The organism is Amycolatopsis sp. La24, from assembly GCF_029087445.1.
Classification (GTDB): Bacteria; Actinomycetota; Actinomycetes; order Mycobacteriales; family Pseudonocardiaceae; genus Amycolatopsis; species Amycolatopsis nivea.
Genome location: NZ_JARACH010000002.1, coordinates 248360 through 304755, shown reverse-complemented (window position 1 = coordinate 304755; position 56396 = coordinate 248360). Strand labels below are relative to the sequence as shown.

Sequence of the window (56396 nt, the reverse complement as noted above, 5' to 3'; positions counted from 1 at the left end):
CAGCGGAGTCGTAGTGGGCCGCGAGCACAACCGCTCCGGTGGAGTCCCGGCCGGGCAGCGTGGCCACCACGTTCTCGACCCTGCCGAAGGTCGCGAGTCCCGCCGCCGATCGTGAGCCGACCGAGTGCTGGATCTCCACCGCGAAACCCGCCGACCGGAGCTGTCGGGTCAGGTAATCCCTGGCGCGGTCACTGGCCGGACTGCCCAGTGGACGCGGTTCGGTGGCGAACCGCTCGAGATGGGAGATCGCCCGCTCGGCACTGAACTGCTGCCCGGGCGCCGACGCGGGAACAGGTTGCTGGACGCTGCCCTCGGACAGAACAGTCAACGACAAAGCGGCGGCAAGAACCAGTAGAGCGGCTATCCCCGCGACGACCCTGCGTGGCACATCGATCAATTTTTCGAGCACGCCGGAACCCTAAGCAGCCAGCACGATGCCGATAATGGTGTGCGCCGCACAAACAGGGTGCGGTTTTCCGCATCCCGCCGTCAGGTGTCCCGTACCCGGTGAGCCGCGAAGGGAGGCGTCAACTATGCGCGACAAGGGCTGGTGACGACGAATGTTCAGGACTCCGCGGGAAGAACGGCGCTGATCGCCTGGGGCTCCCGGCGGGACCAGACGGCAGCCGCGGCGAGCGCGACCAGCGCTCCCGCGGTCCCCGCCGCCGCGATCGCCGTGGCTGGCCCGGTGAACTGGGCGAGCAGCCCGCCGAGGACGATGCCGAGGCCTTGGCCCGCGACCATGCCGGTGCGGGCGAACCCCAGCGCGCGGCCTCGGACGTCGGGCGGGACAAGCTGCACGAACGTGGCTCCGGCGGTGACCTGGTAGGCCGAGCACAGCCCCGATCCGAACAACAGCACCAGCGCCGGAACGAGGCCGGGACCGGACCAATAGCCAAGCAGAGGCACTGACGTGCCGATCGCGAGCAGCCCCAACGCCCGCAGCCGCGTTCGCCGGGACACCAACCTCAGCAGCACCGCCCCGACGACGGCTCCGGCGGGTTCGGCCGCGAGCAGCACCCCGATCCATCCCCCGCCGACACCGATTTCCTGAGCGAACGGCACCGCGAGCCCTTCCGGGACGACGGTGAACAGCGCCAGCCAACCCAGCCACAGCAGGGTCGCGAGCCGACGATCTCCGAACACGGCGACAGCCCCTCCGGCGACTTGACGCCAGGAACGACGCCACCGTGAAGCGAGGGCGTCGCCGGGCAGAGACACCGGCGGCACGTGCGGACCCAGTGCGACGCGAAGGAGAGCCGCAGACACGGCGAAGGTGACCGCATCGATCGCCAGCGCGGTATGCGGCCCCACCCCGGTGACCACCAGCGCGCCGGCGGCGAAACCGGCGACCAGGCACAACTGGTTCGTCACCTGCTGCACCGTCTGGCCCGCCTCGTACCGGCCGCCGAGCAACTCCGGCAACACCGCGCCCTGCGCCGCCGAGAACGGGGCCTCCGCCAACTGCACCAGCACCAGCACCAGCAAGACCGCCAGCAACGGCAACGGCACCACCGGCACGGCCATCAGCGCGACCAGCCCCGCCCGGACAAGATCGCAGACCACCATCACCCGCCGCCGCGGGAACCGGTCAGCCAGCCACGACAGCAGGGCTCCGGACAACAACGCGGGCAACATCGACAACGCGTACGTCGCGGCACTCCACGCCGGGGACCCCGTTCGCTGGAACACCAAAATCGTCAGCGCGACCCGCGCGAGCTGATCCCCCGCCGTCGACAAAACACCCGCGACCCACACCACCCGGAACCCAGGCACTGTGAACGCATTCCACGTACGACTGGCCATCCCCACCCCGCGGCTGCCCCATGCGTCTCCCCGAACGCCGAGCGTAGCCTCAGATTCCCGCTGGCACAGGCGTTTCTCGGAACGCAGCCGGAGACATGAGACATCGAATAACGAGGCAGCGCGTTCGTCAATGAGGTAATTCGCGAAGAATTCCGTTCAATCGTGAAGAGCCTGCGAAGGAAGTTCTCCATACGCAGCCCGATAATGCGCAGTAAACGCACTAGGCCGCATATACCCCCACCGCGCCGCCACCTGCGTAACCGTCGTCTCCCCCGGCGTAGCAGCCCTCAGCTCAGCTCGTGCATGGTCAAGACGCACCCGTCGCAGGTAAGCCATCGGGGTCGTATCCAGGTGCCGTCGGAACGCCAGCTGCACCGCCCGTGCGGAGACACCCGCGGCCTGGGCCAAGTCGGTGGCCGTGAGGTCGCGTTCGGGATTCGCTTCGATGAACGCCACAGCGCGGCGCAAAGCTGCCGGATGTGCGTCGAGTGAGGTGCCGGCGCGTTCGTCCAGCGCAGTCGTGGGAAAGGCCGCGAGGACAGCCGCGGCGAGGTGCTGTGTGGCGGTGCTGACCAGCAGTGGGTGCTCGGCGATGTCCGGTGCGGAGAGGACCTGGTCCCGCACGTAGGTGATGGCGGCCCGCAGGTGCTGGGCACCGGCGGCGGACACTGGGTTGTGGTCGAGCAGTTCGACGGGCTTTTCGACTCCGGCGACGCGGGCCAGCACGTCTGGGTCGAGCATGGTGATGCTGTAGCGCGCCCGGCAGATCCGGCCGGAGTACGGGCGGTCTGGCGGGGCGAAGGAGAACAGGTCTCCGGGGCCGAAGTCGGCGGGTTCGGACCAGTTGGCCGGCCGGTGGTCTTCGATGGTTCCGGTCTCTATGTCGCAGAGGCAGATCCGGCCGAGCGGGCTGACGTCGTAGCTCATCTCGAAGTGCAGGTCCAGCTGGTCGGCGCTGACGCTGTCCGAGGCGACCCGGGTGATGTGGGCGCCCGCGGCGCGGCCTCCGCTGCCGATGCGCATCGGGGCGTAGGACTTGGAGAGGAATTCTTCCGTGCGCTCCAAGTCGTCGCTGTCGAACACCAAGTGTCCAGGAGCGGACATCCGCCGGTTCGTCCTCCGTCCCACGCCGACAAAGCGACCCCGGCGGGTCCTCGGGCGTCGTGCGAGGACCTCCGACGTGCTTCGTCGCGGGGCAGGCCCCCGGTTACCCGCGTGGGTCGGGGATCAAACCGCCGAGCTGGGAGCAGGCGTCGTCGACGGTGGTGGCTAGGCGGAGCATGGCGTCGACCCTGGTGACGCGCAGCGGGCGCAGGACGGCCCGGTTGCCGCCGGTCACCACGATCAGTTTTCGGTGCCGGGCGGTGGTGGCGCGGTGGGTGTCGAGCATCAGCGACATGCCGATGACGGCCATGAAATCCAGGCCGGTGCAGTCGAGCACGATGTCGCGGCCGGTCCGCAGCTGCGTATTCAGTACGTCGGCCAAGTCGTCGGCGGTGGCCAGATCCAGTGCGCCGCTCAGTCTCACCAGCACCAGGGAGCCCAGGGGCCCACAGCGAATCGCCAGGTCGCCGGGGCGCAGCGACCGTTCGGTTGTCTCGGACATCAGCGGGGTTCTCCCTGTCGTCTGTGTGGCCAACGCCGCGACGGGGAATCGTTCCCGAAGGCACCGCTGAATCTCTGCCCGATTTCCGGTCTTCCGCTCCGGAAGGAACTGGGGTTGTCTCCACCGTGCAGGGTTCGCCGGGAATGGTCTAGCGGCGGAACCGAACCCCGGGACTATCCGGAAAACGAACCGTTCCGGTGCAAGCGGGCCGGATCGGCGCGGGTCACTGCCGCCGGTGCGGGCAGCTGCCAGCCGCTCTCGTACGCGGCGGCGAAGCGGTCCTCCACCAGGACTAGCCGGCTGCGACTGCTGAGCGTGCGTACCTGCAGGTCAGTCCGGTCGTGGACACCGCGCAGGCGGACCGCTGCGCCGAGGATTTCCGCTCCGTCCGTGAACCGGCGGTACTGGGCACGCGGCGCTCGCCGAGGCTTGGCTGCGTCTGGTTGCCTGATTACTACCGAGTTCCTTGCTGTGCCTCAAGATTCGCCCGGTACGCAGAGCGTTCCGGGTGGTCCGCGTGCAGCGCACGGTCGTCGCGGACCAGCCGCCGGATGCGGTTGAGGACCGGTTCCGGGGTGACGCCCGCAGCCGCGGCGAGCAGGCCGACATAGCCGGGCACGGCGATTTCGGCACGGCGGTTGTGCACCGAATCGACGACCGCCCTGGCGACGTCTTCCGGCTGCACCTTCGGAATCGGCCGCATGTCGAGGCCGGAGGCGAGTGCGGTGTCGACTGCCGAGGGCAGCACTGCGGTGAGGCTGACGCCCGCCTCCGCGAACTCCAAGCGGGTCGCGGCCGTCAGCCCCACCACGGCGAATTTGGTCGCGTTGTAGACGGCCAGTCCCTTGACCGGGAACTTGCCTGCCAGCGAGGCGACGTTGACGACGTGCCCGAAACCGCGTTCGACCATGCCGGGCAGCACCAGTTTCATCCCGTTGAGGACGCCGCCGAGGTTGACGTCGATCTGCAGCCGGTCGGTGGCGTCGGCGAGTTCGAGGAACCCGCCGTTCGGCATGAGGCCGGCGTTGTTCACCAGCACGTGCAACGGTCCGTGAGCCTTCTCGGCCGCGGCGGCGAAGGACGCGAACGAGTCGCGGTCGGCGACATCGAGGTGGTGCGCGGTGCCGCCGACCAGCTCGGCGGTCTCCTCGGCGGCCGCCTGGTTGAGGTCGCCGATCGCGACGCGCGCGCCCTTGCTCGCGAACAATTTGGCGACCGCGCGGCCGATCCCGGCACCTCCGCCGGTGATCGCGACCGACGCGCCGTCGAGGTCGATTTTGGGGTAGATCATCGGATCGCTCCTTGCTCGATGGCGGCGCGCACGCGCGGCGGGGTCAGGGTGCGGCAGGCGCGGAGCACGTCGGCGCGGCGGCGCAGGTCCATGAAATTCGGGCCCATGACGTCCAGTTCGGCCGGGCCGGGTTCGATCCGGAGCACCTGGATCCCGGCGGCGCGGAGCTGCTTGACCTCGGCGTCGACGCGCCGGGTCATCGCGCGCCGGGCGAGCCGTTCGACGCGCGCAAAGCCGCGGCCGGGTGTGCCGCCGGAGGTGGACATCGGCGGGATGAGCACGACCTCCTCGACCCCGGTCGGAATGACGAGATCGGCGGACGTCGGCGAAACGGTGCCGCCATCGACGTACCTGCGGCCGTTGACGGCGACCGGCGGGAACCAGCCTGGAATAGCCCACGACGCGGCAATCGCGGTACCGAGCTGAGCCCGCTGCGAATTCCCGAACGCGACCCGCTCCCCCGTGCGGAGATCGGCTCCGACGAGCCAGGTCCGCGGATGGTCGACCCAGCCGTCGGCATTGGCCAACGCGGTGCCGAGGTCGCGCAGCCATCCGGCGTCTCCACGTCCCCTCGGCAACGCTCCGGCCAGCCCGGCCAGCAGGTCCACCCGGCCACGCAATCCCGCGACGGCGAGGCCGAGACCAGGCCAAATCGGTGTCGGCAACGGCGGAAGCTTGCCCGGATGCCGCGCGAGATGGTGTACGACGCGGTCGTCGGCGGGCTCTCCCAGCAGCGCGGCCATGATCTCGCCGACCCCGATGCCCGAGCCGAGGAACGCCGCCATCTCCGCGCCCGCCGACGTGCCGACCAGGACGTCGGCGTCGCGCGCGTCCCATCCCAGCTGGTCCTCGACCGCGGCGAGGGCAGCGACGGTCCAGGCGAAGCCGAGCGTGCCGCCACAACCGAGCACCAGTGCGCGTTGGGTCATCGACCACCTCTGCGGAATCGCGTGTCAGTGGCGGAACCGTATGTCATTTCTGCGGCGAGGGCAATACCGTTGCAGAGCGCCTACCGGTGGTGCGCGAATGGAGTCAACGGGTCCCAGAGCTCAGCGCAGTGATGCTGTCGCGGGATCTCCATCGTGAGCTGACTGTCTCCGGCAGCGTTGAGCACCATCACCGCCGGGCTGTCCTTTGTGTACGGATCCCATTGCGGCGCACCGTCCACAGTGGGGTTTCCGGTGCGGGCGAACCCTGCCCATTGGGTCAGGATCTGGTCGGCGAGCACCTGCTGGTTGGGGGTCAACTGGACGCCGTTCGGGAACATCAGCAGCCATTCGGCGACGTGGTAGGCACCATTCGGTTTGGCGGGGTCGACGAAGAATTGTGGTGGGATATCCGTGTCATCGACCTGGTAGGCGAAGACCGGGATGTGTCGCGAGAGCCGTTCGTCGTTGAGCAGTGCGGGGCAGACCGAGTTGGAATCGGCGACGGCGGTCCGGTAGGCGAGGAACGGGGCCGGCGCGGGGTAGCGTTTCAACGGATATGTCTTGCGGACCTCGTCGGCGTGCTTTCCGTACTGCTGCTTAATAAACTTGTCGTAATCGGCTGCGGTCTCGGCGAACGGAAGTTGGGTTTCGTCGCGGTCGACGCCGTGCATCAGAGCTACGTGATTGACGTGCCCGGTGGCGAACGCTTCGGCGGGTGACATCGGCAGCGTCGTCCCGTCGACGATCGGTGCGACCGTGCCGTTGTCCGGGTTTCTTCCGTGGTCGGCCTGTTTGAGCACCGCCTGCGCGGGCAGCGCACGCAGGCAGGCGGCGGTGGAGCAACCCAGCGCCTTGGCGAAGCGTTCTCCCTTTTGCTGCGCTTGTTTCTCGGTGGGCAGTTGGGCTTTGCAGTCCTGCGTTTGCCAGATGGTGTCGACGCCGAGCAGCGAGTTGTACTCCCCGCTTTGGCTGATCCCGCGGTTGAACAGCCCGGCCGAGCCTGGTGAAGCGGTGTGGGCGCAGACGCTCGAACCGCCCGCGGAATCGCCGTAGATGGTGACGTTGTGCGGGTCGCCGCCGAACTTCGCGATGTTGCGCTGCACCCAGCGGAGCGCGGCTTGCTGGTCCTGGAGGCCGTAGTTTCCAGCGTGCGCACCGAAGGATTCATGTGCGAGGAAGCCGAAAATCCCGAGCCGGTAATTGAATTCCACGCTGACGACGTGCCCCGCGGTCACGAGACGGCTCGCGTCCGCCGGCTTCCACAACAGGAATCCGCCGCCGTGGATCTGAACCATCACCGGGAACGGACCGGGGCCCGCGTTAGCAGGCGTGCGCACGGTCAGGTTGAGACAATCCTCGTTGTCCGAACCAGGTCCGGTGCCGGGCGGTTGCGGACATTCGTTGCCCTCCGCGGTCGCGGCGAACGGCTCAGTCCAGTGCACGGGCCGCTGCGGCGGGGCCCAGCGCAACTCGCCGACCGGCGGCGCGCCGTAGCGAATCCCTTGCCACGACTTGATCTCCGCACTCGCGACGCCGCACACCGGACCGTCGTCGGTGGTGACCGTCGTGCCCGGCGAACACGCTGGCGCGCTCACTTTGGCGGCCAGCGCCGCCGATCCGGCCACCGACAGCACCACTCCCACGACAGCCGCCAGGACAGCGGGCACCTTTCCGTCGAATCTCATCCGTCCTCCTTCGGTCCCGCCTGGCCGGGGAGGCGAACGAACGACGAGCAGCGAACAGGCGGTTTACGGAATGGGCTCGACCAATGACCACCTGCGGGTCATCGCGGCGGGAACACGTCCCGCGTGCCTCCAGTCTGGCGGCCGCGCGGCGAGGCACAACCTCCGTTCGGTCGCGCGGAGGGTGTCAAATTCCCGGGGACGATGGTCTTTGTCCGGGATCAAGCAGCGCCGAGGAACTCCGCCTCGGCCACTGCGCGCAATTCGCGCACTAATTCGCGCACCGCAAGGGATTGCGCACCGGCGTAGGTGGCGACGTACCCGATCCGCCGGGTGGGCGGGTCGGCGATCGGGGTGACGACGACTCCCGGCGGCGTGGCGGCGAGGGTGAGTTTCGGCAGGATCGCCATGCCGATCCCTTGCGCCACCATGGAAAGCACCACTCCGTCGTCGGCGACCTCCATTTTCGCGGACGGCAGCCAGTCCTGCCGCGCCCACCAGGAGCGCGTGTAGGAGGAGCAGTTTTCCGGCCAGTCAAGCAGCGGGAGGCGGCGCGCTTCGGCGTGTCCGATCGGGTTGACCAGGAAGTACGGCTCCCGGAACAGTTCTCCGGCGACCAATCCGGCCGGCGGGGTTTCGTCCTCGCCGAGGGTCGCGATGGCGACGTCCGCGCGTCCGTCGGCGACCTCGCCCGCGGTGCCGCGGCCCAGTTCGGGGACGACCAGCACCTGCGGATGCAAGCCGGAATGCTTGGCGGTCAAGCATTCCAGCGCCGCGGGCAGGAGATGTGCGGCGGCACTGCGGAAAGCGGCGATCCGCAGCGGACCGGTGAGGGATCCGGCGGCCGCGCCCCGGGCTTCGGCGCGGAGAACGTCGAGTTGGCGCAGGATCAGCCGGGCGTGCACGAGCGCGCGGGCACCAGCCGCGGTGGGGCGGGCACCGGTTCGGCCGCGGTCGAAGAGGATGGCGCCGACCTTGCGTTCGCAGGTCCGGACCGCGTGCGAGACCGCGGACTGAGTCAGGCTCAACTCGGCGGCAGCGGCGGTGAAGCTGCCGGTGCGCTCCACCGCGAGCAGCAGGCGCAGCTCGCCCGGAGTGAGGTCGACAGCATCCATGCGGCCAGCCTAGCCGTGGCCATGAGCGGGATTCATGGATTGGCGCGGTCCATCGATCCGGAGGTCTGCCGCGGCGGCTTGGGCGCGCTTAAGTTGCTGGTCAGAACCGACTAAGGAGATTCACGTGTCCCTGACCGCCGTCCGCCAGGTCCGCCGTCCCGAGGGCGCGCCGAGCGCCGCCGACTTCGAGTTCGTCGCCCAGCCGCTGCCGGACCTCGCCGACGGACAGGTGCTGGTCGAAAACCGTTACCTGTCCGTCGATCCGTACATGCGCGAGTTTATGGAATGGGGCGGCTGGGAGCTGGGCGCGGGTCTGGAAGGTCGCACGATCGGCGAGGTGGTCGAGTCGAAGGAGCCGACGCTGCCGATCGGCACGACGGTGTTCCATCGGCACGGCTGGGCGACCCACGCCGTCCTCACCAGCGCCGACGCCCGGACGATCACGCCCGCGGACGGCGTTCCGCTGAGCGCTTACCTCGGCATTCTCGGCGGAACCGGGCTCACCGCGTACGTCGGACTCACCCGGATCGCGCAGGTCCGTCCCGATGACGACGTGTTCATCTCCGCAGCGGCCGGTGCGGTGGGCAGCGCGGCCGGGCAGATCGCCCGGTTGCTCGGTGCGGGGCGGATCGTGGGCAGCGCCGGATCGGCGGCGAAGGTCGAGCACCTGACGCGCGACCTCGGTTTCGACGCCGCCTTCAACTACCACGACGGTCCTGTCACCGATCTGCTCGCGAAAGCGGCCCCGGACGGAATCGACGTGTACTTCGACAACGTCGGCGGCGACCACCTGGCCGCGGCGATCGACGCCCTCCACGACCGCGGCCGGGTCGCCTGGTGCGGTTCAGTCGCGCAGTACAACAGCCTGCGCACGCCGCCGAGCGCGCCGCACAACCTGTTCGACGTGGTCGGGAAAAGTCTTCGGATCGAAGGATTTCTGGTGCGCGATCACCTCGACGCGCGCGAAGAGTTCGAGGAATTCCTGATCCCGCACGTCCGCAGCGGGCGGGTGCTCGTGAACGAGACTGTGACAGAAGGGTTTTCCAGCATCGTGGACGCGTTCATCGGGATGCTGCGCGGGGAGAACGTCGGGAAAATGCTCGTCCGGGTCTGACCGCCGGGAGGGGGCCGGACAGCCCCCTCCCGGGTCAGAACCTCAATCGCGCCAACGGTTGTTGAGGAAAGCGTCGTCGTCCTCGTCGTCTTCCACCGGACGCGGTCGACGCGTCGGACGGCGCGGTGCCTCGCTCCGCAACGCGGGCTGATTCGGAGTCACCGCGAACGGCGACGCCGAACCGGGCTCGTTGCCGAACTCGTCGGAATCGAACGCCGAGGGCGGGTCGGTGCTCGGCCGGTCCGTGCTCCACCCGGACTTAGTCTTGCGCTTCCCCATCTCCCGCCGGTGCTGGACGTACCGTTCGGCCGCCTGCACCTGCTTGGTCATGTACTCCTGGGACTGCGCCTTGATCTCCTCGGCCTTCTGCTCGCGCAGGGCCCGGCGGTCGGCCTGCTCCCGGACCAGCGCGTCCAGTTCGGCCTTCATCGCGGCGGTTTCGCTCATGCGTGCCTCCTACCTGGTCCGGATGATCGGCGCGTCGTCGTCATCGTCGAGTGAACCAGTGATCCGGCTGGCGGGCTCCCCGAGGTTGTCGAAGACCGCACCCTCCACGCGATACGCCGCGCGCCGCTCGGTTTCGCCGCCGCCGCCACCGCCGCCGTGTCCGCCGCCCATCGCGCCCATGCCAGGCATTCCCGAGCCGCCGGACTGACCCGGCTGACCGGAGTGATCGCCCGCCGGCTGCGAGAACCCGCCGCCGGTTTGGGTGCCGGCGACCGGCGTGTGGTCGACGCCGACCACGGGCCCGCCGTGCAGCGGAGCGCTCGGTGCGCCGGCGGGCACGCCCGGACCGCCGCTGTGCGAGATCTCCGGACCGGGGCCGCCCTCGATCGGATGGCCGGGAGCACCGCTCGGAACGCCGTGCTGCAGCGGCTGAACTGGCTCGCCGGGGTGCACCGGACCGGGGCCGCCTCCCGCCGGATGTTCGCCGAACGGGCCGCCGGTGTGCGACATCTCCGGACCCGGGCCGCCCTCGATCGGACGCCCGGGGTGGCTGCTGCTGGGCGAGGCGCCGCCGTGCCCGTTGCCGTCGGGTCCCTTGTGGTCGGGTCCCTTGTGGTCGCCGGGACCGTCGCCCGCGTGGTGCCGTCCGGTGCTGTCGCCGGGTGCGTCCGGACGGTGGTCGACCTCGTGGATGCCCTGCTTCTGGTCTTCCTCGCCGAGCGTGTAGGTCGTCGGGTTGCCCTTGCCATCGTCGACCGTGACGACGGTCGGCCCGTTCGGCCCGTCCGGACGCTCGGCGGTGATCTTCGTGTCGCCGTCGCGGAGGTGGATCTTGCCGTCCGGACCGGGGTGGTGGACCTGGGCGTCGTCGTGCTGGCCGTCGCCGCCGCCGTGCGCGGACTTGTCGTCGGACCAGTCGATCTTGAAGTCCTTGACGTTCCCGGAGCCCTCGCCGATCTTGATGTCCATCTTGCCGTCGTGGTCCGGCTCGGACATTTCGAAGGTCTTGTCGCCCTGCTTGACCTTCAGGACATCGCGACCGTCTTCGTCCGGCTTGCCGTCGTGGTCCTTGTCCTCACCCGGCTTGCCGTCATGGCCCTTGTCGTCGTCGGGCTTGCCGTCGTGGTTTTTGTCCTCGCCCGGTTTGCCGTCGTGACCCTTGCCGTCGTCGTCCGGTTTGCCGTCGTGGTTCTTGTCCTCGCCGGGCTTGCCGTCTTCGCCGCCGGGACCGCCGTCGGCCGGGTCGGTCTTGATCGGCGGGCCGTCGACCGGACCGCCGCCGCCAGGTGAACCGCCGCCGCCCTTGTCGCCGGAGGTCTTGTCGTCGCCGGGAACCTTGTCGTCCGGGCCCTTGCCGTCGGGACCCTTGCCGTCGCCGCCGGTCGAGCCGGGTTCACCGCCGCCGGGTCCGCCGAGGGAGCCGCCGCCGTGGCTGCCCTGCGCGTCCTTCTTCAGCGACTCCATCGCGGCCTCGGCCTTTTGCTTGGCCTCCGCCTGAGCCTTCTGCTTGGCCTCTTGCTCGGCCCGCTGCTTGGCCTCTTCCTCGGCCTGGTGCTGGTCCTGTCCGCCGCCGGAACCCGAACCGCCCGAGCCCGACGAACCGCCGGAACCAGACCCGCCGGAGCCGCCGGGATCGGTCTTGATCGGCGGACCGTCCACGGGACCGCCGCCGCCAGTCCCGCCGCCGGGGCCACCGCCCGAGCCGCCGCCGAGGGGGCCGCCGCCCGGCGAATCGGACGGGACGTCCAGGTCGGGGACCTTCCCGCCGCCCCCGCCGGAACCACTGCCCGAACCGCTGCCGGACCCGCCGCCCGAACCGGATCCGCCCCCGATACCGCCGCCGGAACCACCGGGGTGGTCGCCCTGCGGCGTGTCCGAACCGGATCCGCCGCCAGGACCGCCGCCGGTTCCCCCACCGGTGCCGCCTCCGTGGCCGCCCTGGCCACCGCCATAGTTGCCAGACCCGCCCTGACCGCCGCCATAGTTGCCGCCGCCAGGACCCTGACCGCCCCCACCGGGACCCTGACCCCCACCGCCAGGACCACCGCCGCCGGGACCGCCTGCCCCGCCAGCCCCGCCGTCCTTGGCGCCCTCGAACTTGTTCTTGATCTTGCCCATTTCCTTGTCAAGGGCGTCGTAGGCCTTGTCGACGAGGTCCTTGGCGTCCTTGCAAGCCTTCTCGAACCCCTTGTAGATGGTGTCCCACATGTCGGGGTTGAACTGGTTCATGATCCACTGCTTGGCGAGGTCCTTGCCGTGGCTCTGGATCTCGTCGTCGTTGCAGCAGCCCTGGTCGTTGAGGGTGTCGACCAGGTTGGTGCCGAAGTTGTAGTCCATCCAGCCGGCGATCTGGGCCAGGTCGTCGACGCTGCCGTGCTCGCCGTTGGCGACCGCGATGACCTTCTGCGCCATCGTGTAGTCGGCCTTGCCGACCTGATCGCGGTACAGGGCGATGACCTGGTCGGCCTTCCCCTTGCACAGGTCGAACAGCGTCTTCGTGGTGTGCAGCGTCGCTTCGCTGGCGTGGCTGAGGTCCTCGCCCAGCTTCGCGGCCTTCTTCTGGATGCTCTCGTTGTACCGGTCCGACGCCGCGTCGGCGCCCGCCCCGGTCCAGGTTCCGAAGAGGGTGCCCAGTTCGGTTCCGGTATCGGTCAGCGTCGCCTTCACGGTTTCCGAGCCGTGCTTGAAATGGATGGCGTCGTTGACGAAACCCTCGAAGCTGATGCCGCGCTGCTCGTCGAACGGACCGCGGATGTCCTTGTCGAGGTCGAGCTTGCGCGTGTTGCCCTTGCAGTCGTCGGGGAGCTTCTCGAGCAGCCCGCCGAAGGTCTCGAACACCCTCAGCGCGGCCGCCGCGGGGTCGAAGAGCTCGTCGGACGTCTTCGTGCCGGTGGCCCCGGCGTCCTTGCCCTCACCAGGGGCGGGCGGGGCCTTCTTGTCGAGCTCGCCCTTGCCCTTGTCGACTTCCTTCTTCTTCTCGTCCTGGTTGTAGCTGTTCTGCTGGCCTTTTTGCCGGGCCTCTTCGTAGACCTGCTCGAGCGGCGGGGCGCCGCCAGGAGCCGCGAACGGGTTGTTCGGAACGGTGATGAACGTGCGTCCGTACGACTTGATGTACTTCGCGACGTCCTGGCCCTCGTCGCCTTCGGGATGCGGGTGCTCGTGGACCCACGCCCGGAGCAGGCCGTCCTTCAGCTCCGGCGGCACCGCCGAGTTGTCGAGCAGCTTTTTGACATCCGGCCACGTCTTCGGCTTGTTCTCGTCCGCCATCAGAGGATCCCGTCGACGCCGTTGCCGGTCTTGGTGATGGCGCCGGACTGGTTGTCCTCGTTCGTGCCGTAGGCAGACCCGGCGGTGCTGATGTTCGTGCCGAACGATTCGAGCGCCTTGCTGTAGCCGGAGAGCGCGCCCCACAGCTGTTTGGTTCCCTCGAGGTACTTGTCGGCGTGCGCTTGGTGCACCCGGCCGAACTTCTCCTTGGTCAGCTCGGAGGTTTCGAGGTCCGGATTGTCGTCAAGCAGCTTCTCCGCCAGGTCGCCGATCTTCTTCGACGCCTTCGACAACGCTTCGGTTGTCGCGGTGTACCCGCCCCCACCGCTCATTTCAGTGCTTCTCCTCAGCTCGGCAAGCTGTCAGGGCCTCCGCGAGCACGTCCGCCACGGATTCCACGTCGGTGAACCGATCGAGCTCGTCCAGATCGATCGACACGTCGTAGTAGATCTCCAGCGCGGCGAGAAGCCGGATCCGGCCCTTCGAGTCGATGCCGAGCTCCTCGAGCGGAGCGTCGGGCACGACGAGGGCCGGGTCGAGCCGGAAGGTGTCGCTGACGACCTTCGTGACCTCGGCGCAGTGATCACCCACGGACGCCACCGTAACGCGCCTTGGCGGCCGACCGGGCGACCTTTCCGCTGGAAGTGCGCGGAAGTCCGCCAGAAGGGACCAGGTGTACCGCACGGAGCGTGAGATCGTGCTCCCTCGACACCGCTCGCAGCACGGCCCGGGTCACGTCCTTGACCTCGGCTTCCGCTCCGCGCACCCATTCCGCGACCACCATCGCGCCCTCGCCCTGGTCGTCGGCGACGCCGAACGCGGCGACCCGGTCGCGCCGGATCGCCGGGTGCGCCTCGCCCGCCGCCGCCTCGAGGTCCTGCGGATGGAAGTTGCGGCCGTCGACGACGATCAGGTCCTTGAGCCGACCGGTGACGTAGAGGTCGCCGCGGTGGAACACGCCCAGGTCGCCGGTGCGCAGCCAGCCGTCGAGCCCGTCGAGGACCCCGCCGAACGCTTCCGCGTCGCCGCGGCCCCAGTAGCCGGACGCGACGTTCGGGCCGTGCACCCAGATCTCGCCGACCTCGCCCTCGGGCTGCTCGTGTCCGTCGTGGACGATCCGGACGAGCTGCCCGACCGGCCGTCCCACCGACATCACCGGCTGGCCGTCCGGCGTTTCGACGGCGCGGCCCTGGGCAAGGGCTTCCCGATCGAGCACCGCGCCGCGCGGTCCGTCCTCGCCCGCGCTCGCGACGTACACCGTGGCCTCGGCCAGCCCGTACGACGGCCGATGCGCCTCGGCGCGGAACCCGCGCGGGCCGAACACCTCGTGGAACCGCTCGACCGTGCGCGGCCGGACGGGTTCGGCTCCGTTGAGCGCGACCCGGACGTCCGAGAGGTCGAGGTCGTCCTCCGCGCCGACGTCGGCGGCGAGGTCGTAGGCGAAATTCGGGGCCGCGGTGAAGACGGCCGGATAGTCCGAGAGCTGGCGGAGCCACCGCTGCGGCCGGTGCACGAACTCCGCCGGCGACATGAACACCGACCGGCCGCCGACGTAAACGGGCAGGCACAGCAGCTGGATCAGGCCCATGTCGTGGAAGAACGGGATCCAGCCCGCACAGGTCGTCTGCTCGTCCGAGGCGTACGCCTGGCTGGCCTGCCAGCAAGCCGCGACGATCGCCCGGTGCAGGATCACCGCGCCCGCCGGTTCGCGCGTCGATCCCGACGTGTACTGCAGGTAGGCAGGGCTTTCCGGAGCCACGCGGACCGGGTCGACGCCCGGTCCGGACAGTTCGTCCACCACTACGAGCTCGCCGGGATCGCTGAACTCGCGCACCTTCGCCGCGGCGGCCGAAGACGTCGCCCACACTCGCGCACCGGAATCGGCGAGGACCCCGGAAAGCCGGTCGGCCTGCGCGCGATTGCCCGGCAGCATCAGCGGAACCGCGACCATTCCGGCGGCGAGCGCGCCGAAAAACGCCAGCGGATAAGCGAGTTCCTGTCCGGCGAGGATCGCGACGCGCTCGCCCGGTTCCGCGACCCGGCGCAATTCCCCGGCCACGACCCGGACTTTGGCGGCGAATTCCGCCCACGTCAGCGTGTGCTCGACGCCACGAGTGTGCTCTTGGTGGGTGAACAACGGCCGTTCGTCGCCGGCGCGGGCGAACAACCGGTCCACGATCGAGCCGCGCATGACCTCGTCAGGCACGCTCGCAGACGTCCGGGACACGCAGCGCAACCTACTCGACTTCGCGACCGGCCCGCGAGCCCGGGCACGGAGAATTCACTCGCGTACCTTGGCGGCCCGGGATTCCAGATAACGCTTCTCCGCGATACTCGCCGTCGCCTTCGCGGCCAGCCGGTAGTTCTCGTACGCGCCAGGCAGATCCCCGGCTTTCTCCAGCAAATGCGCCCGCACCGACAGCAACCGGTGATGCCGGGCTATCCGTTCCTCGCTGTCCAATGTGGACAAAAGGGCGAGCCCGGCCCGCGGGCCCTCGGTTTCGGCGAGCGCGATCGCCCGGTTCAACGTCACCACCGGATTGGGCGCGATCCGTTCCAGGATCAGGTAAAGCGCGTGCACCTGCCGCCAGTTGGTCTCGTCCGCGGTCGCCGCGTCGGCGTGTGTCGCGGCGATGGCCGCCTGCAGCTGGTACGGACCGAGCGCCGAACCCGCCAGCGACGCTTTCGCCAGCTCTGTACCCTCGTCAAGCATGGCGCGGTCCCACGTCGTGCGGTCCTGATCGGCCAGCGGGACCAGGTCGCCGGACGGTGTCGTGCGAGCCGTTCGGCGAGCGTGTGTCAGCAGCATCAACGCGAGCAGACCGGTCACCTCGCTGTCGTCCGGCAGCCGCTCGTGCACCATCCTGGCCAGCCGAATCGCCTCGTAGGCCAGGTCAGCGCGGTGCAGATCGCGGCCGGACGACGCGGTGTAGCCCTCGTTGAAAATCAGGTACAGCACCTGCAGCACGACATTCAGCCGCTCCGGTTCCTCCGAACCCGGAAACGAACTGCCCGCCGCCTTGATCCGCTGTTTGGCACGGCTGATCCGGGCAGCCATCGTGCCCTCCGGTACCAGGAACGCGCGGGCGATCTCGGCCGTCGTCAGACCGCCGACCGCACGCAGGGTCAACGCGGTCTGCGACGCCGGGGTCAGCGCCGGATGACAGCACATGAACAGCAGGAGCAGCGTGTCGTCGGTGTCCGGCACCTCGGGCGCGGCCTCGGCGGCATTCGCCAGCTCCCGCTCGCGGCGCGCCAGGTCGCTGCGCAGCTGGTCGACATAGCGCCGGGACGCGACCGTCGACAGCCAGCCGCGCGGATTGTCCGGCACGCCTTCGACCGGCCATTGCTGAGAAGCCGCGAGGACCGCCTCTTGCACGGCGTCCTCGCAGCCCTCGAACTGGCCGTACCGGCGCACCAGCACGCCAAGAACCTGCGGCACGAGTTCGCGCAGCAGGTCCTCGACGGATGGAGTGGTCACGCGTCCAATTGTCCTTCCGAGAACATCACCTGGCGCACCTCGACGCCGAGCCCCTCGATCGCGGCGTCCGGAACCTGCGCGGCCAGCTCGATCGCGCGCTCCTTGCTCTCGACGTCGATCATGTAGTAGCCGCCGAGGAACTCCTTGGACTCGAGAAACGGCCCGTCGGTCACCACCGGCTGCCCGTTGCGGACCGACACGACCGCGGCCTGCGAGGGGTCGGCGAGGGCCTGGGCGGCGATCAGTTCGCCGGACTTCTTCGTCGACTCCATGAACGCGGTGACGCCGTTGCCGAGGGCTTCCTTCTCCTCTTCGGTCAGCGCGTCGAGGACGGACTGGTTGATGTGCAGGCTGATCAGGAACTTCATCGTCTTGCTCCTCGTGGTCTCGGGGTCTTTCGCGGAGTGGTCGGAGGCGCGGGCGGGTTCTGGACATGGACTTTATGTGACGCGCGTCACTCTCGATCCGGGCGCACTATGAACGGCATGGAGACCGACGCCTGGGCCGCGCTGGCGAGTCCGTTCGTGGAAGGCGCGTACGCGACCGTCAAAGGCCGAGTGCGCACGTACGTCCTGCACCAGCAGCTCCTGGCACACCTGCCTCCGCCGCCGGCGACGGTGCTCGACGTCGGCGGCGGGGCCGGGCATCAGTCTTTCCCCTTGGCACGCCTAGGTTACGACGTCGTCCTGCTGGATTCGTCCGACGCGATGCTCTCGAAGGCGGAACAGCGTCTCGCTTCGGAATCGGCTGAGGTTCGCGAGCGCGTCCAGTTGGTGCGCGGCCGCGGGGAGGACGCCGTCACGGCGGTCGCGGGCCAGAAATTCGACGCGGTGCTGTGCCACGGCGTGCTGATGTATGTGGACGATCCCGTGCCGATGATCGACGCGCTGTGCGCCTGCGCGGCACCGGGCGGAATCGTCTCAGTGATGGCGCTCAACGCCGAGACGCTGGCCGTCCTTCCCGCGCTGGAAGGACGGTGGAGCGACGCGCTGACGGCGTTCGACGCGCAGGGTGAGCGAGGCGTCCTCGGCGTGGACACGCGCGCCGACACGGTCGCAGGGCTGTCGCAGCTGCTCGTCGGGCAGGGAGCCAAACCGCTTGCCTGGTACGGGGTTTGGCTGTTCGCCGACTGGATGGACCTGGACGTCGACGAGAGCCGGATCGGCGAGATCGCGGAGGTCGAACTGGAGGCCGCGCGACGAGATCCGTACCGGCGGCTCAGCCGGGTGTTCCATCTCGTCGCGCGGGCCTGAACTGTCCTATTTGGACGAGTCCCAGAACTCCGTGAGCACCCGCGCGCCCTGGACCGGGTCCTGCGTCATCCACCAGTGCCCGAGCCCCTCCAGCACCGCGACCTTCGCCCCGGCCCGCTCGGCCGAACGGCGGCGCTGCTCGTCCGTCCCGACGTAATGATCCTCAGTCGCCAGCACGACGAGCCCCGGGCGCTCCGCCGCGCGTCCGAGATTCCGGCCGGACTCCGCGAGCGCGGGCTGCGCCGCGGACCGGTAGAGCGGAAGCACCGCGCGGGCCATGTCGTCGTTCATTCCCTCGGCGACCTTGGCCGCCACCGCTTCGTGCATGCCACCGCTGACCAGGCGCGCGGCCCGGGCTGCCGCCGGCGCACCGAACATCGCCGCGACGGCTTCCTCGCCGACGCCCGGTTTCTGCCACATCTGCGCGAGGTCGTGCCAGACGTAATCCGGGTCGAACGCGCCGACCGTGTCACTGGCCCAGGTGCGCACCAATTCCGGACGAGCCATGACGGCGTTGAGGACGTGCGCGCCACCCCAGTCGTGCCCGACCAGGTCGACCGGTTCGGAGAACTTCTCCAGTTCGGCGATCAGCCAGTCGCGGTACTCGACGGCCGTCGCGCCGAACCCCGCCGGCCACGGCGCGCCGAATCCGGGCGGGGACAGGCACACGGTCGACCGGTCGCCCAGTTCGGCAAGCAGACGCTCCCACACCGCGGCGGTTTCGGGATTGCCGTGGACAAACACTGCGGTCATCGGACTTCCTCCCTCTTCGTCGCCCCCACTCTACGCATACTTGCTTGTCGGCTGGCAAGTATGTTGTAGAGTTTCTTCCCGTGACCACGCCGCGCCGCACGCAACAGGAACGCCGAGACCAGGCGTCGGCCGCTTTGCTGGAAGCCGCCGCCGAGTTGGTCGTCGAGGAAGGCGTACGCGCCGTGACCTTGGCCCGCGTCGGCGAACGGGCCGGATACAGCCGCGGCCTGGTCACCCACCACTTCGGCGGGAAACAAGCGCTGCTGGAACAGCTCGCCCGCACCACGCAGACCGGTTTCGTCCCCGGCTTGGACACCCTGCCGCCCGGCCTGGACCGACTGCTGCGACTGATCGACGGCTACTTGTCCCGGCTCAGTGACTCTGACGTCCTGAGCCGGGCGTTCCTGGTGCTGTGGGCGGAATCGATGACCTTGCGCGAACTCGCCCCGATCTTCCGCGAACGCGACACCGCCTTCCGCGACGACCTGCGCCAGGAGATCACCGCGGGCATCACCGAGGGCACCATCCGCGCCGATGTCGACCCGGAGCAGATCGCCGTGGCCATCGTCGGGCAACTCCGCGGCATCGCGCTGCAGTGCCTGCTAGATCCGGCCGCGGTGAAGCCGAGCGAGCTGTGCTGCTGCGCCGCCGAAGTGTGGAAGCGGGCGCTGTCTTAGCGCTGCTGGGCTGAACAAATTGTGCTGAGAAGACAAGCGCGAACGCCAATACGTCCTTGACGGTCCCGCCTCGCCGCTGTCACGCGGCGAGGCGGAACTCCCCCTCGTACGGCACTCCCCTCGATGACGTCGGCACTCCCCGGCATCCGTCCCCTCAAACGGATCGGCCGGAAACGCCGATCTGTGAAACGCCGCCCCAACACGGCCGCCCTCTACGGCTGCCCCCGACACAGCCGCCCTCCGGCCGCGTTGTGGCGGATCGGCTTTCCCGGGCGGCACGACCCCTCAGACGTGCCGACCGCAAAAACCGTCAAGAACCCATCAGACCGCGAACGCCGCGGACTTCCGCGCGATCACTGCGTTCTTGCGCGCCCGCACCGCCCGGTTGGCCCCGGGCAGCCACTGCACCACGAGCACCGCCAGCAGGCTCACGACCGCGATGGCGTCGAAGGCGTTCAGCAGAGCCGGGTTCACGTCGATCAGGTCGCGCAGGCCCAGGCCGATGCCGAAGACCGCGAACACCGTCAGCACCACCCGGGCCCAGTTGTGCGCGGCGAGCACCATCGCGGCCGACACGAGGGTCACCACGCCGATGACCAGCCAGATCGCCGCACGGGTGGTGAACGACGGCATGGCGATTCCGGTCAGGTCGTCGACCGTGAGCAGACCGCTCGAGGCCAGGTCGCGGCCTTCGGTCTGCAAGTATTCCTGCACGGCCGGGCGGATCAGGCTCTCGCCCTGCACCAGCACCATCGCACCCCACAGCAGTCCGCTGAGCGCGCCGAGCAACCCCAACCCTCCGCCGACGGTCAGGGTGCGCGAACGGCGCGCACCGGTGGAACTGTACGAACTCACTTCTGTCGAACTCCTTGGATCAGCAATCGAATCAAGCGTCACGGAGTTTCCCGCCGACTGCTTGCGCCGTCCACTGGTTCACCGATATTATCTACAGATTTTTTTAACTGGCCGCGAGATCAGGAACGCCGCGTTAGGCTCTCCGACGTCCGCGAAGAGAATGAGAAGGCGAGCCCTGCCCGATGTCCGCACCCAGCCCGTTCCGGTCGCCGTCGTTCAACGTGCTCAGCAGGCTCCTGCGCTCGTCGCCTGCCCTGCTCGACACGACGTTCGACCAGTTGCGCACGCTGATCACGGTCGCGGAAACCGGCACCGCCCTCGCCGCGGCCCGCACGCTCGGCCGCGACCAGTCCAGTGTGCAAAAACAACTCGACACTCTCAACCGAAATTTCTCGGAATTGTGCGGGGAACCATTGTTGCACCGCCAGGGACGCGGCCGCGACGTTCTTTTCACCGACACCGGACGCGCCGTCGCGCAGCAAGCGCGCCGCACGCTCACCGAATGGCTGGACACCATTCACGAATGCCGGCGCGAACTCGGCGGAACGCTCACCGTCGGCGCGACTCGCTACACCCTCGGCAGCCTCGCCCACGCCGGCGATCTCGTGGCGGAGCAGTTCCGCGCCCGCGACATCGAACTCAACGTGGTGCACGTGCGCACCAAGGACCTGATCGACCGGTTGCTGGCCAAGGACGTGGACCTGGTGTGCGGCAGCGTGGTCACGACCAGCGCGCTCGACTCCGTCGACGTGCTCGAATGGCGGCGCAGCGGACTCGGCATCGTGACCAATATGGACACTCCGAAACCCGGCGAGTCCGTCGCCACCAGCCAATTGCCGACGCTTCCGCTCGTCGTGCCCAGCGGCGGCGTGATCAACGACTTTATGCGCGGCTGGTTCGGCTCCGACTACCGCAACCGGCTCGACATCGTCGCCGAGATCGACTCCGCGCAATACGGATTCGAACTGCTCCGCTCGGGCTTGATCCGCGGCTGCATGCTCGTCACGCAGGGACTCGGCGAGGCCGCGGGCGAAAACCGCCTGCACGCCGCCTCCGGATTGCGCACCATCGGCCTCGTCGACGACATCGAGCCGAAACTCGAACTCCTCGTCGGCGTGTTCGCCCGACGCGGCGAACGATCCTCGTACCCGGACAGCCATCCCCTCAACCTGCTGTGGAACGCACTGCACCAAGCAGGAGAGGCGTCCTGGCTCGAAGTGGACCGCTGAACCGCACCGAACCGCTGACCCGCACGCACCGCTGAGCCGCTGACCAGCACCACACCGCTGCGCCGCGCCGACCCAATGATCAGCACGCACCGCCGGGCCGCACTGAACCGCACCGCAGCTCAGCACCAAACCGCCGAGCCGCACCGAAGCGCTGATCAGCACGCGCCGCTGAGGCGCGCTGAACCGCTGAACACCGCAGACCAGCGCCGAAGCGCCAATCAACACCGCACCGCAGCCCAGCACCGGACTGCTGAGCCGCACCTCGCCGCGAGCGACGCCGAATCCGGATCTCTCGCACGCGGAGCGTGCCGGATCAGCGCCAATCCCGCATCAGCAGCGCACCAGGCCAGCGAATCAGGATCAGCCCTGCGCCAAAGCAAGCACCCCTTAACCGACCTCCTCGATCTCCACCCGATCCGGATAGAACGCGACGTGCCCCTTGATCGCAGCCACCGCGTCGTACGGAGCCTCGTACACCCACACCGCGTTCTCGCCGTCCGGCACCGCGGCGAGGCTGTAGTAGGAAGCGTCGCCCTTGTACGGGCAGTGCGTGCGGTGCTCGGTGGGCGACAGCATCGCCAGGTCGACATCTTCCAACGGGATGTACTGCACCGGCGGATAGCTGGCCTCGCGCAGCACCTGCGCGCGGGTGGTGTCGGCGATGGTCTTCTCGCCTGCCTTGACCACCACCCGCGCGGGGTTGGGCTCAACGGTGATCGGGTGGTCCGGCCCCGGGATCAGCTTGTCGGGCATGTTCTCCTCCTCCGCGCAACGGAATCGGTGCGCACTCCCAACACTAGGCCGGACCACCGACAAAATCAGACGTCGGAAAACTCAGACGCCCGCGACCTGCGAGATCCAGCTGCGGTACCGCGTGATGTTGGTGTACGCGGTGCTGCTCTGCCGGTCGCTGGTCGACGCGACGCCCACCTGGCGTCCGGACGCGAACATCGGGCCGCCCGAGTCGCCGCCCGCGGTGATGCCGTCGCCGTACGTCGCGCACACCGCGACGCCGCCTTCGTAGTCGCTGCACGACGGCGTCGTGACGCGCACGTTGGCCACCTTCAGGTACCGCGACTGGCAGTTGATCTCCGAACCGCAGCGGCTCGTCGCGCCCCAGCCGTACACCTGCACGGTCTGCCCGGCGCGGACGTCGGTCGAGGTGCCGAGCGGCGAGTACGTCGCGTTCACCGAGCTGGACAACCGGACGATGGCCAGGTCAGCAGCGCCGGGGTAGCGCGTGATCGCGGCGCCGGTGGCCATCGTGCCGCCGCTGCTCTGGTCGAGGCTGCCGATGCGGAAGGTGTAGGTGCCGCTGGAGGCGACGCAGTGCTTCGCGGTGAGGATGTACTGCGGCGCGATGATCGTGGCCGTGCAGTTCTGCTGCCCGTTCACGAACAGCCGCGCGGCCCACGGGGCGTTGGAGGCGTAACCGCCGCCGATGATCGCCGGGGTCGCGGCCGGTCCGCTGGCAGCGGCTGCCTCTCCGGCGAATCCGGCCAGGCCAAGCGCGGTAGCGAGCACGAGTAAACAGGTGCGCAAACGCATGGTCTCTCGTTTCTGCGGCTTCGTCGCCGCGGTTCCGGTGGGGACGGGGAACCCCGATCATCAGGGCGTCGCCCAGGAACCAGAACCGGCGAAAGTAGCCGGGGACCACCTGTTCTTCCGCTGCCGCCGCCGCTACGGACAGTTCCGCGTACTGTTCCTCAGCCGGCGACCCGGGTCCGGCGCAGCCAGTACAGGCCGATCACCGGGAGCACCAGCGGGATGAACAGGTACCCCTGTCCGTACACCGACCAGACCGTGGCGTCCGGGAACGCCTGCCGGTCGAAAATGCTCAGGGTGCCGACGGTCAGCACGCCCAGCAGTTCGACGGTGCACGCGGCGAGCGCGATCCGCCACCACGTCCGGCCGCCGCGCGCGAGCGCGACCGTGGCCAGGATGTAGACCACCGCGGCGAAGGCCGACAGCACGTACGCCAGCGGCGCCTCGTGGAATTTCGTGCCGATCTGGACGCCCGCCCGCGACGTCGCGGCGAGCGCGAAGATGGCGTACACCGCGACCAGGATCCGGCCGGGGCCGGTGGCCGTCTTACGCGCTTGCTCCACTCCACACCTCGTTCAGTCGCAGCACCATCACCGGAATGGCCAGGCAGGCGATGCCGAGCACGACCGTGCTCGACCGGCTCTGCTCGGCAAGCGCCCACGCCGCGCCGACCGGCAGCACGACGAGGCAGCCGATCAGGTAGGCGAGGTAGGTCGCGAGGCTGCCCGGGTGGTGCCCGCTCGCGAGCAGCACGATCCCGATCACGAGCTGGGCGACCAGCAGCACCTCGATCACCGCGAGCGCGACGAGCAGCGGGGTGTCCGGGAGTTTCTTGCGCGCTGCCTGGACGAAACTCCACAGCGCGACGAGCGCGGCGCATCCAGCGACCGCTATCGCGAACCCGACGATCACCCGTTCCTCCTTCTGCCCGCCGGCCTCAACGTACCCGCCTGGCTCACCGCCCCGGACGGGCGAGGGGCCGACGGCGTGGCCGGGGCCACGTTCACCGGAACGGGTCGCTGGCATTCCGTCAATTCCTGAATGCCACGGAAATCCCGCTCGACCGGGCGACGGTGACTCACTCTCGGTTCGCGGCCGCCGGTTTTATCCTCGCCCCGCTCGGGTCCGCCGAACGCTGAAATGGCGGATTGGCGCGACGCCGAAGCTGTGCGGGAATGGTTTCCGTCGCCGGAGAACCGGAGAAGCGCACACGCGGAAGGATCCACTTTCATGAACGTCCGGCACGAGGCATTCTGCCTCGCCGATCCGTGGTTCTTCGACCGCCGGCGGGAAATATCCGCCGACGACCTGGCCGCCCCGCTCTACAGTCCACAATGGACTTCCGAGGACCACGGACACTGGCGTTACCTCCACCCCGCCGGAGCCGTTTTGCCGGAACAGGGCTGGGCCGTGGAGATTTCCGCCGCTCCGGGCAATGCCGACCGGGTACTGGACCGCGTCCGCGAGTACTGCCAGACCGCCGGGCTGCACCACCGGCATCTGCGTTCCCGGTCGATTTTCCTCGACCGCAATGCCGAATATCCGACGACCGGCGGAACCGGTGCACTGGCCACTACTTATCCTCCCGACAATAACGCCCTCGAACGGATCCTCGACGATCTTTCCGAACTCCTCACCGGCGAGCCCGGACCGGATATCGACGGCGCGCTCCGTTGCGGGGAATGCCCGATTCACGTGCATTACGGCGGATTCACGCCCCTGTGGACCGAGCACGGCGGCGCTCGCGTGCCCGCGTTGCGCAGGCCGAGCAGCGCGCTCGAACCCGCGCCGCGGGGCCCGGAGTTCTCCGTGCCGAACTGGGTCCGGATCCCCGACTGCGTCGCGGAGTACACCGACGCGCCGATGCCGCCGCACCGGGTCGCCGAGGTGCTCCGCCAAGCCCACGGCACCGCCGTCTACCTGGCCGAACGCGGTGGCGAGCAAGTGCTCGTCGAGGAGGCCTGGCCCTACACCGGACTGGACGTCGACGGCGTCGACGCGGTCGCGCGGCTGGAGCGCAAACACGACCTTTTCGAGCGGCTCGCCGGAATCCCCGGCATCCCGAAGACCCACGCCTACCTGCCCGGACAGCGGCATTACCTGGTGCGGGAGTACCGGCAGGGACTGCCGCTGGACGTCTGGCTCACCCGGCATTACCCGCTCACCCGCCGCGACTGCCCCGAAGCCGACCTCGCCGCCTACCGCAGGCAGGCGTTGTCCGTGGTGGCGCAGGTCGACCGGATCGTCGCCGAAGCCGCCGAACGCGGCGTCGTGCTCGAAAACCCGCGCAACATCCTGGTCGACAGTTCCGGCACGGTGTCGCTGACCGGCTTCGACCGCGACGAAACCGCCCTGCGGCTGCGCCTCTTCCTGCCGCTGGCCCCGCTCTATCACCTGGTGCCGGAACGCCTCCGCTGGGCGGCTGAGCTCACCGAACGCCGGTTCTCGCTGCCCGCCGGGTACGCCGACAGCATCGCACCGCACACCGAGCCCGCGCACACCGAACTCGACGAACCCCGCCCCGATTGGACCCTGGTGCGCAAGCAGATCGCCGAAGCCCTGCTCGCGTGCGCGACCCCGGAGCGGCGGGATCGCCTGTTCCCCGGCGACATCGAGCAGTTCCGCGTCGGCGGCGCGACCTTCGGCACCGGCGCGGCGGGCGTGCTGCACTCGCTGCACGTCGCGGGCGTCGGCCGGTTTCCCGAGCACGAGCAGTGGCTGCTGGAAGCGATCGAGGGAGAACAGCCCAGCCGCGCGGGTTTCTACGACGGCAGCCACGGAATCGCTTACGTGCTGGAGGAATTCGGCTACCGGAAGGCCGCGGCCGATCTCCTCGCCGCCTCGCGCGCGCTGGTGGACCAGACCGTCGGCCACGATCTCGCGAGCGGGCTGGCCGGCGTCGGCCTGACCCGGCTGCACTTCGCCGCGACCCGCGGCGACAACGAATTCGGCAGGCAGGCACTGAACATCGGCATCCGGCTCGCCGAGGCACTGGACACCGCGGAACCGCCGGGAGCGACCGCGCGAGCCGGGCTTCTGTACGGCTGGTCCGGCCCCGCGCTGCTGTTCCTCCGGCTCTACGAACGCACCGGCGAACCGGCCTGGCTGTCGTTCGCCGACCAGGCACTCGAACGCGACCTGGAGGAATGCGTCCCGGCGCTGGACGGCTCGCTGCCGGTCCGCGACGGCAACCGCGGTTCGCGCCGCGGGGCGGGAATCGGCAGCGCCGGAATCCTGATCGTCACCGAACAACTGGCGCGGTACCGCTTCGACGCGAAGGCCGCGCGCAGCCTGCCCGCACTGCGCGTCGCGTGCCGCGGGGAGTTCGCGCTCCATCCCGGCCTGCTGAACGGCCGCTGCGGACTCGCCGCCGGACTGGCCTTCAGCAGCACGCCGGACCGGCGCACGCAGGACGCGATCGACCGGCACCTGACGCGGCTTTCCTGGTACGCGGTCCCGTTCCGCGGCGGCCTTGCCTTCCCCGGCGCTCGCCTGCTACGACTGTCCGCCGACGTCGCCACCGGCGGCGCCGGAGTCCTGCGCACCCTCGCCGCGCTTCAGGACGGCATCGAACTGCTTCCGTTCCTCGGCCCGACACCTCGGGGTCGCTCATTAGTCCACTGTGGACAGCAACTGTCGACAAGTCAATTCGCCGACAGTTCCACCACCCGGAACCTCGACTGAGTGTCCGGACACTTTTTGAATCACTCATTCAGCCCAGCCCGTTGGTCCGGAATCCGCAGTCAGGGCCAGGGCCTCGGGAAACGCCGGGGGAACCCGCCGCTACCGTCGGTAACCGGCGTCAAGACCGCGTTCGGCCGCACGTTCAGCGGCACCACGAGGCCCCCGTTCGTGATAGAAACCGGGGCTGTTCCGTTCGGTGGGCCTACGAAGGGTGTATCCGAGATTTCCGTGACGAGGACCACTCGCACCCACTGGCGTGTCCGCTTCCCCGGCCGTGTCCGCACTCTCGCCGAGGGTGACCCAGGAGTTCGTGAATCATCGTGGAGAACAAGGACGATCCCGGCAAGGCGTACGACAAGTCGATCCGGAAGAGGCTGACCCGGACGGTCCTGATCCCGAGCATCACCCTGCTCGTGTTGTGGGCGGTGCTGGCGACGGCCTTCTTCATCAACGGCTTGTACGTGCGGCTCGTCGCGGGCTCGGTGCGTGACGTTTCGATCCCCGCGCTCACCGCGCTGTCGTCGCTGCAGCAGGAACGCCAGCTCGCCCTGCAGTACCTCGACAGCCCCAGCTCCGGCCCGCAGCAGCTGCAGCAACAGGAGCAGGACAGCGACGGCAAGCTGAAGGGTCTGCAGGACGCCTTCGCCGCCACCATTTCCAGCGCGCCGGACGAGATCGCCGGCAAGGTCACCGCGCTGAAGGCGCAGCTCGACCAGCTGCCGGTGCTGCGCTCGCAGGTCAACTTCCGCAGCATCAACCGCGCGCAGGTCAACTCCTACTACAACGGCGTCCTCGACTCCGCGGCGACGCTGTTCGACACGCAGGCGCGCATCGTCCCCGACGCGACCGCGGTGCAGGGCGCGATCTCGGCGACCTCGCTGTTCCGCGCGGGCGACCTGATGTCGCGCGAGACGTCGCTGGTGTCGGCCGCGTTCTCCGGCGGCACCTTCGCGCCGGACGACTTCGTCCAGTTCTCCCAGCTGGTCGGCTACTACCGCACGCAGCTGGCGCAGATCTCGCCGTTCCTCGAACCGGCCGTGCGCCAGCACTACCAGCAGCTTTCGACGAGCGACGCGTGGAAACGGCTCAACGCGGCCGAGGACTCGCTGATCAAGCACGGCCCGTGGACCAGCGGCGACCAGAACAACGTCCCGGTATCGGCGGGCGACTGGCACGCGCTGACCGCACAGGTCGCGCAAGGTCTGAACCAGCTCACCATCGAACAGGCCGACCAGGTTTCCGCCGCCGCGATCGACTCCGGGAATGCGCAGCTGCGCAACGCGATCATCGGCAGCATCGTGGCCCTGCTCGCCTCGCTGGCCGCGATCATCGTCGCGGTGCGGGTGTCGCGGTCGCTCGTCGACCGGACCCTGATGACGCGCCTCGAGCGGCTGCGCAACGACTCGCTCGACCTGGCGCGCAACCGGCTGCCGAACATCGTCCGCAGGCTCAAGAGCGGCGATCCGGTGGACATCGAGGCCGAGCTGCCGAAGCTGGACCACGGCCGGGACGAGATCGGCCAGGTGGCCGAGGCCTTCAACACCGCGCAGCTGACCGCGGTCAACGCGGCCGCGAGCGAGGCGAAGGCGCGCAGCGGTGTGCACAACGTGTTCCTCGGCATCGCCCACCGCAACCAGGTGCTGGTGCACCGGCAGCTGCAGATCTTGGACGAAATGGAAAGCCGCGAAGAGAACTCGACCCAGCTGGCTTCGCTGTTCCAGCTCGACCACCTCGCCGCGCGCGCCCGGCGGACCACCGAGAACCTGATCATCCTCGGCGGCAAGCAGCCCGGACGGCGCTGGCGCAAACCGGTTTCGCTGATGGAGGTGCTGCGCGCGGCCGTCTCGGAAACCGAGCAGTACTCGCGGGTGCAGGTCGAGCAGGTGCCGGACGTCGCGATCGTCGGCACCGCGGTCGCCGACACCATTCACCTCGTCGCCGAGCTGGTCGACAACGCGACGTCGTTCTCCCCGCCGGGTTCGCAGGTCGAGGTGACCAGCCGGATGGTCGCGCGCGGCGTCGTGGTCGACGTGTCCGACCAGGGGCTGGGCATGAAGGAGGGCGTGCGCGAGTGGGCTAACGCGATGATGGCCGACGCGCCCGAATTCGACGCGATGGCCCTGCGCGCGGACTCCAGCCTCGGCCTGTTCGTGGTCGCGCGGCTGGCTTCGCGGCTCGGCATCACGGTCACCTTCGACCCGTCGCGGTACGGCGGCACCCGGGCGACCGTGCTGATCCCGTCGAACCACCTCGCCGACGCGAACGCGCCCGAGCCCGCGGACGAGGCCCCGGCACTGGCCCAGGTCGGCGCGCCCGCGCAGGAAAGCGCCGTCCAGCGCTCGGTCCCGGAGACTCCGCAGCCGACGCCGCGGCCGTACCCGGCCCGTCCGCTTCCGACGCCGAGCCCGCGCACCCCGGAGCCGTATCCCCCGTCCGCGGGCCAGATCCCGGACGTCCCGGCCGCGCCGCGCGCCGCCGAACCGGACCTCAGCGGGCTGCAGGGCGACGACCGGCCCCGGCTGCCCCGCCGGCAGCCGCAGCAGAACCTCGTCGCCCAGCTGCACGACGACCCGGACGCCGCCGCCGAGGCGGACGTGACCAACGCGGGCGAGACCACCGCGCGGACGCTGATGGCGTTCCACAAGGGCACCCGCCGGGCGCGAGGCGGGCAAAATGACTCATAACGACCGAACACCTCACCACACCGAAAGTCAGGGTCTGTCCGCATGAACGAGTACGGGAATTCCACCCCTGATCTCAATTGGCTGCTCGACGACGTCGTCAACCGCGTCGTCGGCGCGCAGAACGCCATCGTGCTGTCCGCCGACGGCCTGCTGCTCGGCAAGTCGTCCGGGATGAGCAAGGACGACTCGGACCAGCTCTCGGCCATCGCGTCGAGCCTGCAGAGCCTCGCCAAAGGGGTGAGCAGGCAGTTCAACCGCGGGCCGGTGCTGCAGAACATGATCGAGATGGAACGCGGGTACCTGTTCGTCTCGGCGGCGGGGCAGGGCGCGTGCCTCGCCGTGCTCGCCGGCGCGGACATCGATGTCGAAATGATCGCGTACGAGATGAACCGGCTGGTCAAGCGCGTCGGCGACTACCTGGCGTCGGCGCCGCGCGAGGCCGCGAACCTGCTGCGGGAGGCGACATGAGCGACGACGGCTGGTACGACGAGGCCGCCGGACCCCTGGTCCGGCCGTACACGATCACGAGCGGGCGGACCCCGTCCGAACACCAGCTCGACCTTTCCACCCAGGTGATGACCCTGCAGCAGGGATCGGACCCGGTCGGGCTCGGCCCGGAGCACCTGGCGATCACGCAGCTGTGCCGCAGACCCTTGTCGGTGGCCGAGATCGCGGTGTACGTGAAGCTGCCGCTCGGCGTCGTGCGCGTGCTGTGCGGGGACCTGATCGACCGCGGCCTCGTCATCACCCGCGCCCCGTCCCGTCAGCCGGCCCAGGTGCCGGACCACGAAACTCTCCAGGCGGTTCTCGATGGCCTCATCAAGCTCTGAAGACGCCGCGGCGTCGGTGCCGACCCCGGTCAAGATCATCGTCGCGGGCGGGTTCGGCGCCGGGAAGACCACCATGGTCGCCTCGGTCAGCGAAATCCCGCCGCTGTCCACCGAGGAGGTGCTCACCGAGGCGAGCACCGGCGTCGACGACCTGTCCGGAGTGGAGCAGAAGAAGACCACCACGGTCGCGCTCGACTTCGGCCGGATCACCATCTCGCCGCGGCACGTGCTGTACCTGTTCGGCACCCCTGGCCAGGAACGGTTCTGGTTCATGTGGGACGACCTGGCGCGCGGCGCGATCGGCACCGTCGTGCTGGTCGACACGCGCCGCCTGGAGACCAGCTTCGCGGCGGTCGACTTCTTCGAGCGGCGGAAGATCCCGTTCGTCGTGGCGGTGAACTGCTTCGACAACGCGCCGCGCTACACCGCCGACGAGATCCGCGAGGCGCTCGTGGTGCCCGACGGCGTCCCGATCGTGATGTGCGACGCGCGGCAGCGGGATTCGAGCAAGATCGCGCTGATCCGGCTGGTGAAGCACGCGATGACGGTGGTTCCGCAACCCGCCTGAGCCGGGCTTTCCGACCAGCGAGGGGGTTCCCGGCGCGGGGAGCCCCCTCGTTCGTCTGTCCTCAGTGCACCGGGGCCATCCGGAGATTGAAGTGCCGCAGGATCTTCGGCGCTTCCACGATCCGGTAGCCGGGCACCTGCTCCGGGTTTTTCGCGATGTCGCCGAGGATTTCGGCCACGTAGTCGTAGTGGCCCTGGCTGTACACGCGCCGCGGCAGCGCCATCCGGACCAGCTCGAACGGGGCCGGGGTGATCAGCTCGTTCTGCTCGTCGAGCGTGCCGAGGTAGAGCGAACCCAGTTCCACACACCGGATTCCGCCCGCCAGGTACAGCTCGCAGGCCAGCGAATGGCCCGGGAACCGCGAGGCGGACAGATGCGGCAGCAGACGTCCCGCGTTGAGGTAGAGCGCGTGGATGCCCGGCGGCTGCACGATGTCCACCCCGGCCTCGTTGGCCTGCCTCGCGAGCCGAGCCGCCTCTCCCGCGCGCGCGGCGAGGTAGTGCGGGTCGACGACTTCCTGAAGGCCCTTCGCGACGCTGTCGAGGTCGTGCGCCGCGAGCCCGCCGTAGGTGCGGAAGCCTTCGGTGGCGATCAGGTTGGTTTCGCAGGTCTGGGCGAGGTCCGGGTCGGTCAGGCCGATGAACGCGCCCATCGGCGAGATGCCGTCCTTCTTCAGGCTCGCGACACAGCCGTCGACCAGGCCGAACGCCTCTCGCGCGACCTCGCGCGGCGTCTTGTCCGCGTAACCCGGCTCGCGCTGGATGACCAGCCACGCGTTCTCCGCGAACCGTGCTGCGTCAAGGAAAACCGGCACACCGTGCGTCCGCGCAAGCTTCGCCGCCGCGGCCAGGTTCGCCATCGAGACGGGCTGTCCGCCACCACCGTTGTTGGTGATGGTGAGCAGGACCTGGCCGACGCGGTTGCCGTCCGGGCCGGTCAGCAGGCGTTCCAGGGCGTCCAGGTCGATGTTGCCCTTGAACGGTTCGAGGCTGTCGAGGTCGCCGAACTCCGCGCAGGGCAGGTCGATCGCCTCGGCGCCGAGCAGTTCGACGTTCGCGCGGGTGGTGTCGAAGTGCGTGTTGCTGACCGAGATCCGGCCGCTTTCGAGCACGCTGGAGAACAGCACGCGCTCGGCCGCGCGGCCCTGGTGCACCGGCAGGAGGTGCGGGTATCCGGTGAGGTCGCTCAGCGCGTCGCGGAAGCGGTAGAACGAGTCCGACCCGGCGTAGGAGCGGTCCGCGGCGGCCGCGGCGGCCTCCTGCCGGGTCGAGACCGCGCCGGTGCCGGAGTCGGTGAGCAGGTCGATGCTGACCTTGTTCGCGGGCAGGTTGAAGGCGTTGTAGCCCGCCGCGGCGAGTGCTTGTTCCCGCTCGGCACGCGTGGTGACCGGAATTTCGGCGACGACTTGGGAGCGGTACGGCGGGAAGGTCCGCATCAGGGTATTTCCTCCAGTTGTGGGTGACAGCCGAAAACTACCGCGTCAGGTCATCCGACCGAGCACCGGCCGCTTTCTCGGCGGCGCTACCGCATAAGCCTCGGAGGACAGGTAGACGGTGATTCCGGAGCCGAACTCGCCCATTCTCAGCGACACGTGCGCGATCAGTCCGACGCCGTCGCGCAGCGGCCTTTCCGAAACCGCTGCCAGCGCTTTGTCCAGTTGTGTCGGGTCGAAGTCGTATTGCGCGAGAATGGCGTGCACGCGCGCACGGGCCACCTCGTCGTCGGGCACGTAACTCCGAATCGGGAGGTAAAGACTGTAGTTTCCCGGGGTGCCGCCCATACCCTCGACAAATGAATAACTGGAAACCAGCGGGCGACCTTCGAACGGACCTTTTCCGCCGCCGAGCACGGCGAGGAACTCCCGGATCAGCATCGGGTCCGTGCCCGGCACCAGCTCCGCCGCGCGCACCGCGTCCTCGGTCTCGGCGGCGTCGTGCGAGACGTAGACCTTGACCCGGGACAGCGGGTCGTCGTCGAGGTCGAGCGCGAAGAAGGTGAAGTTGTCGCGCTCACCGCGGCGCAGCGCGTGCTCGACCACCGGGTCGAACGCCTCGCCGAGATTCAGCCGCCGGAACCCCTCGCTGACCAGGGAATCCGCCATGGTCGACCCGCTGATCTGCGGGTTCAGGTACACCTTGATCTTCGGCGCGGCGCCGTTGCGGAAGATCAACGAGTACCAGAGCGTGAACGGCCCGCGGCGCTCCTCGTGCGGGAGGAAGAGGTCGGCCACCGCGTCGAGCCGGTCGGTGACCAGGCCGTATTCGCCCGCCACCTGAGCGAGGAAGGAGCGCGGGTCCGGAGCCCCGACGGTCTCGCCGAGAACCCGTACCACACATTCGCCATTGGCGTCGAATGCGACCGAGAATTCCACCGGCGTAGTGTCGTCCGCCACATTGCACGGGAACTGCGCCGGAGCGTCGACGGTCATTTCCCCGGACTCCCCGAGCAACAACCGGAGAAGTTCCAGGTGACGGCGTTCTTCGGGATCAAATCCCACTGCCCGGCACAGCCGGTCGAGTTGACCACCGGCGTGGCTGTACATCGACAACTCAACCATCGGCACACTCGCTCCGACCATGGCGCTGTATTCACCGTTTCATTAGTGCGTCCGGCCCCGCGAAGCATCCGCTGTTCGGTGGAGCGGGAGTTCACGGGCCGCCGAGAAGATTAATCCCCGGAATGCCGATCACGATACCTCTGACGGAGCGACAACACCGTCCGGAAACCGTGCCTGAGTGTGCTGATCAACACCGGAATTCACCTGAATTCCGCATCGACAGGAACGGATTCTGCGGCTACCCGCCCCCGCCATGTGGTCTAGCCCACTGCTGCGCGCGGACGGTGTCCCGTGCACCCGATGCGACGGGACGGCGCCGAAAATTGTCGGTGGCGGGTGAGACGCTCGTCTCATGACAACGACCCCGAAGCATCTGTCCAAGGTGGCCGAAAGCGACCGCCCGCCCATCCCCCGCGTCGCCGACGAACGCTCGACGCTGCTGGCCTATCTGGAGTGGCACCGCGAAACCCTGGCGCTGAAGTGCGCGGGCCTGAGCCAGGAAGCCGTGTCGGCGCGCGCGGTGCCGCCGTCCACAATGTCGCTCCACGGCCTGGTCCGGCACCTGGCGGGCTGCGAACGATGGTGGTTCCGCATCCAGTTCGCCGGCGAGGACGTCCCGCTGCTGCACTACTCGGACGACGACCCGAACCAGGACTTCGACCGCCTGGACGGGGATTTCGACGAGGCACTGGCTTTGTGGCGCGAGGAGTGCGCCCGGAGCCGGGAGATCGTGGCGGCGGCGTCTTCGCTGGACGCACAGGGGATCGGGAAGACCACGGGAGAGCCGTTCTCGCTGCGGTGGATGCTGCTGTCGATGATCGCGGAGTATGCGCGGCACAACGGGCACGCGGACTTGCTGCGGGAGGTGACTGACGGAGCCACTGGCCGGTGAAGGTGACGCTTGGTGTTTCGGCCACGTCTGATGAGGAGTGAGGCGGCGACATGGCCTGGAGCTTGGCTCGAGTCCAGAGTGGAGGCGGCCCTATGAGGTCACGGCTTGCTCGCGGGTGAGCGGCGACCGTTCGGACAGCGCTTTCGCCGACGACTTCGGCTGAGTCGTGGCGGCATCCGGCTGTTCGTGCGCGGCCAGTTGTGGCTGCGTCGCGCCTTCGACGCCTAGCCGTGCGCACGCCACGCGCTTCGGCCGAGTCGATCGCCCCGACACCAGCCGCCGCCTTCGGCTGGGGCGCGCCGCCGACGCCCAGTAGTTCGCGCGCTGTGCGCTTCGGCCGAGTCGCGCGTCGACACTGAGCCGTCCACACGCGGCCAACTTTGGCTGGGTGGCACCGTCGACGGTGAATCGTCCACGCGCAGTGCGCTCCAGCCAAGTCACGCGTCGACATTCAGCCGTCCACACGCGGCCAACTTTGGCTGGGTGGCACCGTCGACGGTGAATCGTCCACGCGCAGTGCGCTCCAGCCAAGTCACGCGTCGACATTCAGCCGTCCACACGCGGCCGACAGTGGCTAGGCGGCGCCGTCGAGGCCAATCGTCCACGCGCCGACACCCAGCCATGCGCTCGCCGTCACCTCGGCTGAGTCGCGCAGCCGACGCCCAGCCGTCCGCACCCCGCGTGCGTCGGTCGAGTCGCACTGCGACACCGCGCCGTGCTTGCCGTCACCTGCGGCTAGCTCGCGCCGTCTGCATCCGGCCGTCGCGCGACAGTGGTCAGCGACAGTGCCGTTGCCATCGGAGCCGGTCAGCAAAAGCCCATCCCTCGCCGCCGCCCGTGCTGCGAACCGTCAGCGGCCACCCCTCCCGAAAGCACCCGGCGTGCGATGCTGGACCGCATGACCGCCGATCCTGATTCCGGCCTGCTCTCCCCGGTGCGCGCCGGAACCCCGGCCGAAGCGGGGACCGGTGACCTGGCCTTCGCCGCCGCCATGTTGGACGCGGAGGCAGCGCTCGCACGGGCGCAGGCGCGGCTCGGCACGGTCCCGTCCGAGGCAGCCGAGCGCATCACCGCAGCCGCCCGGGCGCTGGGCGAGGGCGAACTCGACGTCGTCCAACTGGCCCGCGACGCGCGTGCGACCGGAAACCCCGTGGTCAGCTTGGTGCGCACGCTGTCCGCCAAAGTCCCGGACGACGCCGATTATGTGCACCGTGGCTCGACCAGTCAGGACATTGTCGACACGGCGATGATGTCGGTCGCGCGCGACGTTCTGCGGCTGATCACCGCGGACCTGACGTCGATCGCGGACGCGCTTGCCAAGCTGGCGCGCGCCCACCGCGAGACGGTCATGCCCGGACGCACCCTCACTGCCCACGCGGTTCCGACGACGTTTGGTCTGAAAGCGGCGATCTGGCGGCAGGGCGTCCAGGAATCCGCACGCCGGATCGCTGAACTCCGGCTGCCGGTCTCGATTGGTGGCGCGGCAGGAACGTTGGCCGCGTACGTCCAGTACGGCGACGGCACCGCCGACTACGCGGAACGGTTGGTCGCCGCCTTCGCCGAGGAAACCGGTTTGACCGCACCAATCTTACCCTGGCACGCGGATCGCGCGCCGGTGGCCGAACTGGTGTCCGCGTTGGCTGGCGTGACGACGGCGTTGGGCAAAATCGCGGTCGACGTTCAGGTCCTCGCCCGCACCGAGATCGGCGAAGCGACCGAGGCGACCGGCGGCGGGTCCTCGGCGATGCCGCACAAGCAAAACCCGGTGCAATCGGCGTTGATCCGGTCGGCGGCGCTGCAAGTACCGGTGTTGGCGGCGGGAGTTACGCAGTCCGGCCTGGCGGAGGATGAGCGTTCGGCGGGCGTCTGGCAGGCCGAGTGGCAGCTGCTGCGCGAGTGTCTGCGCCTGACCGGCGGAGCCGCCCATACGGCCGTGGATTTGGTGCGAGGACTGGACATTCACGCGGACCGCATGCAGAAGAACCTCGCGCTGACCAACGGGTTGATCGTCTCGGAACGACTGTCGGCCGCGCTGGCGCCGAAGCTGGGCAAGGCCCGCGCGAAAGACTTGCTGGGCACTGCTTCCCGGCGCGCGATTGAGGAAAACCGTCCGCTGTCGGAGATTCTGGCGGACACGCCGGAGATCACCAGCGCCGTCGACGCAACGACGCTGGTCGGTCTGTTAGACCCGGCGCAGTACCTCGGGGCGGCACGGCGGTTGGTGGACCGGGCGCTGGAAGACCCCACGGAATAAGCCGGGATCGCTGCCGGAAATGCCCGGCAAGCGATCCCGGTTACTCCACTGTGGACTGACTAGTGGGCCAAGCCATGCCCGCCGGGCTCGTGTCGACGGGGCTGGACAGCCGGGTCGACGTCGACGGGTTCCTCGTCCTCCGGAAGCAGAACCCCGTGCCGTGCCGGGAGAACCGCGGTCAGGAGGCCCAGGACGGCGATGCCGAGGTGCAGCCAGTTGTCCGCGTCGCCGAGGTTCAGCGGGTTGCCGAGGCCGGACACCGGATTGACCGAGATCATCCCGGTCAGCATCAGACCCCAGACGAACAGCGCGCCGTAGCCGATGAAGAGCAGCCAGCCGAACGTCCGCGCGCGGCCGGAACCCAAAGCGAGCAGCAGGCCGATCACGCCGGTCACCACGTGGACGACGTTGTTCAGCGGATTGGCGGAAAACCGCCACAAAGTGACACCGTGTCCGGTGAAATCCCCGAACCCGGACTTCACGAGCCCGATGATGCCGTAGGCGAGAAACAGGACTCCGAGCAGAACGGCCAGCACCTGGGCGGGCTGCAGCCCTTCCACCCGAACGCGGGCTCGATGCGCACGAACCATGACTCCAGTCCTTCCCATACCGAGATGACGGTGGGTCAACCCTGAAGGAATACCCCCGCCGAAACCGGGCCGAAACCCGAATCCGGCCGTCCCGGACGCACCGCCGGGCAAGATCGGGGCTGGTGAGGCTGCTGAGCCACACGGTGACCCCGTGGGGCACCGGCTCACACGAGCGCGGCGACCAGCATGGCGAAGGCGGCGATGATGATCGCGACCCGCGCGTAGTGGTAGCGGTCCCACCGCTTCATCTGCTCTTTCCAGTCCGCGGGCCGGTTCTCCGCCGTCCACGTCTTGCCGCGGTTGTTGATCGGGACGAGCAGCAGGATCGACATCAGCACGCTCACCACCAGCAGCCCGGCCCCGATCACGACAAGACTGGTGCAGGGCCGGCCCCACGCGGCGATCGCCCAGATCGCGCTCAGGACGAGCGAACCGATGTACCAGAACGGCATGAGGGCGCCGAGCATCCGGCCGCCGTGGGAGCGGCCTTGCTGATTGCTGTCGTCCGGGAGCCCGTTGAGGATCGCGTTGATGACGAAGGCGACGGAAAACTCGACCCCCACCATCACGCCGACGACCACGATGGTGCAGACCGCGAGTGCGCTGAGCATGATGACCTTCCCAAAATCTAGCGTTGCTAGCTGATGAGGCGATGCTAGTACTACTGCCGCTCGGTTGTCTAGCAGTGCTAGACTCAGCTCATGTCGGTCCACACACGCAAACAGCGCGAACAGGCGGAACGCGAGCGCCTCATCGTCGCGACGGCCCGTGAGCTCGCCGAGCAGCAGGGCTGGGACGCGGTCACCACCCGCAGGCTCGCCGAGCGCATCGAGTACAGCCAGCCCGTGCTGTACAGCCACTTCCGCGGCAAGCGCGAGATCATCGGCGCGGTCGCTCTCGAAGGAGCCGCCGAACTGGCGGCTGCGGTGCGGGCCGCGACCCTCGGCGTGACCGATCCGCGCGCCCGGGTCACCGCCCTCGCCCGCGCGTACCTCGACTTCGCCGAGCGCCACCCGGCGGTCTACGACGCCATCTTCCAGCTCGACGGCGGCCTCGCGTTCGCGCAGGACGACACCCCGGAGCAGCTGAAAGACGCCTTCGCCGCCCTGCTGGAAACCCTCGGCGAGGTCGCCGGGGACGGCGTCGCACCCGGACTGTTCACCGAGTTGTTCTGGGCGTCCCTGCACGGGATCGCGACGCTGACCCGAGCGGGACGGCAGCCGCGGGAGTTTGCCGAACAGCGCATCGGCCTGCTGGTGGAACGCCTCGTCGTGGTCTGATCCACCGCTGCTTGCCCGCAGCCCGCCCGAGCGTCACGCGTACTGGCCGGTACCGAGAGCCATCCCACAAAGTCGCCCCATTCGGCGAACCCTGATCACTCGATCGGGGAAGTCGGGGCATGCGCAGGGCGAACACGTTCCTTTTGCTCGGTCTCGTTCTCGGTGCGGTCATCGCGTTTCTGGCCACCGAGGCCGAGCCGTACCGGCAGGTGATCACGGCCGCCGGACCGACGGACGGGCCGGGCGTCATCTCGCCTGCCTCCGACTCGAGCACCCCCGGCCCGAAGCGGAGCACCGGCAGCTCCGCGCCCCAGCAAGGCGCGGATCTCAACATCGAACTCCCCGCGCTCGTCCCGCAAGGGCACGTCAGCGTGGTCGTCTACGACCGCACCACAGGGACGACCCCGGTCTCCCTCGACGCGCACCGGCACTACACCTCCGCATCCCTCGTGAAGCTGCTCATCGCCCTCGACGCACTCGACCGCGGCAGCAGTCCGGGAACCGTGCGGGAAATGCTCTCCCGCAGCGACGACGACACCGCCAGCCAGCTGTGGGTCGCGGGCGGCGAGACGAGGATCGTCCACGAAGCGGTGACCGAAATGGGCCTCGCTGAAACGAGGCCGCCCAAGGCACCGGGACGCTGGGGCGACACCGAAATCACCGCCGCCGACATCACGCGCGTCTACCGCTACCTGATGGACCGGGCACCGGCTGAGCACCGCACGACGATTCTCCAGGCCCTCGGCGAGGCCACCGAAAACGGAGCCGACGGCTTCCGTCAGTACTTCGGCATCCCGGACGCTCTCGGCGACGTGCGCTGGGCGGTCAAACAAGGCTGGTCCTGCTGCAACCCCGGGCGCATCCTGCACACCTCAGGCCTGGTCAAGGACAACCGGTACATCGTCACCGTCCTCACCGAGAACCCCCGCACGGTCAGCTACGACGACGCCGAAACCCAGGTCACCGAAGTGGTCAAGCACCTTCCCGGGATCCGCTGAGCGTCACTGCTCCACCGCGGTCAGCGCGCCCCGCGCGCCTGTGCTCGGCAACGGCCACGGCTTCACCCCGCCGGTCACGTCGGCCCGCTGCCCTGGCGCCGACGGGCCGGGGATCCGCTGCCCGATCCACGTCAGCACGTCCGGCAGCTGCGCCTTGAACGTGTTCATGTTGTGGCCCGCGTCCGGAATCCGCCACGTCGTGAACTGCACCGGCGGCTGGGCGGCGGCGCGCATTTGGTCGACCGCCCGGCTTTCGTTCTGTTCCTTCTCGCCGGAGATCGCGAGCAGTTCCAGCGGGGCCGGATGCTGCCGGAGGGTGATCTTGACGTTGTTCGCGTTCTCGATGTCCTTGCGGCCGCGGAAAAGGTTCTCGGTTTCACCGTCCACTTGCGCCTTTTCGTAGCCGCTCACGCTCGCCGCCTGCGCGTACCACTGCGGATGCCGCGTCACGAGGTTCAGCGCGCAATAGCCGCCGGACGACCAGCCCGCGATCGTCCACGCCCGGCGGTCCGGATTGAGGCCGAGTCGCTGGATTCCCCATTCCCGGACGTCCGCGGACAAATAGGTGTCGTTGGGACTTCCGTTGACCTCGTCGACGCATTCGGTGTCGTGGCCGATTTTCGGCGTTCCGGTCGGGTCCGGGATCAGCACGATCACCGGCGGAAGGAGATGCTTCGAAATCGCCGCGTCAAGCTGTTCGGGCAGGTGGTACCCGATCGGGGCGGTGGTGACCTCGGGGCCGGACGGGTAGTTCGGGATCCAGATGATCGCCGGGAACCGCATCGCCTTGTACGGATGCTGGAAGTATTGCGGCGGAAGGTAAACCGTCACGTCGCGGGTCAGGCCGGTGCGCCGCCCGGTCACCGTCACGTGCGCGATGGTCCCCTTGCCGACCCGCGCGTGCGCCACGCCGAGGTCGCGCGCCCGGCCGAGGTCGACGCCGTTGTCGCCGCCCTCGACGTCGATGCCCTCGGCGGCGAACGCGCCGGTCCCGAGCAGCGAGCCGAGCGTCGGGAAGAATCCGCCGATCATGTTGCCGGTCAAGCCAAGGGTGACGATGACGAGGCACAGCGCGACAACCACCGTGGCACTGCGGCCGAGTTGCTTGCGCTTGCGCCATTTGTCCCAAAACCACGGGACCGAGACGACCGCGAGGAGCGCGAGCACGCCGATCACCGCGAGCATGACGGGCGAATCCAACCTGATTGCGCTCAGGTGCACGGGAAACCTCCAGGACCGATCGCGCGCCCGAAAGGCGGGACCCGCTGCTCTAGATACGTTTGAGGGGCCACCCTCGTTGTGATCACGTGACGGCGATCACGCCAGAATGGCCCCGACAAACTCAGCGAAACCTCAGGATTGCCCGTTCGTCCCTGATTAGTTGCCGAATGCGCCGCGCAGCACCGTGATCGCTTGAGTGATCGCCGCTTCCGCCGCGTGCGTTTCACGAAGCGCGTTCACCATCACGAAGTCGTGGATCACGCCCTGGTACCGAACCGCCGTCACCGGCACGCCCGCCTGACGCAGCTTCGCGGCGTACGCCTCGCCTTCGTCGCGAAGGACGTCCGCCTCGCCAGTGATCACGAGCGCCGGCGGCAGTCCGGTCAACTGCTCCACAGTTGCGCGAAGCGGCGAAGCGGTGATCTCGGCACGCTGCGCTCCGTCGGTCGTGTACTGGTCCCAGAACCACTTCATGCCTTCGCGGCTGAGGAAGTAGCCATCGGCGAACTTGGTGTACGACTCGGTGTCGAACGAAGCGTCAGTGACCGGGTAGAACAGCACCTGCTGCAGGAATTTCACGTCACCGCGCTCTTTCGCCATCAGCGTCAGCGCCGCGGTCATGTTTCCGCCGACGGAGTCGCCCGCGATCGCGATTCGCGTGGTGTCGAGCCCCTTCTCCGCACCGTGCTGGACAACCCACTTCACGGCGGCGTAGTTCTCTTCGATCGCGACGGGGTAGCGGACCTCGGGCGAACGGCTGTATTCCGGGAAAACGACAGCCGCGCCGGTTCCGGCGGCGAGTTCGCGGACGAGCCGCTCGTGGGTGTGGAAATCGCCGAAGACCCAGCCGGCCCCGTGGATGTAGACGAGCACCGGCAGGTCCCCGGTGACGCCCCGCGGCTTGACGATCCGGACCTCGACGTCGCCGTTCGGCCCGCCCGGGACGGTCAGCGTCTCGATGTCGGCCGGGGCGAGTTCGACGTCGCCGTCCTGGACGCCGTCGACCGCCTTGCGGCCCTCGGCGGGCGGGAGCTGGAACAGGTACGGAGGCTGGTCGGTGGCCTCGGCGAACGCCTGGGCGGCCGGTTCGAGGACGAGGTTCTGCGGGTTCGCGGTCATGGCTTCCTCCGGTAGCGGATCGGTCGGACCGCACAAACATAGCTCTCCACTTAGTTGTGCACAACTTAATGTTGCTCAATGAGATCTAGAGCACTTGAGTTGCCCTCGCGGCCCAGCCGAGAGAGGATGGAGAGCTGGCAGGAGAAACTCGCGGGAGGCGACCGATGACCAGCCCAGACGCCGGGGAAACCGGCTCGCTGCTGCTTGACGACCAGCTGTGCTTCGGCCTGTACTCGGCCTCCCGGGCGGTCACCGCGCTCTACCGCGCGCTGCTGGAACCGCTCGACCTCACGTATCCGCAGTACCTGGTGATGCTCGCGCTGTGGCAGCAGGACGAGCAGCAGGTCAAGGAACTCGGAGCCGCGCTGAACCTCGACTCCGGCACGCTGTCGCCGCTGCTCAAGCGGCTGGAGAAGGCCGGGCTGATCAAGCGCGAACGCCAGTCCGACGACGAGCGCTCGGTCCGCATCCGGCTGACCGAGGAGGGATCCGCCTTGCGCGCCAAGGCGGAACGGATCCCGCCGCACGTCGGAGCGGCGATGAACCTGGACAACGCCGAACTGGGCCGGATGCGCGCCGCGATGGACCAGCTGACGGCGTCGGTCAACGCCTACCGGGAGTCCTACCGGCCGAGCTGACCCGGGCGCCATGGTTAGCATGAGCGCCAGGGCGAGCGTGAGGACGGCGATGAGCACACAGGACGAAGCACTGCGCGCGGTGGAAGCCAGTCTGGACCGGCCGTCGGCGGCCCGTGTCTACGACTACTTCATCGGCGGCACCACCAACTACGCGATCGACCGGATGTTCGCCGAGAAGGTGCGCGAACGGCTGCCGCTGATGGGCGAGTACTGCCGCACCAGCAGGCAGTTCCTCGGCCGCGCGGTGCGCCAGTGCGTGCGCGAGGGCATCCGGCAGTTCGTCGACATCGGCTCCGGCCTGCCCACCGCGGGCAACGTGCACGAGGTGGCCGACGACGAACGCCCGGAACACGACACTTCCGTGCTGTACCTGGACAACGAGCCGGTGGCGCTCGCGCATTCGCAGGTGCTGCTCGCCGACACCGCGGACGAGGACCGGCACCAGGCGATGGCCGCCGACCTCCTGCAGCCCGCCGAATTGTGGGACCGGGTCGCCGATTCGCACGTGATCGACGTCCGGCAGCCGGTGGCGCTGATCGTCAACGCGGTGCTGCACTTCATCAAGGACGAGCAGGACCCGGACGGCATCCTCGAGTTCTACCGCAAGCAGCTCGCGCCGGGCTCGTTGCTCGTTCTTTCCCAGATGACCAACGAAAACCCGGTGGACGACAACGAACGCCAGGCGCTGGTCGACATCATCAAGTACTACGAGTCGACGACGAACCCGGGCATCCTGCGCACGAAGGCGGAGTTCGAGCGTTTCTTCGGCGGCTGGCCGCTGCTCGAACCGGGCCTGGTGTACGCGCCGGCGTGGCATCCGGACGCCGACACGGTGTTCGCGAAGGCGCCGTCGGAGTCGCGCGTGATCGGCGGCGTGGCCCGCAAACCGCAGGCCTGACAGGGTTTTCCCACCCGGCCTCCACCCCCGGGTGGAGGCGCGGGACGGCCCCGGCCCGGCACTGTGGTCCCCGTGCCGAACACCTTCGACAACATCCTGATCGGCCTGGTCGTCCTGACCTGGCTGATCTGGCGACAACTGCAAGCCCGCCGCGCCGACCGCCCGCCGGTAGTCCTGCTCGTCATCAGCGCGCTAGGCGCCGCCTCACTCGGGTTCGCCATCGCGACAACCACCCCGACCCCAGCGGCGATCCTGTTGCTAGCCACCAGTTTCGTGGCAGCTGGCGGCTTCGGCATAGCCCGCGGATACACCATGCGAATCTGGCACTCCGACGGAACCCTGTGGCGGCAAGGCAATTGGCTGACCGCCGCTCTGTGGCTGATTTCCTTCGGCATCCACTTAGGACTGGACTTCGCCGTCGACGCAGTCAATTCCACCCGCGGCCTCGGCAGCGCTTCAATCTTGCTCTACCTCGCCGTTTCCCTTGCCGCCCAACGATTGACGGTCCGCTCCCGTAGTCACGACGCCCTGCGCAAGCCTTCCAACGCCGCGTAAACCGCGTCCCGCCCCAACTCCACCGCACGCCGCAGCACAGCCGGATCCCGTTCCAGCACCACAACATCCGGCGCACCAGCGGGCGGCCGCACACTCGCCAGCCGCGGATCTTCCTGCAACTGGCGCTCGTCCTCCAGATCCCGGTGATACTGCGTCCGCCAAGCATCGATGGTGCCCGGCGCGTGCCTCCGGAGAAACCGGGGCACCACCACATCCCGCACCCGCGGCGGAGGCACCGGATGCTCGTCCTCGCGCCGGGTCCGCAACACCAGCACGTCCGTCGCCCCCTGCGCGAGCGCGGTACGAAACGGCAACGGCTCGGCGATCCCCGCGTCCACGAACCGCCGCCCACCCATCGCAATCGGCGGCCCAGCCAACACCGGCATGCACGACGACGCCGCGAGCGCTGTTTTGATCCCGTCGACGTCCTCGATGAACGGACGCAGATCAGTCGACTCGCCGGTGTCAGCGTCGGTGGCGAGCGGATGGAAGCCGACCGGATTCGCCAGTATCGCGGGGAAATCCATCGGTTCGAGCACCGAGTAGACCTGGTGCACGAGATACTCGAGATCGATCACCGCCCGGCCGCGCAAGGTGTGCAGCGGGTTGATGATCCGCCGCATGACGGCCGGATTCCACCACGTCCGCACGCCGGTCCGGGAGCGGCCGCACAACAGCCACGCCGCGTTGAGCGCACCGGCGGAGGCACCGTAGACGTCGTCGAACGCACTGGTGGCACCGAGTTCGTCGAGCGCGAGCACCATCCCGCTGGAGTACGTCCCCCGACTGCTGCCGCCCTCGACGGCAAGCGCGAGCCTGCGGCCGTCTGTTCGCTGCCCGGGCACGCTGCCTTCGGCGATTCGGGTGGTGAGCAGTTCCAGGACCGGGTGCACTCCTCCATCTTGATCCTTTCCCTGGCTTGGATCGACCCGATTTGCCCTGTCCCCGCGGGCGGCCTGACTTGTGCTGCGGCCCTGCGGGTCTCTCGCTCGCGGCAATCTCGCACCGGCAGCACCGATTCGTGATCATCAAGACCGGTGATTCTGTCACCGTCTGCAGACAACCGTGATACTGTCCGTATTGTTCGGTGAGGAAGCTGGGGAGGCTTTCGTGACTGATGACGACGTCGAGCGCGTCAGACACCTGCCTGCGAACATGCAGGGTCCGTTGGTGCCGGGGTACAAGTATGTCCGGGACAAAACGCCGGAGCAGGCGGCGAAGGAAGCCGCCGATGCACAGGCGAAGGCCAATGAAGGCATGTCCAGCGGTGGTGGCGGGTATCGGCTGACTCCGGAGCTGCTCAAGGAGATCGTCACCGAGATCGACGACATCCTCGACTGGATTCAACTCGACCCTCGCCAGCAGGCTCGAGCCTTGACTTCTTTCGTGCCAATGGGTGATGAAGTCGCCAGCATCGCTTATGTGCAAGACGCCAACGCGGCAGGTCGGTCGTACAACAACTATCTCAACAGCGTGGTGGCCGAACTCCAGCGTCAGAAGGACGCGTTTCAACAGGCCCTGGATACTTACCAAAAGCAAGAGCACCAGGCAACGGATCACCTGAAAGGCGTCAACCCCTCGCGATGAATAGCCGCTACGCCGCCACGTTCACGTTCGCGCTCGCCGCAGTCCTGCTCAGCGGTTGTTCCGGCGAGCCTGGCAACGCAACTTCCACGGCGCCTCCCCCTTCCAGTTCTGCGGGACCCCAGTTCGGTGCGCCATCAGTGCCCGCACCACTCGACGCGACGGCGCTGGAAAAGGACCCCTGCGCCGCGATGAACGCGGACCAGGTCACGAGCCTGGGCGCTCCGTTTAAGAACACAGCCCCTCAACCCGACGGCGCGACCGGACCGACTTGTGGCTGGCGTTTCGCTACAGACGATGGACCGTCCTCTGTAGGCGGAACCGTGGTAACCAAGGATCCGAGCCACAGTGGCCTTAGCGGCATCTACGGCCAGCAGAAGGCCGGTGCATTAACCAAGTTCGAGCCCTTCACTGTGGCGGGCTACCCGGGGGTCATCTACGACCCGGCTAGCAATTCTCCGGCAGGGCTCTGCACGATGACCGTCGGACTGCGCAATGACCTCACCTACGTCATCAACGTCAACCTCGACAGTCTCAAGAAGCCTTTCGCCGACAGCTGTGAAGTCGGCAAAAAGGTAGCCGGATACGTGATCCAATACCTCCAGAAGGGAGGCCATTGATGCCGGACGGCTACACCGGCGCGGACGTCTACGCCCGGATGCACCGCTACGGCGGTAACACCGCCTCCCTCGATTCTGGCCAGCAGGCGGCCGAAGCGCTTAAATCCGCCCACGAGGAGCTCGTGACGCGGATTGCCCGGCTGCAAGGCAAGATGGACGCCTCCTGGGAAGGCGACGCGGCGGGCAAGGCCAAGGCTGGGCTCACCCCGCTGCTGGAAACTTCCCAGCAGGCGTCGGAGGACCTCGGCCGCAGCGCTCAATCCCTCACCGCCCAGAACGGCGGCTTTCACAGCACGCTCAACAAGCTCACTCCGATGGACGCGAACCGTCCCGATACCAACGATTTGGCCAGCTACAGTCCATTCGGCGCGAGTGATTCGGAAAAATCCGCAGCGCGGTGGGATGACGCCGACAAAAACAATAAAGAAGCCTACGGATCTTACGTCGCCACCACGAACGGGAATCGCAATTCTTCGGCCAAGGACTATCCGGTTTTGAATGCCGCTCCGGCCGGGATCGCGGTTGGTTCCGCGCCGAGCGTCGGCGGGACGTCCAGCCCGACTGGCGGAACCGGAAGCAGCGGCGGGTACAGCGGGGGCTTCCACGGCGGCGGACACACGCCTGACCCCGGCACCGGGCACGCGCCCAGCCCCAGCGGCGGGTACACGTCCAGCGGCAGCATCCTCGGGTCCAGCCCGGTCAGCAGCTCCGCGCCGCCACCAGCAACCGGCTCCCACCTTCCGGACAGCGGAAACTCCCCTGCGGAGCACGCCTCAGCACCGGATTCCACCACTACGGCCGGGTACACGCCTAAGGCACCGGTCAGCGACGCGCCTGGGTTCGGCTCCGGTCGGCTGCCGACATTCGGACCGGCCACCAGCGGCACGGATTCGACAGGCGGCGGGTTCGGTCTCCCGACTGGCGGATTCGGCGCTCCCGGCGGCAGCGGGGAGAGCAGCGTCGGCGGACGGACCGGTAACGGAGGCAACGTCGGGTCGCGCAGCGGACCGCAGCTCGGCGCAGGGGCGGGAACCGGTACCGGGACCCCAGCGAGCGGCCAGAGCGCGGCGCGTCCCGGCACCGTCGGCGGGACCGGTGCCAAGGGATCGCCGGGCGTGGGCGGCATGGGCGCTGGTGCCGGAAAGGGCAAAGGCACCGAAGACGAGGAGCACCAGCGAAAGGTCACCTACCTCGACGACGACGTCGACGAGTTGTTCGGCGGCTACCCCGACGGCATGCGCCCGACCCCGCCCACCATCGGAGCCTGACGTTGCTCCGGAGCCCCCTGCGGTTTTCCCGTGACAGTTACCAGAATCTGGTCCGCCGGATCGACCGTTCCGACCCGCATCCGACGCTGATCGGCGGCGAAAAGTGGTACCCGCCGGACGAGCAGGTCCAGCAGGACGCGAAAGCGGACGCCGAACTCGCCGCCACCGGCTGGCCGGTCCGCGACTTCGCCGACGTCATCGGGCTCCTGCAACGACCCTCCGTCGACCGTTACTGCTGGGCGCGCATCAACGGCCGCGACGTGACTCTTCAGGCCGCGGCCGCGGGACGGGACGCGATCCTCGCCGTCGCCGACCACGACACGATCACCCTGTTCCCCAGCACCGCGGAATCCGCTGCCCGGGAACTGGTCTCCGCGCTGCCGGGCACTCCGCCCGCGTCGAACCTCCATTCGCTGTCCTGCTCGGAAGCCGACTACAGCGCCGTGCTCGCCGGAAATCCGCCGCCGACCCGCACCAACAGCGCCCGCGACGCACGGCGCGCCGTCGAGTGGATGCAGGCGCCCCGAATCCACGTAGGACGGTTGTACGTCGCGATCCGCCGCGGCACCGAACGCGTCCGCAACGAACACCCGCCCTACTGGATCGACACCGAACAAGGCCGGTTCACCGCGGCGGTCACCGACGGCTGGCTCAGCATCAGCCCCGCCGGTGCCGACGACCTCGCTCGGATGCTGCGCGCCATCGAAGCCGACCTGCGGGCCTGAACCTAGGCAAGCCCCAGGGTGACCTGGATTGCACTCAGTTGCACTGCACCTAGTTGCATATGACACTGTCCGGCATGGCACTGGAGCACGCGATCCTCGTCTCGCTGTCGGAACGCTCCGGCTCGGGCTACGAGCTGGCGCGCCGGTTCGAGAAGTCCATCGGGCTGTTCTGGAGCGCCTCCCACCAGCAGATTTACCGCGTACTGAAGCGAATGGAAGAGGCCGGTCAGGTCGCCGTCGACATAGTGGTCCAGGACGGGCGGCCGGACAAGAAGGTCTACACCGTCGCCGAAGCGGGCCGGATGGAACTGCGGCGCTGGCTTGCCGAACCGGCACCACAAGCTGGGCCGCAGGAGTTGGCGGTGAAGCTGCGCGGGGCGTCGTTCGGCGACGCGAATGCCATCGCCGAAGAAATCGTCCGGCATCGGGACGCGCACGCTGAGCGGCTCGACCTGTACCGGCAGATCGAGAAGCGTGACTTCCCCGCCCCGGACCGGCTCCGCGGCCGTTCGCTGCACCAATACCTCGTGCTGCGCGGCGGAATCCGGGTCGAAGAGGGCCAGGTCGAGTGGCTGGAAGAAATCCTGACCGCGTTGCGGGCCGACGAGAAGGACTGACATGACCGAGTACCCGAACCTGCTGTCCCCGCTCGATCTCGGCTTCACGACGCTGCGCAACCGCGTCCTGATGGGCTCGATGCACACCGGCCTGGAGGACCGCGCGTCCCGCTTCCCGCAGCTGGCCGAGTACTACGCCGAACGCGCGCGCGGCGGCGTCGGCCTGATCGTCACCGGCGGGTTCGCGCCGAACCGTACCGGGTGGTTGTTGCCGTTGGCCTCGAAGCTTTCCACGCCGGCCGAGGCGAAACAGCACCAGTTGCTGACCAGCGCGGTGCACGCGGAGGGCGGCAAGATCGCGCTGCAGATCCTGCACGCCGGCCGCTACGCCTACCACCCGCTGAGCGTTTCCGCGTCGAGCCGCAAAGCGCCGATCAACCCGTTCCGCCCGCGCGCGCTCACCGCGTACGGCGTGCATCGCACCATTCGCGCGTTCGCCGATTGCGCCGCGCTGGCCCGCGACGCCGGGTACGACGGCGTCGAGATCATGGGTTCCGAGGGCTATCTGATCAACCAGTTCCTCGCCGAACGCACCAACCGGCGCACCGACGCCTGGGGCGGCACCGCGGAGAAGCGCCGCCGGTTCGCGGTCGAGATCGTCCGGCGCACCAGGGAAAAAGTCGGGCCGGACTTCATCATCATTTACCGGCTGTCCATGCTCGACCTCGTCGAAGGCGGGCAGAGCTGGGACGACGTCGTCGCGCTCGCCCGCGACGCCGAGGCGGCCGGGGCCACGATCATCAACACCGGCATCGGCTGGCACGAGGCGCGCGTGCCGACGATCGTCACGTCCGTACCGCGCGGCGCGTTCACCTGGGTCACCGGCAAGCTGAAGCCGCACGTTTCGGTCCCGGTGGTGACCTCGAACCGGATCAACCTGCCGCACGTCGCGGAACAAGCCCTCGCCGACGGGGACGCGGATCTGGTCTCGATGGCCCGTCCGCTGCTCGCCGACCCGGACTGGATCCGCAAGGCCGAAACCGGCCGCACGGACGAGATCAACACCTGCATCGCCTGCAACCAGGCCTGCCTCGACCACGCGTTCAGCCGGAAACCGGTGTCCTGCATGGTGAATCCGCGGGCTGGGCACGAAACAACCCTGAACCTGCTCCCGACCCGGCGCGCCAAGCGGATCGCCGTCGTCGGCGCCGGACCGGCCGGGCTCGCCACCGCGACCGCGCTCGGCGAACGCGGCCACGACGTCGAACTGTTCGAGGCCGACGACGAAATCGGCGGCCAGTTCGGGATCGCGCAACGGATTCCGGGCAAGGAGGAATTCGCCGAAACCATCCGCTACTACACGCGACGCCTCGAGGTCACCGGTGTGAAGGTGCGCCTCGGCACCCGGGCGACCGCCGCGGACCTGACCGGGTTCGACGAGGTCGTGCTGGCCACCGGCGTCACGCCGCGGGTCCCGGCGCTGCCCGGGATCGACCATCCGAAGGTGCTTTCCTACGTCGACGTCGTGCGGCACGGCAAACCGGTCGGCGAGCGGGTCGCGGTGATCGGCGCGGGCGGCATCGGCGTGGACGTCAGCGAATTCCTCACGCACAGTTCGTCGCCCGCGTTGGATCGCGACGCCTGGATGGCCGAATGGGGCGTCACCGACCCCGCGCTCGCGCCCGGCGGACTGGCCAAGCCGAAGCCCGAACCGTCGCCGCGGCAGGTCTACCTGCTGCAGCGCAAGAAGTCGCCGATCGGGGCCGGGCTCGGCAAGACGTCCGGCTGGGTGCACCGCGCCGCCCTGCGCGCCAAGGGCGTGGAAAAGATCAGCGGGGTTTCCTACGACCGGATCGACGACGCCGGCCTGCACGTCACGGTCGACGGGAAACCGCGGCTGCTCGAGGTCGACACCGTGGTGGTTTGCGCTGGCCAGGAATCCGTGCGGGAACTCGCCGGCGCGCTCGGCGACGTGCCGGTGCATCTGGTCGGCGGGGCGGACGAGGCACGGGAACTGGACGCCAAACGGGCGATCGACCAGGGCACCCGGCTGGCGGCCGTCCTGTAGCCGCTTGCGCGCACTGGCAGGATGGCCCCGTGCGAGACGTATGCGTGATCGGGCTCGGGCTCATCGGCGGTTCCCTGCTGCGAGCCGCCGCGGCGAGCGGCAGGACCGTCTGGGGAACCACAGTGTCCGAAGTGGACGCTGACGCGGCGAGCCGCGGCGGCTACGACGTCACCACCGACGCCGAAGCCGCACTACAGCGGGCCGCGGCCGCGGACGCGATCGTGGTCATCGCCGTGCCGCTGCCCGCGGTGGAGAACCTGCTGCGGCAGGTCGCGCAGCACGCGTCGCACTGCATCCTCACCGACGTGGTCAGCGTGAAGGGCCCGATGCTCGACGCGGTCCGCAGGCGCGCGCCGTACACGCGCTACGTCGGCGGACACCCGATGGCGGGCACGTCGCGCTCCGGCTGGCTCGCCGGCGACACCATGCTCTTCCGCGACGCGGCCTGGGTCGTCGGCGTCGAAGAGGAAACCGACCTGACGGCGTGGGCCGAGGTCACCCGGCTTGTCCTGGACGTCGGCGCGCACGCCGTGCCGCTGCCCGCCGATTCGCACGACGAGACGGTCGCCCGGATCTCGCACCTGCCGCACCTGTTCGCCGCGATCCTCGCCTCGGTCGGCGCACAGGGCGGCCCGCTCGCGATGTCGCTGGCCGCCGGTTCGTTCCGCGACGGGACCCGCGTCGCCGGATCGTCGCCGGACCTGGTGCGCGCGATGACCGAAGGCAACCGCGACGCCCTGCTCCCGATCGTCGACGACGCACTCGGCCGCCTCGGCGCGGCCCGCGGCTCGCTCGCCTCCACCGGCGGCCTCGCCGCGACCATCAACGCAGGTCACGAGGGCGCACTGGCGTTGGAAGCGGCCCGCGACGCGGCGCAGTCCGGCGTCCGCGTCGACCTCACCGCCGCCGACGCCCGCGAAGGGCTCGTCGCGCTCGGCGAACGCGGCGGCCGGATCACCGGACTGGACGGAGCCGTCGCACTCGGCGAAGTGTCTTGACTTGCCTGGAACGCCTGGTGTGTGACGATTGAAGCCTCTCAATCCCAACCCCGGGGAGGCATTCGATGGGCATCAACTTCGACGAGCTCAAGAACAAGGCGACCGAGGCGCTGCGCGAGAACAGCGGCAAGCTCGAGCAGGGTCTCGAGAAGGCGGCTGAATTCGCGAAGTCCAAGGTCAGCGGCCACGACTCGCAGATCGACGGCGGCATCGACAAGGCCAAGGACCTGCTTGGCAAGGTCACCGGTAAGCACGAAGAAGGCGGCGAGAAGCCGGAAGACGGCCCCAAGCCCGAGGGCGGCCAGCCCGGCGGACAGCAGTAACTCCTCCGCCTCCAGGTTGGGCCCGGTTGCGCCCCAATGCGGCATCGGGGCGCTCTCGCAGGTGCGCGGCTCAGGTGCGCCGGTGGTACGGCAGGAACCGGCGCACCAGCCGCAGCGGGGACCGTTCCACCAAGTCCGGCCCGCGGACCGCGTCGAACGTCGAGCCGAGCTGGTCCACCACTCCGGCTAGGCGCGGGTTGTCCGGCATCGGCACCGAATCCGGATCCCGCTGCTCGCGGACCGCGGAAGACAGCTCCGCCAGCGCGTCCGTGAGCAGCTCGATGTCCGCGGGCGACGGTGCGGGCGCGCCCTCGCCGATGGTCACGCCGACCTCGGTCACCGCGTCGGTCACCCGCTCCAGCCCCGCGATCACCGGCCACCACGCCACCGCCTGCCGTCCCGCCGGCGACGGCTCCACGATCACCTGCTGAAACGCCGTTCGCAGGTCCGCGAGCGCGCGGTACGCCCCGCGCCGGGCCCGCGACCGGGCGAGCCGCGATTCGCTGGTCGAGTTCAGCACCATCGCGGTGCGGACGTACTTGGCGACCGTGTCGAAACTGTCCGCCAGCCGCCCGCCGACGGTCGGCCGCCGCGAACCCGGCCACAGCAGGTAGCCGACGACGAGCACGATCACGCAGCCGATCACGGTGTCGACCAGCCGCGCCAGCACGACCGTCCAGCTGCCGGTGTTCGCGAGGTCCATCTGCAGGATGATCAGCGGCGTCACGAACGTGCCGAGCATCCCGTAGTTGCGCACCTTCCCGACCGCGGCCCCGCCGGCGAACACCGCGATCAGCACCACCAGCACCCAGCCGCGCGCGCCGAACGCGAGCACGACCGCGCCAATCCCGACCCCGGCGACCGTGCCCATCCCGCGCAGCACCGCGCGGCCGAACACCGAGCCGAAGTCCGGTTTCAGCACCACGCCGACGGTGAGCGTGATCCAGTACGACCGCTCGAACGGCACCATCAGCGCCACCACTTCGGCCACCGCGACGCACAGCGTGAGCCGCAGCGTCGCGAGCCAGGTCAGCGGTCCGGAGAGGCCGCTCGCCCACTCGCGCAAGCGGCGCAGCAGCGAGACTTTCTTGCGGCGCTTGCGGTCGTCGAGCTTCCCGATCCGCGCCAGTCCGGCGTAAAGCGCGCTGACCACCGCGTCGGCGTTCTCGTCCGGCAGCTCGGGCGCGGGCGGCAGCGGCTGGCTCGCCAGCACCGACGCGGCGACGCGGGTCAGGTAGTCGATGACCTCGTCCGGCGGGCGCTGTCCGGCGTTGACCATCGCCACCGACGCCTCGACCGCGGGTGTCGTCGCGGACAGCCGGTTCAGCAGCCGGCGATACGTCGCGTCTCGACCGGACAGCCACGAGCGCGCGACCAGCAACCGGTCGTACGCCGTGCTCATCGCGGTGGTCAGCTGGTGGCGCGCGACCCGCGAGGTCGGTTCGTCCTCGGCCGACAGCATCGCCGCGAGTTCGATGTAAACCTGCGCGACGGCGGTGCGTTCGGGGCTCGTCGCGCGGAGCGTCCAGGTGCCGAGCGCGACCAGCAGCCCCCAGCCAGCGCCCGCGCAGAAGAAGCCGAAGAGCACTTCGGTGCGTACGCCGGTCGCGTGCTGCGCGGTGCCGAGGACGCAGAAGACGAACATCTGCAGCCCGGCCACCGAAGCGTTGCTGCCCGCGGCGCTGATGAGCGCGGAAATCGCCGCTATGACGACGATCGCCGGGATCGACCAGGCGGGCATGCCGCCGGTCAGCAGGCCGACGAGGTACCCGACCCCGGCCGCGAACGTCGCCCCGCCCAGCCGGCGCGCGCGGTAGCGATAGGCCCCGGCCGCCTCGGACAGCACGGTCGGGAGCGCGCCGGTGGAGATCAGCGCGCCCACCGCGATGTCGCCCGCGGCGTACGCGACCGCCAGCGGAGTGGCCAGCGCGACCACCGCACGGGCGACCATGTTCCACGGAATGGGAACCGGTTTGGAACGCAGAAGTTGCGTCAGCCAGTGCGGCGCGGCGAAGTCGGGGCGGCTCACCGCACCATCTTGACCTACCGGGGCCGTCCGGGATTGATTTGTCGCACGGTCAACAACGTCTTCAAGGAGCTTTCATGCCGGGTCGCAGGTATTCGTTCGAGGTGAACCGCGTGAGCGCCGCCGCTCCGCCGGTGCTGTTCCGGCTGGAAAGCGACGGGACTCAGTGGTCGACCTGGGCGCGGCCGCTCGTGTGGCAGTCCCGGTGGGCGACCCGCGGCGACGACGGCGGTGTCGATGCTGTCCGGGAAGTCGGATTGTGGCCGGTTCTGCTCCGCGAGAAGACCCTCGAATACGTGCCGGATCGGCGGCACGTCTACACATTCGACGGTTTCAGCCCGGTCCGCGACTATCGTGCGGAGGTGATGTTCACGCCGAACGCCGACGGCGGCACGGACCTCCGGTGGTCGGGTTCGTTCGCCGAACGCATCCCCGGAACGGGGCCGGCAGCCCTCACCACGTTGCGCGGTGTGATCGGATTTTTGGCCACACAGCTGGCCAAAGCGGGCAATCAGGCTGCCTGACCGGGTGCGTTGCACCACAACGATCAACGAATGCCGGAGCACAGACGTCATCCCCCTCGGGTGACCCCGAGGGAAAGGAAGCGGCATGGCGAAACGCTGGCTGGCGGCGGCATTGGCCGGTGTGCTGGTGCTGTCCGCGTGCTCCGGCCCGGACTCGAGTCAACCCCCGGAACAGGCGAACCCCGCGCCGGGCGCCCAGAAACCGGGTCCGCCGCCGGGGCCGTACCCGTTCGGCACCGTGCAGCAGAAGGCTCCGGCGGTCCAGGACGGCAAGGTCCCGGTGATCCGCCGCATCCAGACCGACAAACCGTACGTCTTCATCACCATGGACGACGGCGCGGTGAAGGACCCGTCGGCGCAGGGCCTGATCCAGCAGTCCGGCGGGCATCCGGTGCTGTTCCTGAACAACCGGTACGTGAAGGGCCACGAGGCGTACTTCAAGGCCATCCTCGACTCGACCGGCGCGGTGCTCGGCGACCACACGGTCAACCACCCGAACCTCAAGGGCAAACCGCTCGAGTTCCAGAAAAAGGAAATCTGCGACGACGCGGACGACTTCCAGAAGTCGCTCGGCGTGCGCCCGACGCTGTTCCGCCCGCCGTTCGGCAACTTCGACCAGAACACGCTGAAGGCCGCCGCGATGTGCGGCATGCGCGCGAGCGTCCTGTGGACCGCCTCGGTCAACGACGGCGTCGTCCAGTTCCAGTCCGGCGACAAGCTCCGCCCGGGCGACATCGTGCTGATGCACTTCCGCAAGACGTTCAAGGAAGACTACGAAGCCTTCATCGCCCAGGCCAAGAAGGACGGCCTGACGCCGGTTCCGCTGGCCGACTTCCTGGGCTGAGCCCGTCTCGTGAGCGGCTATGCCGGTTAGAACCGGCGTAGCCGCTCACGAGTCAGCCAGCTCCGAGGCACACGAACGGCCGCCGCATCGGGTCCACCGCGATCGCTTCGGCCAGTGCCAGCGCGGGTGACGTCCCCTCGGCGAGCCGCCGGTGCAGGTCCGCCATCGTGTCCGCCGCCGCTCGGTCGCCGACGCGCGCTACCGCACCGATGACCGTCTTCGACCCGCTCGCCAGCAGTGTTCCGGCGAAGCCCAGTGCTTCCTCGCCCGGCCGGATGTGGCTCATCGCCAGCTCGCACGCGGCCAGCACCACGCGCTCCGGCGGATTGACGAGCCGGGTTGTCTCGTGCGCGAACAACGGGCCGTCGACCAGTTCGACGCGGGAGAACAGCGCGTTCGCCGGCTCGTGCGCGCCGTGCGCGACCAGGTGCGCCAAGCGGGTTCCGTCCAGCGCGGTCAGGACCGTGGCACTCGTCGCGGCGTCGCCCTCGACCAGCCGCGCGTCCGGGTACACCGAGCGCAGCTTGCTCACCTCGCCGACCGCGCCCGGCACGCCAGGACCGCCCGCGAGCAGCACCGGACCGTCCGCAGCCGGACGCTTCGCGGTGATCCACGCGGTCGCCGACGGTGCGATCGACACCGGGTGCCCGCGCAGCGACGGCAACGCGCCCCACGGCATCGCGTACAGCTGGCCGATCGGGACGATCACCAGCTCGCGGTCGTCGAGAGTTTTGACCAGCGACGCGGAAATCAGCGCGTCGAGCTTCTCCGCCCGGCGGCGCGCGGACGCGGACACCGTCTCGGCCAGCATCGGCGGCAGATGGTCCGGCGCGAGCGCGTCGAGGTCGGCGTGCAGCTGGGTCGCGGTCTCCACGATGTCGTCCAGCGGACCCAGTTTGAGCAGCCGGAACGTCCCGCGGTCGACGACCACCGAGTACAGCTGGTTGTTGTAGGGCACCAAACTCACCAGTACGCGATCGCCCAGCGCGGCGACGACCTCGTCCGGCGTCGCGACCGGCCGCGGACGGCCCCACTGGCTCG

57 protein-coding genes (2 of these 57 running past the window's edge) are annotated in these 56396 nt (G+C 68.9%); 26 read left to right on the top strand and 31 right to left on the bottom strand.

Annotated features, from left to right (window positions below; genetic code table 11):
- From PUT80_RS05090 to PUT80_RS05055, 8 genes are all read right to left on the bottom strand, one after another.
- Positions 1-409 carry the 5' end (the start) of a M20/M25/M40 family metallo-hydrolase gene (locus PUT80_RS05090; RefSeq protein WP_275291252.1) on the bottom strand. 1910 nt of this gene lie to the left of the window's left edge, so 409 of the gene's 2319 nt are visible here — the first part of the coding sequence; the start codon lies at positions 407-409; its stop codon lies off the left edge, out of view.
- Positions 410-564: 155 nt separating this feature from the next.
- Positions 565-1806: an MFS transporter gene (locus PUT80_RS05085; protein ID WP_275291251.1), complete on the bottom strand. Its 1242-nt coding sequence runs from the start codon at positions 1804-1806 to the stop codon at positions 565-567.
- A gap of 156 nt (positions 1807-1962) precedes the next feature.
- Entirely contained in the window at positions 1963-2910 is a 948-nt protein-coding gene (locus PUT80_RS05080) for a helix-turn-helix transcriptional regulator (RefSeq protein ID WP_275291250.1), read from the bottom strand.
- Positions 2911-3013: 103 nt separating this feature from the next.
- A complete protein-coding gene (locus PUT80_RS05075; RefSeq protein ID WP_275291249.1) occupies positions 3014-3412 on the bottom strand; it encodes an STAS domain-containing protein in 399 nt (132 codons plus the stop codon).
- A gap of 454 nt (positions 3413-3866) precedes the next feature.
- The gene (locus tag PUT80_RS05070; RefSeq protein WP_275291248.1) at positions 3867-4703 is read right to left on the bottom strand and encodes an SDR family NAD(P)-dependent oxidoreductase; all 837 of its coding nucleotides are present in this window, start codon (positions 4701-4703) and stop codon (positions 3867-3869) included.
- The gene (locus PUT80_RS05065; RefSeq protein WP_275291247.1) at positions 4700-5632 is read right to left on the bottom strand and encodes a patatin-like phospholipase family protein; all 933 of its coding nucleotides are present in this window, start codon (positions 5630-5632) and stop codon (positions 4700-4702) included. The genes PUT80_RS05070 and PUT80_RS05065 overlap by 4 nt, the downstream gene beginning before the upstream one ends.
- 80 nt (positions 5633-5712) lie before the next feature.
- Positions 5713-7317 carry a carboxylesterase family protein gene (locus PUT80_RS05060; protein WP_275291245.1) on the bottom strand — a complete coding sequence of 535 codons (1605 nt, stop codon included), beginning with the start codon at positions 7315-7317 and terminating at the stop codon, positions 5713-5715.
- A gap of 218 nt (positions 7318-7535) precedes the next feature.
- Entirely contained in the window at positions 7536-8429 is an 894-nt protein-coding gene (locus PUT80_RS05055) for a LysR family transcriptional regulator (RefSeq protein ID WP_275291244.1), read from the bottom strand.
- Positions 8430-8547: 118 nt separating this feature from the next.
- Between PUT80_RS05055 and PUT80_RS05050 the strand changes: the two genes are divergently transcribed.
- On the top strand, positions 8548-9543 hold the full coding sequence (locus PUT80_RS05050; RefSeq protein WP_343076869.1) for an NADP-dependent oxidoreductase: 996 nt from the start codon (positions 8548-8550) through the stop codon (positions 9541-9543).
- Between the two features lie 42 nt (positions 9544-9585).
- Here PUT80_RS05050 and PUT80_RS05045 read toward each other — a convergent pair whose 3' ends face one another.
- From PUT80_RS05045 to PUT80_RS05015, 7 genes are all read right to left on the bottom strand, one after another.
- Positions 9586-9990, bottom strand: a complete 405-nt coding sequence (locus tag PUT80_RS05045; protein WP_037807387.1) for a hypothetical protein — start codon at positions 9988-9990, stop codon at positions 9586-9588.
- Positions 9991-9999: 9 nt separating this feature from the next.
- The gene (locus tag PUT80_RS05040) at positions 10000-13257 is read right to left on the bottom strand and encodes a hypothetical protein (RefSeq protein ID WP_275291242.1); all 3258 of its coding nucleotides are present in this window, start codon (positions 13255-13257) and stop codon (positions 10000-10002) included.
- Positions 13257-13589: a hypothetical protein gene (locus PUT80_RS05035; RefSeq protein ID WP_037807383.1), complete on the bottom strand. Its 333-nt coding sequence runs from the start codon at positions 13587-13589 to the stop codon at positions 13257-13259. Before PUT80_RS05035 ends, PUT80_RS05040 begins: the two co-directional genes overlap by 1 nt.
- Before the next feature lies 1 nt (position 13590).
- Positions 13591-13848: an acyl carrier protein gene (locus PUT80_RS05030; RefSeq protein ID WP_037807706.1), complete on the bottom strand. Its 258-nt coding sequence runs from the start codon at positions 13846-13848 to the stop codon at positions 13591-13593.
- Positions 13841-15448 (bottom strand): fatty acyl-AMP ligase, encoded by a 1608-nt coding sequence (locus PUT80_RS05025; RefSeq protein WP_275291260.1) that lies wholly within the window; start codon positions 15446-15448, stop codon positions 13841-13843. Before PUT80_RS05025 ends, PUT80_RS05030 begins: the two co-directional genes overlap by 8 nt.
- Positions 15449-15538: 90 nt before the next feature.
- On the bottom strand, positions 15539-16738 hold the full coding sequence (locus tag PUT80_RS05020) for a DUF6596 domain-containing protein (protein WP_275291241.1): 1200 nt from the start codon (positions 16736-16738) through the stop codon (positions 15539-15541).
- Positions 16735-17106: a YciI family protein gene (locus PUT80_RS05015; protein WP_037807377.1), complete on the bottom strand. Its 372-nt coding sequence runs from the start codon at positions 17104-17106 to the stop codon at positions 16735-16737. Before PUT80_RS05015 ends, PUT80_RS05020 begins: the two co-directional genes overlap by 4 nt.
- A 117-nt stretch (positions 17107-17223) precedes the next feature.
- On the opposite strand from PUT80_RS05015, the gene PUT80_RS05010 reads away from it, so the two are divergent.
- A complete protein-coding gene (locus PUT80_RS05010; protein WP_275291240.1) occupies positions 17224-17991 on the top strand; it encodes a methyltransferase in 768 nt (255 codons plus the stop codon).
- 6 nt (positions 17992-17997) lie between these two features.
- Here the strand turns inward: PUT80_RS05010 and PUT80_RS05005 are convergent, their stop codons facing one another.
- Positions 17998-18744, bottom strand: coding sequence for an alpha/beta hydrolase (locus PUT80_RS05005; protein WP_275291239.1), 747 nt, complete (start codon positions 18742-18744; stop codon positions 17998-18000).
- Between the two features lie 80 nt (positions 18745-18824).
- Between PUT80_RS05005 and PUT80_RS05000 the strand changes: the two genes are divergently transcribed.
- The gene (locus PUT80_RS05000) at positions 18825-19421 is read left to right on the top strand and encodes a TetR/AcrR family transcriptional regulator (protein ID WP_275291238.1); all 597 of its coding nucleotides are present in this window, start codon (positions 18825-18827) and stop codon (positions 19419-19421) included.
- A 321-nt stretch (positions 19422-19742) separates the two neighbouring features.
- Here PUT80_RS05000 and PUT80_RS04995 read toward each other — a convergent pair whose 3' ends face one another.
- Positions 19743-20276, bottom strand: a complete 534-nt coding sequence (locus PUT80_RS04995; RefSeq protein ID WP_275291237.1) for a hypothetical protein — start codon at positions 20274-20276, stop codon at positions 19743-19745.
- A 182-nt stretch (positions 20277-20458) separates the two neighbouring features.
- Between PUT80_RS04995 and PUT80_RS04990 the strand changes: the two genes are divergently transcribed.
- Complete coding sequence (locus tag PUT80_RS04990) at positions 20459-21505, top strand: LysR family transcriptional regulator (protein ID WP_037807364.1); 1047 nt, start codon at positions 20459-20461, stop codon at positions 21503-21505.
- A gap of 387 nt (positions 21506-21892) precedes the next feature.
- Here PUT80_RS04990 and PUT80_RS04985 read toward each other — a convergent pair whose 3' ends face one another.
- From PUT80_RS04985 to PUT80_RS04970, 4 genes are all read right to left on the bottom strand, one after another.
- On the bottom strand, positions 21893-22258 hold the full coding sequence (locus tag PUT80_RS04985; RefSeq protein WP_037807362.1) for a DUF427 domain-containing protein: 366 nt from the start codon (positions 22256-22258) through the stop codon (positions 21893-21895).
- A gap of 81 nt (positions 22259-22339) precedes the next feature.
- Positions 22340-23053 carry a trypsin-like serine protease gene (locus PUT80_RS04980; RefSeq protein ID WP_134663805.1) on the bottom strand — a complete coding sequence of 238 codons (714 nt, stop codon included), beginning with the start codon at positions 23051-23053 and terminating at the stop codon, positions 22340-22342.
- 158 nt (positions 23054-23211) lie between these two features.
- Positions 23212-23574 (bottom strand): hypothetical protein, encoded by a 363-nt coding sequence (locus tag PUT80_RS04975; RefSeq protein ID WP_134732665.1) that lies wholly within the window; start codon positions 23572-23574, stop codon positions 23212-23214.
- 22 nt (positions 23575-23596) lie between these two features.
- Complete coding sequence (locus tag PUT80_RS04970) at positions 23597-23962, bottom strand: hypothetical protein (protein ID WP_037807356.1); 366 nt, start codon at positions 23960-23962, stop codon at positions 23597-23599.
- A gap of 318 nt (positions 23963-24280) precedes the next feature.
- On the opposite strand from PUT80_RS04970, the gene PUT80_RS04965 reads away from it, so the two are divergent.
- The 5 genes from PUT80_RS04965 (at position 24281) to PUT80_RS04945 (ending at position 30816) form a co-directional block, all read left to right on the top strand.
- On the top strand, positions 24281-26734 hold the full coding sequence (locus PUT80_RS04965) for a serine/threonine protein kinase (protein ID WP_275291236.1): 2454 nt from the start codon (positions 24281-24283) through the stop codon (positions 26732-26734).
- Positions 26735-27054: 320 nt separating this feature from the next.
- A complete protein-coding gene (locus PUT80_RS04960; protein ID WP_275291235.1) occupies positions 27055-29418 on the top strand; it encodes a nitrate- and nitrite sensing domain-containing protein in 2364 nt (787 codons plus the stop codon).
- A 42-nt stretch (positions 29419-29460) separates the two neighbouring features.
- A complete protein-coding gene (locus tag PUT80_RS04955; protein WP_009071597.1) occupies positions 29461-29886 on the top strand; it encodes a roadblock/LC7 domain-containing protein in 426 nt (141 codons plus the stop codon).
- Entirely contained in the window at positions 29883-30248 is a 366-nt protein-coding gene (locus tag PUT80_RS04950) for a DUF742 domain-containing protein (RefSeq protein WP_037807351.1), read from the top strand. The genes PUT80_RS04955 and PUT80_RS04950 overlap by 4 nt, the downstream gene beginning before the upstream one ends.
- The gene (locus PUT80_RS04945) at positions 30229-30816 is read left to right on the top strand and encodes an ATP/GTP-binding protein (RefSeq protein WP_009071593.1); all 588 of its coding nucleotides are present in this window, start codon (positions 30229-30231) and stop codon (positions 30814-30816) included. The genes PUT80_RS04950 and PUT80_RS04945 overlap by 20 nt, the downstream gene beginning before the upstream one ends.
- Before the next feature lie 61 nt (positions 30817-30877).
- Here the strand turns inward: PUT80_RS04945 and PUT80_RS04940 are convergent, their stop codons facing one another.
- Positions 30878-32251, bottom strand: a complete 1374-nt coding sequence (locus PUT80_RS04940) for a tryptophanase (protein WP_275291234.1) — start codon at positions 32249-32251, stop codon at positions 30878-30880.
- 45 nt (positions 32252-32296) lie between these two features.
- Positions 32297-33373, bottom strand: a complete 1077-nt coding sequence (locus PUT80_RS04935; RefSeq protein ID WP_037807697.1) for a tryptophan dimethylallyltransferase family protein — start codon at positions 33371-33373, stop codon at positions 32297-32299.
- A gap of 352 nt (positions 33374-33725) precedes the next feature.
- On the opposite strand from PUT80_RS04935, the gene PUT80_RS04930 reads away from it, so the two are divergent.
- Positions 33726-34265, top strand: a complete 540-nt coding sequence (locus tag PUT80_RS04930) for a DinB family protein (RefSeq protein ID WP_275291233.1) — start codon at positions 33726-33728, stop codon at positions 34263-34265.
- Positions 34266-34355: 90 nt separating this feature from the next.
- Here the strand turns inward: PUT80_RS04930 and PUT80_RS04925 are convergent, their stop codons facing one another.
- Positions 34356-34538, bottom strand: a complete 183-nt coding sequence (locus PUT80_RS04925; RefSeq protein WP_275291232.1) for a hypothetical protein — start codon at positions 34536-34538, stop codon at positions 34356-34358.
- Positions 34539-35163: 625 nt separating this feature from the next.
- Here PUT80_RS04925 and PUT80_RS04920 point away from each other — a divergent pair.
- Positions 35164-36519: an adenylosuccinate lyase family protein gene (locus PUT80_RS04920; protein ID WP_275291231.1), complete on the top strand. Its 1356-nt coding sequence runs from the start codon at positions 35164-35166 to the stop codon at positions 36517-36519.
- 59 nt (positions 36520-36578) lie between these two features.
- Here the strand turns inward: PUT80_RS04920 and PUT80_RS04915 are convergent, their stop codons facing one another.
- Positions 36579-37109, bottom strand: a complete 531-nt coding sequence (locus PUT80_RS04915; protein WP_134663819.1) for a DUF4383 domain-containing protein — start codon at positions 37107-37109, stop codon at positions 36579-36581.
- A 164-nt stretch (positions 37110-37273) separates the two neighbouring features.
- Entirely contained in the window at positions 37274-37720 is a 447-nt protein-coding gene (locus PUT80_RS04910; protein WP_275291230.1) for a DUF1772 domain-containing protein, read from the bottom strand.
- A 90-nt stretch (positions 37721-37810) separates the two neighbouring features.
- Between PUT80_RS04910 and PUT80_RS04905 the strand changes: the two genes are divergently transcribed.
- Positions 37811-38389, top strand: a complete 579-nt coding sequence (locus tag PUT80_RS04905) for a TetR/AcrR family transcriptional regulator (protein WP_275291229.1) — start codon at positions 37811-37813, stop codon at positions 38387-38389.
- A 119-nt stretch (positions 38390-38508) separates the two neighbouring features.
- Positions 38509-39387 carry a hypothetical protein gene (locus tag PUT80_RS04900; protein ID WP_275291228.1) on the top strand — a complete coding sequence of 293 codons (879 nt, stop codon included), beginning with the start codon at positions 38509-38511 and terminating at the stop codon, positions 39385-39387.
- A 3-nt stretch (positions 39388-39390) separates the two neighbouring features.
- Here PUT80_RS04900 and PUT80_RS04895 read toward each other — a convergent pair whose 3' ends face one another.
- A complete protein-coding gene (locus PUT80_RS04895) occupies positions 39391-40572 on the bottom strand; it encodes an alpha/beta hydrolase-fold protein (RefSeq protein ID WP_275291227.1) in 1182 nt (393 codons plus the stop codon).
- A 192-nt stretch (positions 40573-40764) separates the two neighbouring features.
- Complete coding sequence (locus PUT80_RS04890; protein WP_275291225.1) at positions 40765-41727, bottom strand: alpha/beta hydrolase; 963 nt, start codon at positions 41725-41727, stop codon at positions 40765-40767.
- Between the two features lie 164 nt (positions 41728-41891).
- On the opposite strand from PUT80_RS04890, the gene PUT80_RS04885 reads away from it, so the two are divergent.
- From PUT80_RS04885 to PUT80_RS04875, 3 genes are all read left to right on the top strand, one after another.
- Entirely contained in the window at positions 41892-42365 is a 474-nt protein-coding gene (locus PUT80_RS04885) for a MarR family transcriptional regulator (protein ID WP_275291224.1), read from the top strand.
- 49 nt (positions 42366-42414) lie between these two features.
- Positions 42415-43263, top strand: a complete 849-nt coding sequence (locus tag PUT80_RS04880; protein WP_037807331.1) for an SAM-dependent methyltransferase — start codon at positions 42415-42417, stop codon at positions 43261-43263.
- A 72-nt stretch (positions 43264-43335) separates the two neighbouring features.
- Positions 43336-43818, top strand: a complete 483-nt coding sequence (locus PUT80_RS04875) for a hypothetical protein (RefSeq protein WP_275291223.1) — start codon at positions 43336-43338, stop codon at positions 43816-43818.
- Here PUT80_RS04875 and PUT80_RS04870 read toward each other — a convergent pair.
- Positions 43782-44711: a patatin family protein gene (locus PUT80_RS04870; RefSeq protein ID WP_275291221.1), complete on the bottom strand. Its 930-nt coding sequence runs from the start codon at positions 44709-44711 to the stop codon at positions 43782-43784. The two genes, PUT80_RS04875 and PUT80_RS04870, sit on opposite strands and share 37 nt — an antisense overlap.
- Before the next feature lie 217 nt (positions 44712-44928).
- Between PUT80_RS04870 and PUT80_RS04865 the strand changes: the two genes are divergently transcribed.
- The 8 genes from PUT80_RS04865 to PUT80_RS04830 all read left to right on the top strand — a co-directional run bounded on the left by PUT80_RS04865 (position 44929) and on the right by PUT80_RS04830 (position 51961).
- The gene (locus PUT80_RS04865) at positions 44929-45405 is read left to right on the top strand and encodes a PE domain-containing protein (protein WP_275291220.1); all 477 of its coding nucleotides are present in this window, start codon (positions 44929-44931) and stop codon (positions 45403-45405) included.
- Entirely contained in the window at positions 45402-46022 is a 621-nt protein-coding gene (locus PUT80_RS04860; protein WP_275291219.1) for a DUF3558 domain-containing protein, read from the top strand. Before PUT80_RS04865 ends, PUT80_RS04860 begins: the two co-directional genes overlap by 4 nt.
- Positions 46022-47290 carry a WXG100 family type VII secretion target gene (locus PUT80_RS04855; protein ID WP_275291218.1) on the top strand — a complete coding sequence of 423 codons (1269 nt, stop codon included), beginning with the start codon at positions 46022-46024 and terminating at the stop codon, positions 47288-47290. Before PUT80_RS04860 ends, PUT80_RS04855 begins: the two co-directional genes overlap by 1 nt.
- A 2-nt stretch (positions 47291-47292) precedes the next feature.
- Complete coding sequence (locus PUT80_RS04850; RefSeq protein ID WP_275291217.1) at positions 47293-48015, top strand: ESX secretion-associated protein EspG; 723 nt, start codon at positions 47293-47295, stop codon at positions 48013-48015.
- A gap of 74 nt (positions 48016-48089) precedes the next feature.
- Positions 48090-48632, top strand: coding sequence for a PadR family transcriptional regulator (locus PUT80_RS04845; protein WP_043837983.1), 543 nt, complete (start codon positions 48090-48092; stop codon positions 48630-48632).
- 1 nt (position 48633) lies between these two features.
- Positions 48634-50640: an NADPH-dependent 2,4-dienoyl-CoA reductase gene (locus tag PUT80_RS04840; RefSeq protein ID WP_275291216.1), complete on the top strand. Its 2007-nt coding sequence runs from the start codon at positions 48634-48636 to the stop codon at positions 50638-50640.
- 29 nt (positions 50641-50669) lie between these two features.
- Positions 50670-51638: a prephenate dehydrogenase gene (locus tag PUT80_RS04835; RefSeq protein ID WP_275291214.1), complete on the top strand. Its 969-nt coding sequence runs from the start codon at positions 50670-50672 to the stop codon at positions 51636-51638.
- A gap of 65 nt (positions 51639-51703) precedes the next feature.
- Positions 51704-51961 (top strand): antitoxin, encoded by a 258-nt coding sequence (locus tag PUT80_RS04830; RefSeq protein WP_275291213.1) that lies wholly within the window; start codon positions 51704-51706, stop codon positions 51959-51961.
- Positions 51962-52031: 70 nt separating this feature from the next.
- Here PUT80_RS04830 and PUT80_RS04825 read toward each other — a convergent pair whose 3' ends face one another.
- A complete protein-coding gene (locus PUT80_RS04825; protein ID WP_275291212.1) occupies positions 52032-53990 on the bottom strand; it encodes an FUSC family protein in 1959 nt (652 codons plus the stop codon).
- Positions 53991-54064: 74 nt separating this feature from the next.
- On the opposite strand from PUT80_RS04825, the gene PUT80_RS04820 reads away from it, so the two are divergent.
- Positions 54065-54511, top strand: coding sequence for an SRPBCC family protein (locus PUT80_RS04820; protein WP_275291211.1), 447 nt, complete (start codon positions 54065-54067; stop codon positions 54509-54511).
- An 85-nt stretch (positions 54512-54596) separates the two neighbouring features.
- Positions 54597-55355 carry a polysaccharide deacetylase family protein gene (locus PUT80_RS04815; protein WP_051728597.1) on the top strand — a complete coding sequence of 253 codons (759 nt, stop codon included), beginning with the start codon at positions 54597-54599 and terminating at the stop codon, positions 55353-55355.
- A 52-nt stretch (positions 55356-55407) separates the two neighbouring features.
- Here PUT80_RS04815 and PUT80_RS04810 read toward each other — a convergent pair whose 3' ends face one another.
- Positions 55408-56396: the 3' end of a CHAT domain-containing protein gene (locus PUT80_RS04810; protein ID WP_238603557.1), read on the bottom strand. It continues 1600 nt past the right edge of the window; the window shows 989 of its 2589 coding nt (coding positions 1601-2589); the start codon falls outside the window, past its right edge — the gene reads right to left on this strand; it ends in the stop codon at positions 55408-55410.

Excerpts from the sequence above, each read along its gene's own strand:
- PUT80_RS05085 (WP_275291251.1), bottom strand. The coding sequence starts at position 1,806 with ATGGCCAGTCGTACGTGGAATGCGTTCACAGTGCCTGGGTTCCGGGTG.
- PUT80_RS05080 (WP_275291250.1), bottom strand. The coding sequence starts at position 2,910 with ATGTCCGCTCCTGGACACTTGGTGTTCGACAGCGACGACTTGGAGCGC.
- PUT80_RS05075 (WP_275291249.1), bottom strand. The coding sequence starts at position 3,412 with ATGTCCGAGACAACCGAACGGTCGCTGCGCCCCGGCGACCTGGCGATT.
- PUT80_RS05070 (WP_275291248.1), bottom strand. The coding sequence starts at position 4,703 with ATGATCTACCCCAAAATCGACCTCGACGGCGCGTCGGTCGCGATCACC.
- PUT80_RS05065 (WP_275291247.1), bottom strand. The coding sequence starts at position 5,632 with ATGACCCAACGCGCACTGGTGCTCGGTTGTGGCGGCACGCTCGGCTTC.
- PUT80_RS05060 (WP_275291245.1), bottom strand. The coding sequence starts at position 7,317 with ATGAGATTCGACGGAAAGGTGCCCGCTGTCCTGGCGGCTGTCGTGGGA.
- PUT80_RS05055 (WP_275291244.1), bottom strand. The coding sequence starts at position 8,429 with ATGGATGCTGTCGACCTCACTCCGGGCGAGCTGCGCCTGCTGCTCGCG.
- PUT80_RS05045 (WP_037807387.1), bottom strand. The coding sequence starts at position 9,990 with ATGAGCGAAACCGCCGCGATGAAGGCCGAACTGGACGCGCTGGTCCGG.
- PUT80_RS05040 (WP_275291242.1), bottom strand. The coding sequence starts at position 13,257 with ATGGCGGACGAGAACAAGCCGAAGACGTGGCCGGATGTCAAAAAGCTG.
- PUT80_RS05035 (WP_037807383.1), bottom strand. The coding sequence starts at position 13,589 with ATGAGCGGTGGGGGCGGGTACACCGCGACAACCGAAGCGTTGTCGAAG.
- PUT80_RS05025 (WP_275291260.1), bottom strand. The coding sequence starts at position 15,448 with ATGCGCGGCTCGATCGTGGACCGGTTGTTCGCCCGCGCCGGCGACGAA.
- PUT80_RS05015 (WP_037807377.1), bottom strand. The coding sequence starts at position 17,106 with ATGAAGTTCCTGATCAGCCTGCACATCAACCAGTCCGTCCTCGACGCG.
- PUT80_RS05010 (WP_275291240.1), top strand. The coding sequence starts at position 17,224 with ATGGAGACCGACGCCTGGGCCGCGCTGGCGAGTCCGTTCGTGGAAGGC.
- PUT80_RS05005 (WP_275291239.1), bottom strand. The coding sequence starts at position 18,744 with ATGACCGCAGTGTTTGTCCACGGCAATCCCGAAACCGCCGCGGTGTGG.
- PUT80_RS04990 (WP_037807364.1), top strand. The coding sequence starts at position 20,459 with ATGTCCGCACCCAGCCCGTTCCGGTCGCCGTCGTTCAACGTGCTCAGC.
- PUT80_RS04985 (WP_037807362.1), bottom strand. The coding sequence starts at position 22,258 with ATGCCCGACAAGCTGATCCCGGGGCCGGACCACCCGATCACCGTTGAG.
- PUT80_RS04980 (WP_134663805.1), bottom strand. The coding sequence starts at position 23,053 with ATGCGTTTGCGCACCTGTTTACTCGTGCTCGCTACCGCGCTTGGCCTG.
- PUT80_RS04965 (WP_275291236.1), top strand. The coding sequence starts at position 24,281 with ATGAACGTCCGGCACGAGGCATTCTGCCTCGCCGATCCGTGGTTCTTC.
- PUT80_RS04955 (WP_009071597.1), top strand. The coding sequence starts at position 29,461 with ATGAACGAGTACGGGAATTCCACCCCTGATCTCAATTGGCTGCTCGAC.
- PUT80_RS04950 (WP_037807351.1), top strand. The coding sequence starts at position 29,883 with ATGAGCGACGACGGCTGGTACGACGAGGCCGCCGGACCCCTGGTCCGG.
- PUT80_RS04945 (WP_009071593.1), top strand. The coding sequence starts at position 30,229 with ATGGCCTCATCAAGCTCTGAAGACGCCGCGGCGTCGGTGCCGACCCCG.
- PUT80_RS04940 (WP_275291234.1), bottom strand. The coding sequence starts at position 32,251 with ATGCGGACCTTCCCGCCGTACCGCTCCCAAGTCGTCGCCGAAATTCCG.
- PUT80_RS04935 (WP_037807697.1), bottom strand. The coding sequence starts at position 33,373 with ATGGTTGAGTTGTCGATGTACAGCCACGCCGGTGGTCAACTCGACCGG.
- PUT80_RS04930 (WP_275291233.1), top strand. The coding sequence starts at position 33,726 with ATGACAACGACCCCGAAGCATCTGTCCAAGGTGGCCGAAAGCGACCGC.
- PUT80_RS04920 (WP_275291231.1), top strand. The coding sequence starts at position 35,164 with ATGACCGCCGATCCTGATTCCGGCCTGCTCTCCCCGGTGCGCGCCGGA.
- PUT80_RS04915 (WP_134663819.1), bottom strand. The coding sequence starts at position 37,109 with ATGGTTCGTGCGCATCGAGCCCGCGTTCGGGTGGAAGGGCTGCAGCCC.
- PUT80_RS04910 (WP_275291230.1), bottom strand. The coding sequence starts at position 37,720 with ATGCTCAGCGCACTCGCGGTCTGCACCATCGTGGTCGTCGGCGTGATG.
- PUT80_RS04905 (WP_275291229.1), top strand. The coding sequence starts at position 37,811 with ATGTCGGTCCACACACGCAAACAGCGCGAACAGGCGGAACGCGAGCGC.
- PUT80_RS04900 (WP_275291228.1), top strand. The coding sequence starts at position 38,509 with ATGCGCAGGGCGAACACGTTCCTTTTGCTCGGTCTCGTTCTCGGTGCG.
- PUT80_RS04895 (WP_275291227.1), bottom strand. The coding sequence starts at position 40,572 with ATGCTCGCGGTGATCGGCGTGCTCGCGCTCCTCGCGGTCGTCTCGGTC.
- PUT80_RS04890 (WP_275291225.1), bottom strand. The coding sequence starts at position 41,727 with ATGACCGCGAACCCGCAGAACCTCGTCCTCGAACCGGCCGCCCAGGCG.
- PUT80_RS04885 (WP_275291224.1), top strand. The coding sequence starts at position 41,892 with ATGACCAGCCCAGACGCCGGGGAAACCGGCTCGCTGCTGCTTGACGAC.
- PUT80_RS04880 (WP_037807331.1), top strand. The coding sequence starts at position 42,415 with ATGAGCACACAGGACGAAGCACTGCGCGCGGTGGAAGCCAGTCTGGAC.
- PUT80_RS04860 (WP_275291219.1), top strand. The coding sequence starts at position 45,402 with ATGAATAGCCGCTACGCCGCCACGTTCACGTTCGCGCTCGCCGCAGTC.
- PUT80_RS04855 (WP_275291218.1), top strand. The coding sequence starts at position 46,022 with ATGCCGGACGGCTACACCGGCGCGGACGTCTACGCCCGGATGCACCGC.
- PUT80_RS04845 (WP_043837983.1), top strand. The coding sequence starts at position 48,090 with ATGGCACTGGAGCACGCGATCCTCGTCTCGCTGTCGGAACGCTCCGGC.
- PUT80_RS04840 (WP_275291216.1), top strand. The coding sequence starts at position 48,634 with ATGACCGAGTACCCGAACCTGCTGTCCCCGCTCGATCTCGGCTTCACG.
- PUT80_RS04830 (WP_275291213.1), top strand. The coding sequence starts at position 51,704 with ATGGGCATCAACTTCGACGAGCTCAAGAACAAGGCGACCGAGGCGCTG.
- PUT80_RS04820 (WP_275291211.1), top strand. The coding sequence starts at position 54,065 with ATGCCGGGTCGCAGGTATTCGTTCGAGGTGAACCGCGTGAGCGCCGCC.
- PUT80_RS04815 (WP_051728597.1), top strand. The coding sequence starts at position 54,597 with ATGGCGAAACGCTGGCTGGCGGCGGCATTGGCCGGTGTGCTGGTGCTG.